The sequence below is a fragment of the Pseudomonas sp. KH_040 genome, assembly GCF_057839305.1.
In genome coordinates this window covers 6229078-6284664 of sequence record NZ_CM174487.1, presented here as the reverse complement: position 1 = coordinate 6284664, position 55587 = coordinate 6229078, and the positions used below count along the sequence as shown (strand labels likewise).

57 protein-coding genes (1 of these 57 only partly in view) are annotated in these 55587 nt (G+C 60.7%); 30 read left to right on the top strand and 27 right to left on the bottom strand.

The genetic code is table 11. The features are described from left to right. The 3 genes from AC3IUF_RS28090 to AC3IUF_RS28080 all read right to left on the bottom strand — a co-directional run. Window positions 1–774 carry the 5' portion of a M16 family metallopeptidase gene (locus AC3IUF_RS28090; RefSeq protein WP_489279850.1) on the bottom strand. 714 nt of this gene lie to the left of the window's left edge, so only the first 774 of its 1488 coding nucleotides appear in the window; the start codon lies at window positions 772–774; the stop codon falls past the left edge of the window. Next, complete coding sequence (locus AC3IUF_RS28085; protein WP_489279849.1) at window positions 767–2122, bottom strand: M16 family metallopeptidase; 1356 nt, start codon at window positions 2120–2122, stop codon at window positions 767–769. The genes AC3IUF_RS28090 and AC3IUF_RS28085 overlap by 8 nt, the downstream gene beginning before the upstream one ends. A 152-nt stretch (window positions 2123–2274) precedes the next feature. Beyond that, window positions 2275–2469: a hypothetical protein gene (locus AC3IUF_RS28080; RefSeq protein ID WP_025112092.1), complete on the bottom strand. Its 195-nt coding sequence runs from the start codon at window positions 2467–2469 to the stop codon at window positions 2275–2277. Between AC3IUF_RS28080 and ftsY the strand changes: the two genes are divergently transcribed. The 4 genes from ftsY to rpoH all read left to right on the top strand — a co-directional run bounded on the left by ftsY (window position 2468) and on the right by rpoH (window position 6693). Beyond that, window positions 2468–4033, top strand: a complete 1566-nt coding sequence (gene ftsY / locus AC3IUF_RS28075) for a signal recognition particle-docking protein FtsY (protein ID WP_489279847.1) — start codon at window positions 2468–2470, stop codon at window positions 4031–4033. The genes AC3IUF_RS28080 and ftsY overlap by 2 nt on opposite strands. Continuing rightward, window positions 4030–4701: a cell division ATP-binding protein FtsE gene (gene ftsE, locus AC3IUF_RS28070; protein WP_003229148.1), complete on the top strand. Its 672-nt coding sequence runs from the start codon at window positions 4030–4032 to the stop codon at window positions 4699–4701. Before ftsY ends, ftsE begins: the two co-directional genes overlap by 4 nt. Next, entirely contained in the window at window positions 4698–5723 is a 1026-nt protein-coding gene (gene ftsX / locus AC3IUF_RS28065) for a permease-like cell division protein FtsX (protein ID WP_077574909.1), read from the top strand. Before ftsE ends, ftsX begins: the two co-directional genes overlap by 4 nt. Window positions 5724–5838: 115 nt before the next feature. Continuing rightward, window positions 5839–6693 carry an RNA polymerase sigma factor RpoH gene (gene rpoH / locus AC3IUF_RS28060; RefSeq protein WP_007913617.1) on the top strand — a complete coding sequence of 285 codons (855 nt, stop codon included), beginning with the start codon at window positions 5839–5841 and terminating at the stop codon, window positions 6691–6693. A gap of 207 nt (window positions 6694–6900) precedes the next feature. Here the strand turns inward: rpoH and mtgA are convergent, their stop codons facing one another. Next, complete coding sequence (gene mtgA, locus AC3IUF_RS28055; RefSeq protein WP_007913618.1) at window positions 6901–7623, bottom strand: monofunctional biosynthetic peptidoglycan transglycosylase; 723 nt, start codon at window positions 7621–7623, stop codon at window positions 6901–6903. 74 nt (window positions 7624–7697) lie between these two features. On the opposite strand from mtgA, the gene AC3IUF_RS28050 reads away from it, so the two are divergent. From AC3IUF_RS28050 to trmB, 4 genes are all read left to right on the top strand, one after another. Next, window positions 7698–8078 (top strand): DUF423 domain-containing protein, encoded by a 381-nt coding sequence (locus AC3IUF_RS28050; protein WP_007950170.1) that lies wholly within the window; start codon window positions 7698–7700, stop codon window positions 8076–8078. A gap of 71 nt (window positions 8079–8149) precedes the next feature. Next, a complete protein-coding gene (gene thiS, locus AC3IUF_RS28045; RefSeq protein ID WP_123454333.1) occupies window positions 8150–8350 on the top strand; it encodes a sulfur carrier protein ThiS in 201 nt (66 codons plus the stop codon). Window positions 8351–8410: 60 nt separating this feature from the next. Further along, window positions 8411–9205, top strand: coding sequence for a thiazole synthase (locus AC3IUF_RS28040; protein ID WP_007913621.1), 795 nt, complete (start codon window positions 8411–8413; stop codon window positions 9203–9205). Window positions 9206–9214: 9 nt separating this feature from the next. Beyond that, complete coding sequence (gene trmB, locus AC3IUF_RS28035) at window positions 9215–9940, top strand: tRNA (guanosine(46)-N7)-methyltransferase TrmB (protein WP_007913622.1); 726 nt, start codon at window positions 9215–9217, stop codon at window positions 9938–9940. 134 nt (window positions 9941–10074) lie between these two features. Here trmB and AC3IUF_RS28030 read toward each other — a convergent pair whose 3' ends face one another. From AC3IUF_RS28030 to AC3IUF_RS27985, 10 genes are all read right to left on the bottom strand, one after another. Continuing rightward, window positions 10075–10398: a DUF3392 domain-containing protein gene (locus AC3IUF_RS28030; protein WP_007913629.1), complete on the bottom strand. Its 324-nt coding sequence runs from the start codon at window positions 10396–10398 to the stop codon at window positions 10075–10077. A gap of 35 nt (window positions 10399–10433) precedes the next feature. After that, complete coding sequence (gene hemW, locus AC3IUF_RS28025) at window positions 10434–11639, bottom strand: radical SAM family heme chaperone HemW (protein WP_489279845.1); 1206 nt, start codon at window positions 11637–11639, stop codon at window positions 10434–10436. After that, window positions 11636–12232 carry an RdgB/HAM1 family non-canonical purine NTP pyrophosphatase gene (gene rdgB / locus AC3IUF_RS28020; protein ID WP_034153664.1) on the bottom strand — a complete coding sequence of 199 codons (597 nt, stop codon included), beginning with the start codon at window positions 12230–12232 and terminating at the stop codon, window positions 11636–11638. The genes hemW and rdgB overlap by 4 nt, the downstream gene beginning before the upstream one ends. Continuing rightward, entirely contained in the window at window positions 12229–12663 is a 435-nt protein-coding gene (locus AC3IUF_RS28015; protein WP_414916462.1) for a DUF4426 domain-containing protein, read from the bottom strand. The genes rdgB and AC3IUF_RS28015 overlap by 4 nt, the downstream gene beginning before the upstream one ends. 26 nt (window positions 12664–12689) lie before the next feature. Further along, on the bottom strand, window positions 12690–13310 hold the full coding sequence (gene metW, locus AC3IUF_RS28010; protein ID WP_007913638.1) for a methionine biosynthesis protein MetW: 621 nt from the start codon (window positions 13308–13310) through the stop codon (window positions 12690–12692). Between the two features lie 7 nt (window positions 13311–13317). After that, entirely contained in the window at window positions 13318–14457 is a 1140-nt protein-coding gene (gene metX, locus AC3IUF_RS28005) for a homoserine O-succinyltransferase MetX (RefSeq protein WP_093429832.1), read from the bottom strand. A 228-nt stretch (window positions 14458–14685) separates the two neighbouring features. Then, complete coding sequence (locus AC3IUF_RS28000) at window positions 14686–14982, bottom strand: DUF167 domain-containing protein (protein WP_007913642.1); 297 nt, start codon at window positions 14980–14982, stop codon at window positions 14686–14688. After that, window positions 14979–15569 (bottom strand): YggT family protein, encoded by a 591-nt coding sequence (locus AC3IUF_RS27995; protein WP_007913643.1) that lies wholly within the window; start codon window positions 15567–15569, stop codon window positions 14979–14981. The genes AC3IUF_RS28000 and AC3IUF_RS27995 overlap by 4 nt, the downstream gene beginning before the upstream one ends. Before the next feature lie 10 nt (window positions 15570–15579). Beyond that, window positions 15580–16398, bottom strand: a complete 819-nt coding sequence (gene proC / locus AC3IUF_RS27990; RefSeq protein ID WP_007913644.1) for a pyrroline-5-carboxylate reductase — start codon at window positions 16396–16398, stop codon at window positions 15580–15582. A 23-nt stretch (window positions 16399–16421) separates the two neighbouring features. Next, a complete protein-coding gene (locus AC3IUF_RS27985; protein ID WP_489279842.1) occupies window positions 16422–17108 on the bottom strand; it encodes a YggS family pyridoxal phosphate-dependent enzyme in 687 nt (228 codons plus the stop codon). Between the two features lie 56 nt (window positions 17109–17164). On the opposite strand from AC3IUF_RS27985, the gene AC3IUF_RS27980 reads away from it, so the two are divergent. After that, window positions 17165–18199 (top strand): type IV pilus twitching motility protein PilT, encoded by a 1035-nt coding sequence (locus tag AC3IUF_RS27980; protein WP_007953348.1) that lies wholly within the window; start codon window positions 17165–17167, stop codon window positions 18197–18199. A 105-nt stretch (window positions 18200–18304) separates the two neighbouring features. Here the strand turns inward: AC3IUF_RS27980 and AC3IUF_RS27975 are convergent, their stop codons facing one another. Continuing rightward, window positions 18305–18922, bottom strand: a complete 618-nt coding sequence (locus tag AC3IUF_RS27975; RefSeq protein WP_007913648.1) for a C40 family peptidase — start codon at window positions 18920–18922, stop codon at window positions 18305–18307. Between the two features lie 248 nt (window positions 18923–19170). Here AC3IUF_RS27975 and AC3IUF_RS27970 point away from each other — a divergent pair, with 248 nt between their 5' ends. Continuing rightward, window positions 19171–19602: an NINE protein gene (locus AC3IUF_RS27970; RefSeq protein ID WP_007913651.1), complete on the top strand. Its 432-nt coding sequence runs from the start codon at window positions 19171–19173 to the stop codon at window positions 19600–19602. A gap of 102 nt (window positions 19603–19704) precedes the next feature. Here the strand turns inward: AC3IUF_RS27970 and AC3IUF_RS27965 are convergent, their stop codons facing one another. The 7 genes from AC3IUF_RS27965 to gshB all read right to left on the bottom strand — a co-directional run bounded on the left by AC3IUF_RS27965 (window position 19705) and on the right by gshB (window position 25714). Further along, the gene (locus AC3IUF_RS27965) at window positions 19705–20976 is read right to left on the bottom strand and encodes a dihydroorotase (protein WP_489279840.1); all 1272 of its coding nucleotides are present in this window, start codon (window positions 20974–20976) and stop codon (window positions 19705–19707) included. Next, complete coding sequence (locus tag AC3IUF_RS27960; RefSeq protein ID WP_007913665.1) at window positions 20973–21977, bottom strand: aspartate carbamoyltransferase catalytic subunit; 1005 nt, start codon at window positions 21975–21977, stop codon at window positions 20973–20975. The genes AC3IUF_RS27965 and AC3IUF_RS27960 overlap by 4 nt, the downstream gene beginning before the upstream one ends. 27 nt (window positions 21978–22004) lie before the next feature. Beyond that, window positions 22005–22511 (bottom strand): bifunctional pyr operon transcriptional regulator/uracil phosphoribosyltransferase PyrR, encoded by a 507-nt coding sequence (pyrR, locus tag AC3IUF_RS27955; RefSeq protein ID WP_034153653.1) that lies wholly within the window; start codon window positions 22509–22511, stop codon window positions 22005–22007. 80 nt (window positions 22512–22591) lie between these two features. After that, complete coding sequence (gene ruvX / locus AC3IUF_RS27950) at window positions 22592–23029, bottom strand: Holliday junction resolvase RuvX (protein ID WP_007913667.1); 438 nt, start codon at window positions 23027–23029, stop codon at window positions 22592–22594. Beyond that, entirely contained in the window at window positions 23029–23601 is a 573-nt protein-coding gene (locus AC3IUF_RS27945; RefSeq protein ID WP_007913668.1) for a YqgE/AlgH family protein, read from the bottom strand. Before AC3IUF_RS27945 ends, ruvX begins: the two co-directional genes overlap by 1 nt. Window positions 23602–23735: 134 nt before the next feature. Further along, window positions 23736–24635 carry an energy transducer TonB gene (locus tag AC3IUF_RS27940; protein ID WP_007913669.1) on the bottom strand — a complete coding sequence of 300 codons (900 nt, stop codon included), beginning with the start codon at window positions 24633–24635 and terminating at the stop codon, window positions 23736–23738. 107 nt (window positions 24636–24742) lie between these two features. Further along, window positions 24743–25714: a glutathione synthase gene (gshB, locus tag AC3IUF_RS27935; protein WP_007913671.1), complete on the bottom strand. Its 972-nt coding sequence runs from the start codon at window positions 25712–25714 to the stop codon at window positions 24743–24745. Window positions 25715–25939: 225 nt separating this feature from the next. On the opposite strand from gshB, the gene pilG reads away from it, so the two are divergent. The 16 genes from pilG (at window position 25940) to madM (ending at window position 44337) form a co-directional block, all read left to right on the top strand. Continuing rightward, window positions 25940–26344, top strand: a complete 405-nt coding sequence (gene pilG, locus AC3IUF_RS27930; RefSeq protein WP_007913673.1) for a twitching motility response regulator PilG — start codon at window positions 25940–25942, stop codon at window positions 26342–26344. A 60-nt stretch (window positions 26345–26404) separates the two neighbouring features. Further along, window positions 26405–26770, top strand: coding sequence for a twitching motility response regulator PilH (gene pilH / locus AC3IUF_RS27925; RefSeq protein WP_007913674.1), 366 nt, complete (start codon window positions 26405–26407; stop codon window positions 26768–26770). Window positions 26771–26780: 10 nt separating this feature from the next. Further along, window positions 26781–27320 carry a chemotaxis protein CheW gene (locus AC3IUF_RS27920; RefSeq protein ID WP_007913675.1) on the top strand — a complete coding sequence of 180 codons (540 nt, stop codon included), beginning with the start codon at window positions 26781–26783 and terminating at the stop codon, window positions 27318–27320. A gap of 144 nt (window positions 27321–27464) precedes the next feature. Then, window positions 27465–29510 carry a methyl-accepting chemotaxis protein gene (locus AC3IUF_RS27915; RefSeq protein ID WP_489279837.1) on the top strand — a complete coding sequence of 682 codons (2046 nt, stop codon included), beginning with the start codon at window positions 27465–27467 and terminating at the stop codon, window positions 29508–29510. A gap of 11 nt (window positions 29511–29521) precedes the next feature. Further along, entirely contained in the window at window positions 29522–35419 is a 5898-nt protein-coding gene (locus AC3IUF_RS27910) for a hybrid sensor histidine kinase/response regulator (protein ID WP_489279835.1), read from the top strand. Further along, window positions 35412–35882, top strand: coding sequence for a chemotaxis protein CheW (locus tag AC3IUF_RS27905; protein ID WP_007913679.1), 471 nt, complete (start codon window positions 35412–35414; stop codon window positions 35880–35882). The genes AC3IUF_RS27910 and AC3IUF_RS27905 overlap by 8 nt, the downstream gene beginning before the upstream one ends. A gap of 530 nt (window positions 35883–36412) precedes the next feature. Further along, window positions 36413–36778, top strand: a complete 366-nt coding sequence (locus tag AC3IUF_RS27900; protein ID WP_489279834.1) for a DUF6124 family protein — start codon at window positions 36413–36415, stop codon at window positions 36776–36778. 312 nt (window positions 36779–37090) lie between these two features. After that, window positions 37091–38761, top strand: coding sequence for a malonate decarboxylase subunit alpha (gene mdcA / locus AC3IUF_RS27895; RefSeq protein WP_093429846.1), 1671 nt, complete (start codon window positions 37091–37093; stop codon window positions 38759–38761). Continuing rightward, window positions 38761–39633, top strand: coding sequence for a triphosphoribosyl-dephospho-CoA synthase (locus AC3IUF_RS27890; protein WP_489279832.1), 873 nt, complete (start codon window positions 38761–38763; stop codon window positions 39631–39633). The genes mdcA and AC3IUF_RS27890 overlap by 1 nt, the downstream gene beginning before the upstream one ends. Then, window positions 39633–39932: a malonate decarboxylase subunit delta gene (locus AC3IUF_RS27885; protein ID WP_007913697.1), complete on the top strand. Its 300-nt coding sequence runs from the start codon at window positions 39633–39635 to the stop codon at window positions 39930–39932. The genes AC3IUF_RS27890 and AC3IUF_RS27885 overlap by 1 nt, the downstream gene beginning before the upstream one ends. Continuing rightward, the gene (locus AC3IUF_RS27880; RefSeq protein WP_489279830.1) at window positions 39925–40776 is read left to right on the top strand and encodes a biotin-independent malonate decarboxylase subunit beta; all 852 of its coding nucleotides are present in this window, start codon (window positions 39925–39927) and stop codon (window positions 40774–40776) included. The genes AC3IUF_RS27885 and AC3IUF_RS27880 overlap by 8 nt, the downstream gene beginning before the upstream one ends. Continuing rightward, a complete protein-coding gene (gene mdcE / locus AC3IUF_RS27875) occupies window positions 40773–41558 on the top strand; it encodes a biotin-independent malonate decarboxylase subunit gamma (protein WP_447787384.1) in 786 nt (261 codons plus the stop codon). The genes AC3IUF_RS27880 and mdcE overlap by 4 nt, the downstream gene beginning before the upstream one ends. Then, complete coding sequence (locus AC3IUF_RS27870; RefSeq protein WP_489279829.1) at window positions 41552–42172, top strand: malonate decarboxylase holo-ACP synthase; 621 nt, start codon at window positions 41552–41554, stop codon at window positions 42170–42172. Before mdcE ends, AC3IUF_RS27870 begins: the two co-directional genes overlap by 7 nt. Beyond that, window positions 42169–43089: a malonate decarboxylase subunit epsilon gene (gene mdcH / locus AC3IUF_RS27865; RefSeq protein ID WP_007913701.1), complete on the top strand. Its 921-nt coding sequence runs from the start codon at window positions 42169–42171 to the stop codon at window positions 43087–43089. Before AC3IUF_RS27870 ends, mdcH begins: the two co-directional genes overlap by 4 nt. 65 nt (window positions 43090–43154) lie before the next feature. Beyond that, entirely contained in the window at window positions 43155–43571 is a 417-nt protein-coding gene (madL, locus tag AC3IUF_RS27860; protein WP_038358777.1) for a malonate transporter subunit MadL, read from the top strand. A 1-nt stretch (window position 43572) separates the two neighbouring features. After that, a complete protein-coding gene (madM, locus tag AC3IUF_RS27855; RefSeq protein ID WP_007913704.1) occupies window positions 43573–44337 on the top strand; it encodes a malonate transporter subunit MadM in 765 nt (254 codons plus the stop codon). Between the two features lie 310 nt (window positions 44338–44647). Here madM and AC3IUF_RS27850 read toward each other — a convergent pair whose 3' ends face one another. Next, window positions 44648–45568, bottom strand: coding sequence for a LysR family transcriptional regulator (locus AC3IUF_RS27850; protein WP_489279826.1), 921 nt, complete (start codon window positions 45566–45568; stop codon window positions 44648–44650). Between the two features lie 187 nt (window positions 45569–45755). Between AC3IUF_RS27850 and trhA the strand changes: the two genes are divergently transcribed. Continuing rightward, window positions 45756–46373: a PAQR family membrane homeostasis protein TrhA gene (gene trhA / locus AC3IUF_RS27845; protein WP_489279825.1), complete on the top strand. Its 618-nt coding sequence runs from the start codon at window positions 45756–45758 to the stop codon at window positions 46371–46373. A 111-nt stretch (window positions 46374–46484) separates the two neighbouring features. Here the strand turns inward: trhA and AC3IUF_RS27840 are convergent, their stop codons facing one another. Beyond that, a complete protein-coding gene (locus AC3IUF_RS27840) occupies window positions 46485–47204 on the bottom strand; it encodes a 16S rRNA (uracil(1498)-N(3))-methyltransferase (RefSeq protein WP_007913710.1) in 720 nt (239 codons plus the stop codon). A 136-nt stretch (window positions 47205–47340) separates the two neighbouring features. Next, entirely contained in the window at window positions 47341–48747 is a 1407-nt protein-coding gene (locus AC3IUF_RS27835) for an adenosylmethionine--8-amino-7-oxononanoate transaminase (protein ID WP_095112782.1), read from the bottom strand. A gap of 223 nt (window positions 48748–48970) precedes the next feature. On the opposite strand from AC3IUF_RS27835, the gene AC3IUF_RS27830 reads away from it, so the two are divergent. The 3 genes from AC3IUF_RS27830 to AC3IUF_RS27820 all read left to right on the top strand — a co-directional run bounded on the left by AC3IUF_RS27830 (window position 48971) and on the right by AC3IUF_RS27820 (window position 52246). Then, the gene (locus tag AC3IUF_RS27830; RefSeq protein WP_007913712.1) at window positions 48971–50740 is read left to right on the top strand and encodes a flavin monoamine oxidase family protein; all 1770 of its coding nucleotides are present in this window, start codon (window positions 48971–48973) and stop codon (window positions 50738–50740) included. Window positions 50741–51087: 347 nt separating this feature from the next. After that, window positions 51088–51639 (top strand): cytochrome b, encoded by a 552-nt coding sequence (locus tag AC3IUF_RS27825; protein ID WP_007913713.1) that lies wholly within the window; start codon window positions 51088–51090, stop codon window positions 51637–51639. A gap of 31 nt (window positions 51640–51670) precedes the next feature. Continuing rightward, window positions 51671–52246 carry a YceI family protein gene (locus AC3IUF_RS27820; protein WP_007913714.1) on the top strand — a complete coding sequence of 192 codons (576 nt, stop codon included), beginning with the start codon at window positions 51671–51673 and terminating at the stop codon, window positions 52244–52246. Window positions 52247–52493: 247 nt separating this feature from the next. Here the strand turns inward: AC3IUF_RS27820 and rhlE2 are convergent, their stop codons facing one another. Together rhlE2 and AC3IUF_RS27810 are read right to left on the bottom strand one after the other, a co-directional pair. Further along, window positions 52494–54377, bottom strand: a complete 1884-nt coding sequence (gene rhlE2, locus AC3IUF_RS27815; protein WP_007913716.1) for an RNA helicase RhlE2 — start codon at window positions 54375–54377, stop codon at window positions 52494–52496. Between the two features lie 222 nt (window positions 54378–54599). Then, window positions 54600–55412, bottom strand: a complete 813-nt coding sequence (locus AC3IUF_RS27810) for a substrate-binding periplasmic protein (protein ID WP_007913718.1) — start codon at window positions 55410–55412, stop codon at window positions 54600–54602. Window positions 55413–55587: the final 175 nt, after the last annotated feature.

Here is a 55587-nt window from a genome sequence, read left to right as displayed (position 1 = left end):
GCGCGACAGATCACCGACCAGCGCGATGACCACGTTGCCAGCGGCGTAGGCCTTGGCGTGGAACTCACGCAACTGCGCAAGGGTAATCTTCGGCACGCTCTGTGGGTTACCGTCGCTCGAATGCGCGTACGGGTGGTCGCCATAAAGACGCTTCATCAGCTCAAGGCTGGCGAGTTTGCCGGGGTTCTGTTTCTGGTATTCGAAACCGGCGAGCATCTGGTTCTTGATACGCGCGAAGGAGTCGGCCGGGAAGGTCGGTTTACCGACCACTTCCGAGAACAGCTTCAAGGCCGGTTCGCGTTTGTCGGCAGCACTCAGGCTGCGCAGCGAGGCCAACGCCATGTCCTTGAACGCACCGTTGCCGAAATCCGCCCCCAGACCTTCAAAGCCCTGAGCGATGGCGCCGACGTCTTTACCGGCAACACCTTCGTTGAGCATCGCGTTGGTCAGTACCGCCAGACCCGATGCGCTGCCGTCCTGGCTGCTGCCGGCGGCGAAGATCAGGCGCATGTCGAACATCGGCAGCTCATGGGCTTCGACGAACAGCACTTTGGCGCCTGCGGCGGTGTTCCAGGTTTGCACGTCGAGTTTGCGGCTGGCCGGGGCCTTGCCGTCGAGTTCGGCCAGCGATTGCAGCTTCTGGCTGGACTTGGCGTTGTCGAGGGCTTCGCTGGCATTGCTGTCAGCGCCCGGCGACAGGTAGAACGCGGCAGAGCCAATCACCGCCACGGCGATCAGGCCGAGCAGCAGGCGTGGGGATTTGCGCTTACTCATGAATCGTCTCCAGTGGCAGGACGTGGGCGACGCTGAGACGTTCGCGGGTGAAATACAGCTTGGCGGCGTTCTGGATGTCTTGCGGGGTCACGCTTTCCAGATCGGCGAGTTCGGTGTCCATCAGTTTCCACGACAGACCGACGGTTTCCAGTTGGCCGATGGCGGTGGCCTGGCTGGTGATCGAATCACGTTCGAACACCAGACCGGCGATCACTTGCGCACGTACGCGCTCGAGTTCTTCGGCGGACGGCGCGGTGGTTTTCAGCTGCTCCAGCAACTTCCACAGACCGGCCTCGGCTTGCGCCATGGTCTTTTTCTTCTGCGTGTTCGGCGTTGCCGAGAGGGTGAACAGGCTGTCGCCACGGGTGTAGGCGTCGTAGCTCGACGAACCGCCGGAGACCAGTTCTTCGCCGCGCTCCAGTTGCGTCGGGATGCGCCCGCTGTAACCGCCGTCGAGCAGGGCCGAGATCAGGCGCAAGGCGTTGACCGAGCGTTTGTCTTCAGCCGTCGCAATGCTTGGCACGTTGAAACCGAGCATCAAGCTAGGCAACTGAGTCTGCACGTGCAGGGTGATCTGGCGTTCGCCGGGCTCGGCCAGCTCCAGCGGTTTTTTCGCCGGTGGCACGTCGCGCTTGGCGATCGGGCCGAAATAGCGCTGGGCGAGGGTTTTCACTTCGTCCGGGGTCACGTCGCCGACCACCACCAGTGTGGCGTTGTTCGGCACGTACCAGGATTGGTACCAGTGGCGCAGCTCTTCGACCTTCATGCGGTCGAGGTCGGCCATCCAGCCAATGGTCGGCGTGTGGTAGCCGCTGGCCGGGTAGGCCATGGCCTTGTAGCGCTCGTAGGCTTTGGACATCGGCTTGTCATCGGTGCGCAAGCGGCGCTCTTCCTTGATGACTTCGATTTCCTTGGCGAACTCGTCGGCCGGCAGGCGCAGATTGGCCATGCGGTCCGCTTCCAGTTCGAAGGCTACGCCCAGACGGTCGCGCGCCAACACTTGGTAATAAGCGGTGAAGTCGTCGCTGGTGAAAGCGTTCTCTTCGGCGCCCAAGTCGCGCAGGATCAAAGAGGCTTCGCCGGGACCGACTTTCTCGCTGCCCTTGAACATCATGTGTTCAAGCGCGTGGGACAAACCGGTCTGGCCCGGGGTTTCGTAGCTGGAGCCGACCTTGTACCAGACCTGCGAGACCACCACGGGCGCGCGATGGTCTTCGCGCACGACGACCTTGAGGCCGTTGTCGAGGGTGAATTCGTGGGTCGGTTGCGGGTCGGCCGCCAGGGCCGAAAGGGGCAGGCAGACTGTGCTGAGCAGCAGGCCTGCAGCGCGGCGGGCTAGAGCATTCATTCGTTTTTTAACCTGTTGGGCTGCCCGCTTGGTCTTAGCCTAGGCGGGCGAGGAGGTGCTAGGATACTGATCCGTTTTACTGGCGGCCACGCCTATCAAGCCACTGATCGGTCGATAGGTTGTATGGGTTCCCGGAAGAAGCTTTGAGTTTGTCAGCTAAACTCTGCGTTTTCGCCGACGATGCCGTTCCAGTCCTTCGTATTAATCGACCTTTGAGGTGCCTGTGGCGCCTCGACAAAATGTTGCGCGTGAACAAGCTGGATGAAACACAGTCTGTTCTGCATCGAATATTTATTTGCCGGGGCGCCCTTATGGCGCGTCGCTACCGTGAGATAGCCGTCCTCCATGTTTGGTTCCAACGACGACAAGAAGACCCCAGCTGCGGCTGGCGAGAAGAAAAGCCTGTTCGGATGGCTGCGTAAGAAACCGCAGGAACCCGTCGTCGAACAGCCGCCCGCGATTCCTGAGCCTGCACCGGAACCTGCTCCGGTTATAGAAGAAGAGCCGGCACCGATCGTTCTGCCGATTGCCGAGCCGGTGCTGCAACCGGTCGAGCCAGAACCCGAGCCTGAAGCGCCTGTAGCGGCGGAATTGCCGCTGACCCCGGCGGCTGAGCCATGGCTGACTTTGCCAGTGGCGGAAGAGCCAGTGGCATTGGTTGAAGAGGCAGCGCCGCACATCACCCCAGACATTCCTGCGCCTGCTGCATTCGTTGCAGAGGTTGCTCCGGCGCCGGTGGTTGAGCCGGTAGTTGAGCCTGCGCCGGTTGTTGTCGAGCCTGTTGCGCCCGTGTTTGTTGCGCCAGTTGTCCAAGAGCCCGAGCCTGCACCTGCACCTGCACCTGCACCTGCACCTGCACCTGCACCTGCACCTGCACCTGCACCTGCACCTGCACCTGCACCGGTTGTCGCTGCTCCTGTTACTCCAGTCGAAGTGGTTGCCGAGGCCCCGGTCGAAGCCCCGCGCACCGAAGAAACCAAAGCCGGTTTCTTCGCCCGCCTCAAGCAAGGTTTGTCGAAAACCAGCGCCAGCATCGGCGAGGGCATGGCCAGCCTGTTCCTCGGCCGCAAAACCATCGATGACGATCTGCTCGATGACCTCGAAACCCGTCTGCTCACCGCCGACGTGGGTGTCGAAGCCACCACGCAGATTATCCAGCGCCTGACACAGAAGGTCGCGCGCAAAGAGCTGGCCGACGCCGACGCGCTGTACAAATCCCTGCAGGCCGAACTGGCCGCGATGCTCAAACCGGTCGAACAACCGCTGAAAATCGCCTCGCAGAACAAGCCTTTCGTGATTCTGGTAGTCGGCGTCAACGGCGCCGGCAAAACCACCACCATCGGCAAACTGGCGAAGAAGCTGCAACTGGAAGGCAAGAAAGTCATGCTCGCCGCCGGTGACACCTTCCGTGCCGCCGCTGTAGAACAATTGCAGGTCTGGGGCGAGCGCAACAAGATTCCGGTGATCGCCCAGCACACCGGCGCCGACTCGGCTTCGGTGATCTTCGACGCCGTGCAGGCTGCCAAGGCCCGCGGCATCGACGTTTTGATCGCTGACACCGCCGGTCGTCTGCACACCAAAGACAACCTGATGGAAGAGCTGAAGAAGGTTCGCCGTGTGATTGGCAAGCTCGACGCTGACGCGCCGCACGAAGTGCTGCTGGTGCTCGACGCCGGTACTGGCCAGAACGCCATCAATCAGGCCAAGCAATTCAACCAGACCGTCGAACTGACCGGCCTGGCGCTGACCAAGCTCGACGGTACCGCCAAGGGCGGGGTGATCTTCGCCCTGGCCAAGCAGTTTGGCCTGCCGATCCGCTACATCGGCGTCGGTGAAGGCATCGACGATTTGCGTACCTTTGAAGCCGAACCCTTTGTCCAGGCACTGTTTGCCGAGCGGGAGCGTTCATGATTCGTTTCGAACAGGTCGGTAAACGCTACCCGAACGGTCACGTCGGCTTGCATGAGCTGAGCTTTCGAGTCCGTCGTGGCGAGTTCTTGTTTGTCACCGGCCACTCCGGTGCCGGTAAATCCACGTTGTTGCGCCTGTTGCTGGCGATGGAACGTCCGACCAGTGGCAAACTGCTGCTGGCCGGGCAAGACCTGAGCACCATCAGCAACGCGCAGATTCCGTTCCTGCGCCGGCAGATCGGTGTGGTATTCCAGAATCACCAGTTGCTGTTCGATCGCACGGTGTTCAACAACGTCGCCTTGCCGCTGCAGATTCTTGGCTTGTCCAAGGCCGAAATCGCCAAGCGTGTCGATTCGGCGCTGGAACGCGTGGCGCTGTCGGATAAAACCGATCTGTACCCGGGCGACCTGTCCACCGGTCAGCAACAGCGCGTCGGCATTGCCCGCGCCATCGTGCACCGCCCGGCCTTGCTGCTGGCGGACGAACCGACCGGTAACCTCGACCCGCGTCTGGCGGCGGAAATCATGGGCGTGTTCGAAGACATCAACCGTCTGGGCACCAGCGTGCTGATCGCCAGTCACGACCTGGCGCTGATCGCGCGCATGCGTCACCGCATGTTGACCCTGCAACGTGGCCGATTGATCGGCGACGGGGAGGCCGGGGTATGAGTGCAACACGCAGTCCGAAGGTTTCCGAGCGCGTGGCCCCGAAAGCCGCCGATCCGCAGCCGCCGAAAAAGAAAAAGCACGACGAAGACGACGGTCCGGACTTCGCCACGTTGTTCCGTGCGTGGGTCGAAAGCCATCGTGCCAGCCTGCTCGACAGCCTGCGTCGCCTCGGCAAGCAGCCGATTGGCAGTTTCTTCACCTGCATGGTGATGGCCGTGGCGCTGAGCCTGCCGATGGGGCTTTCGCTGTTGCTCAACAACGTCGAACGTCTTGGTGGTTCGTGGCAGCGGGCGGCGCAGATCTCGCTGTATCTGCAACTCGACGCCAGCCCGGAACAGGGCGAGTCGTTGCGCGAACAGATCAAAGGCATGCCCGGCGTAGCTGATGCTGAATATGTCGGCCGTGATCAGGCGCTGGAAGAGTTCCAGCAACAGTCCGGACTGGGTGAAGCCCTGCGCGAGCTGCCGGAGAACCCGTTGCCGGGCGTGGTACTGGTCACTCCGAATGAAGTCGACAAGCCAACGCTGGAAGCATTAAGACAAAAACTTTCCGAACTGCCCAAGGTACAACAGGCGCAACTTGATCTAGTCTGGGTCGAGCGTCTGGCCGCCATCCTCAAGCTTGGCGATCGTTTTGTCTTCGGTCTGACAGTGCTGCTGGTTTCTGCATTACTTTTGGTGATAGGCAATACCATTCGTCTTCATATTGAAAACCGCCGCACCGAGATAGAAGTGATTAAACTCGTCGGCGGCACTGACAGTTATGTGCGTCGCCCTTTCCTTTATATGGGCGCGTTGTATGGCTTCGGTGCGGGGCTACTGTCCTGGGGCGTATTGGCGTTTGGCCTGAACTGGCTGAACGATGCGGTGGTTGGGTTGGCCGGCTTGTACGGCAGTGATTTCGCGCTGGCCGGAGTGCCAGTTGCCGACGGTCTGTCGCTCTTGCTTGGCGCGGTGCTGTTGGGTTATATCGGTGCATGGATTGCAGTCGCACGTCATCTCAGGGAGTTGGCGCCGAAGTAGAATCTTTTTTGCGCGTGATTGGCCTCGCGGTTTTTTTGGGAACTTGTACTTGAATTCCCGGTCAATTTTTCGCAGTGCCGAGAGGCACGAGTATGTAAGTGGGAGGTTTTTTCGTATGACCAATTCTTTGCAACCTGCGTATGCGTTGGTTCCGGGTGCGAACCTGGAAGCTTACGTGCACACCGTCAACAGCATTCCATTGCTGACGCCGGAGCAGGAGCGTGAACTGGCCGAGAGTCTCTACTATGAGCAGGATTTGGGGGCGGCTCGGCAGATGGTGCTCGCCCACCTGCGTTTTGTCGTACATATCGCCCGTAGCTATTCCGGCTACGGTCTGGCTCAGGCTGACCTGATCCAGGAAGGTAACGTCGGCCTGATGAAGGCCGTGAAGCGCTTCAACCCGGAAATGGGTGTGCGTCTGGTGTCGTTCGCCGTGCACTGGATCAAGGCGGAAATTCACGAGTTCATCCTGCGCAACTGGCGCATTGTGAAAGTCGCGACCACCAAGGCCCAGCGCAAGCTGTTCTTCAACCTGCGCAGCCAGAAGAAACGTCTGGCGTGGCTGAACAACGAGGAAGTCCACCGTGTGGCGGAAAGCCTCGGCGTCGAGCCGCGGGAAGTGCGCGAGATGGAAAGTCGCCTGACCGGCCATGACATGGCCTTCGACCCGGCCGCGGAAGCGGACGACGACAGTGCTTTCCAGTCGCCGGCCAACTATCTGGAAGACCACCGGTACGACCCGGCGCGTCAACTGGAAGATGCCGACTGGAGCGACAACTCCAACAGCAACCTGCACGAAGCGCTGGAAGTGCTGGACGAACGCAGCCGTGACATCCTCTACCAGCGCTGGCTGGCAGAAGAGAAAGCCACGCTGCACGACCTGGCGCAGAAGTACAACGTGTCGGCCGAGCGGATCCGTCAGCTCGAGAAGAGCGCGATGAACAAGCTCAAGTTATCGATCGCCGCATAACCGGCGAGCAGGCAATAAAAAACGCCCCGATCAGCGATGATCGGGGCGTTTTTTTATGCGCATATGTCAGGGCAGCATCAATCCCTGTGGGAGCTGGCTTGCCAGCGATGGCGTCGGGTCAGTCATGTAGATGGTGGCTGAACTACCGCTATCGCGGGCAAGCCCGCTCCCACAGGGATCTTTAGGGTTTGGAAGAATCTTGACTGGCTATCGAGACCACGGTGCGCGGCGCGAATCGTTGAGCCCCAACAGATAACTATCCCCACCCAACTGACTCATCTGCTGCCGAATCCACCCGGCCCGGCGCGACACATAAGCGGTTGGATGACTCGCACTCCAGACACGCGGATTGGGTAGAACGGCCGCCAGATAACTCGCCTGCTGCCGCGACAACGACTTCGCGCTCACGCCAAAGTGATGGCGGGCCGCAGCTTCGGCGCCAAACACCCCGTCATCCCACTCGACGCTGTTCAGGTACACCTCAAGAATCCGCTGCTTGGGCCAGAACACCTCGATCAGCGCGGTAAACCAGGCCTCCAGGCCTTTACGCAGATAGCTGCGGCCGGCCCACAGAAACAGGTTCTTCGACACTTGCTGGCTCAAGGTGCTGGCGCCGCGAATCGAGCCGCCGAGTTCGTTGTGCGCCAGTGCGGCCTGGATCGCACTGAAGTCAAAACCCCAATGCTCGGGAAACTTCTGATCCTCACCGGCCATGACCGCCACTTTGAGATCGTCGGAGATCTCGTCCCACGGCTTCCATGTGCGCTGCAGGTCAATCGGCTCACCATCGACCCAGGATTCGACCTTGCGCTCGACCATCAACGCCGTGCCCGGCGGCGGTACGAAGCGAAACACCAGCACCAGCAAGACACTGCCGCCGGCGAACCAGAGCAGGGCCTTCGTGAGACGACGGAAAATAGTACGCAGCATAGAGATGGCTTGGCCGAACCGGTGGAGCGGGCCATTATACAGACCCTGCCGATCGCGTCTGACTGGAGTTCCCAATGCTGCGTGGCTTTTTGATGCTGGCCGCTTTTTTCGGTTTCACCGGTGTTGCGTTGGGCGCATTCGCCGCCCATGGCCTGAAAAGCCGACTGACGCCTGAATATCTGTCTATTTTCCACACCGGCGTCACTTATCAACTGGTGCACACCCTGGCACTGTTCGGAGTGGCGCTGTTGGCCACGCAGATTCAGGGGCGGCTGGTCGCTTGGGCCGGCGTGTCGTTCACCGTGGGCATTCTGCTGTTCTCCGGTAGCCTGTACGTGCTGACCATCACCGGTATCAGCAAACTCGGCATCATCACTCCGTTCGGCGGTCTGGCATTTCTGGCCGGTTGGGTTTGCCTGGGCCTCGCCGCCTGGCGCCTGCAACCAACCGCTTGACGCTTGGTGCTGACCTTTAGGTCATGATCGGGCTAGAATGCCAGCCCCTAAAAATGATGGCGGCGTTGCGCATGCGCATTCAGTTGAACGGTGAATCCCTTGAACTGCCCGACGGCGAGACTGTTGCGGCCCTGATCACCCGTCTGGAACTGACCGGACGCCGGGTGGCAGTCGAACTCAATCTGGATATCGTCCCGCGCAGCCAGCATGCCAGCACCACGCTCAATGACGGTGACAACGTCGAAGTGGTGCACGCCATCGGCGGCGGCTGATCGCCCGGCCCGCAAGGGTACAGAATTCTGCAAGACCCTCACTCCTAAAGAGGATTCCCCATGAGCATCGTTCGTAGCGACAAGCCTTTTGTGCTGGCCGGTCGTACTTACCAGTCGCGTTTGCTGGTCGGTACCGGCAAGTACCGTGACATGGAAGAAACCCGTCAGGCCATCGAAGCCTCGGGTGCCGAGATCGTCACCTTCGCCGTGCGCCGCACCAACCTGGGCCAGATCGAAGGCGAGCCGAACCTGCTCGATGTGCTGTCGCCGGAGCGCTACACCTTCCTGCCAAACACCGCCGGTTGCTACGACGCCATCGAAGCCGTGCGCACCTGTCGTCTGGCCCGTGAGCTGCTCGATGGTCACAACCTGGTGAAGCTGGAAGTACTGGCTGACCAGAAAACCCTGTTTCCTAACGTGATCGAAACCCTCAAGGCCGCGGAAACGCTGGTCAAGGAAGGTTTCGACGTGATGGTGTACACCAGCGATGACCCGATCATCGCCCGTCAACTGGCAGAAATCGGCTGCATCGCGGTCATGCCGCTGGCCGGTCTGATCGGTTCCGGTCTGGGGATCTGCAACCCGTACAACCTGCAGATCATCCTCGAAGAAGCCAAGATTCCTGTGTTGGTCGATGCCGGTGTCGGCACTGCGTCCGACGCGACCATCGCCATGGAACTGGGTTGCGATGCGGTGCTGATGAACTCGGCGATCGCCCACGCCCAGCAGCCGGTGATGATGGCTGAAGCCATGAAACACGCCATCGTTGCAGGCCGCCTGGCCTACCTTGCTGGCCGTATGCCGAAAAAACTCTATGCCAGCGCCTCTTCGCCGCTGGATGGTCTGATCAAGTAAGAGCCATTGATGACTGAATCGAACGACACGCCTATCCAGACGGAAGAGGGCGACGAGCGCCAACACCGCCGCATCAAGAGTTTCGTGATGCGCGCCGGGCGCATGACCGAAGGCCAGCAACGCGGTCTGGATCAGGGCGCGCCGCTGTACGTGCTGCCGCTGGCTGACGCGCCGGTGGATTACGATCAAGTGTTCGGCCGTTCGGCACCGCGCTCGCTGGAGATCGGTTTCGGCATGGGCCACTCGCTGCTGGAAATGGCCGCGGCGGCGCCGGAGCAGGATTTCATCGGTGTTGAGGTTCACCGTCCGGGTGTTGGCGCGCTGCTCAATGGCGTGCTGACCCAGGGTCTGACCAACCTGCGCGTCTACGATTGCGACGCGATCGAGGTGCTCAACCGCTGCATCGCCGACAATAGCCTCGACCGCCTGATGCTGTTCTTCCCGGATCCGTGGCACAAGAGCCGTCACCACAAACGTCGTATCGTTCAGGCGTCGTTCGCTGAACTGGTGCGCAGCAAGTTGAAGGTTGGCGGCATTCTGCACATGGCTACCGACTGGGAACCGTACGCCGAATACATGCTGGAAGTGATGAACGTCGCCCCGGGCTACCGCAATCTCGCCGAAGACGGCAAGTGCGTGCCACGCCCGGCCGAACGCCCGATCACCAAGTTCGAACGCCGCGGCGAACGTCTTGGCCATGGCGTCTGGGACCTGAAGTTCGAAAAACTCGCCTAAGCATCACGCAATGATCGTTCCCACGCTCTGCGTGGGAATGCTGCCCGGGACGCTCTGCGTCCCACAGCGGACGCAGAGCGTCCATTGAGGCATTCCCACGCGGAGCATGGGAACGATCAAAAGCGGCCGAAAGATCAGCGGCGGTCGGCGACCACGCCGATGAGGACGAGGACTACCAGCAGCACTGGCGCCAGGCTGTAGTTGTTGAACTGGCTCAAGCCTTTGATTACCCACGGCGTGGCGTAAATCAGCGCTGCGCCGCTGCCGATCACGCACAGCAGCGCCATCAGCGGTACGCGCAAGGCGCCGGCGATGCTGCCCAGGCGCTGCTCGACCCAGCCTTTGAAGTCGGCGCCGAACAGCACCAACAGACAGCCCACCAGCGCCAAGGCGATTTCCGAGAGGTTGCTGCGGCTCCAGCGGGAGACGGTGGCGAGCAGGTCGAGTATCAAATCCATGCGTTTTCCCTTAGGACAGAAGTTGAGGGCTGGGCTCAGTTCAGAAATTGTTGCAGCAAGTCGTTGAGAAACAGTTGTCCGCGCTCGGTGGCCGCCAGACGTGACGGTTCGACCTGCAACAGACCGCTTTGTTCTGCCGCGGCCCGGCCTTCGGAGAGGCTTTCCAGCGACAGCCCGGTGCGCTCCGGATACAGGCGCGATTCGACGCCAGCGGTCAGGCGCAAAGCGTTCATCAGAAACTCGAACGGCATCTCGTCATTGGTCAGGGCTTTTTCGCCAGCCTGGAAGCTTTTTGCCGGGTTGAGATAGTCCTTCGGCAGACGGGTCTTCCAGGTACGCACGATGCGTCCGTCGGGATGACTCAACTTGCCGTGCGCACCCGCGCCGATGCCGATGAAGTCGCCGAAGCTCCAGTAATTGAGGTTATGCCGCGCTGGCCGACCGGCCTGGGCATAAGCCGAGACTTCGTACTGCGCGTAACCGTGCTCGGCCAAAAGCGCCTGCCCGGCTTCCTGAATGTCCCACAGCGTGTCGTCCTCCGGCAGCACCGGCGGCTGGTTCCAGAACACGGTGTTCGGTTCCAATGTCAGTTGATACCAGGAGATGTGCGTCGGATTCAGTTCGATAGCCTGGCGCAAATCGCTCAAGGCATCGTCTAGCGACTGATCCGGCAAGCCGTGCATCAAGTCGAGGTTGAAGTTATCGAACCCGGCCTGACGCGCCATGCCGGCAGCACGCACCGCTTCGTCACCGTTGTGAATCCGGCCCAGCGCCTTGAGCTTTTCCTGCTGGAAACTCTGGATGCCAATCGACAGGCGATTGATCCCCAGCTTGCGGTACGCGACGAACTTCTCTTGCTCGAAGGTGCCGGGATTGGCTTCCAGAGTGATTTCGATGTCATGAGCAAATGGAATGCGCTGCTCGACGCCTTCCAGCAGTCGCCCGAGGGCTTCGGCGCTGAACAGGCTCGGCGTGCCGCCACCGAAAAAGATCGAACTGATTTCACGCCCGTACACGGCGTGCAGATCCTGATCGAGATCGGCCAGCAAGGCGTCGACGTACTCCTGCTCCGGCAACACCGGGCTGGCGGTGTGCGAGTTGAAGTCGCAATACGGGCATTTGCGCACACACCACGGGATGTGGATGTACAGCGCCAGGGGCGGCAGCGTCGGCAGCGGCGCCCGAGGCGAAGAGGCGGCGCCGCCGACAATCAGCGACGACGCGGAAGAATCACCGGTCATTTCAAGCCCAGACGCTGGCGCAGCAGATCCATTGCACGGGCGCGGTGGCTGATCTGGTTCTTGTCGGCCGGGCTCAATTCGGCGCTGGAGACGTCACGCTCCGGCACCCAGAACAGCGGGTCATAACCGAAACCGTGTTCGCCGCTGGCAGCGGTGAGGATGCGCCCGTGCCACAAGCCTTCGCAGAGGATCGGCAACGGATCATCGGCGTGACGTACCAGCGCCAGTACGCAAACGAACTGCGCGCCGCGCTCGGCTTGCGGCACATCCTTCAGCGCATCGAGCAGTTTGGCGTTGTTCGCCGCATCGCCCTTGCCATCGGCATAGCGCGCCGAATAGATGCCCGGTGCACCGCCAAGGAAATCCACCGCCAGCCCTGAGTCGTCGGCCAGCGCCGGCAGCCCGGAAATACGTGCGGCGTTGCGTGCCTTGAGGATCGCGTTCTCGACGAACGACAGACCGGTTTCTTCCGGCTCGACCTTGCTCCACTCGCCAATCGAGCGCAGTTGCACCGAGTCGCCGAGCATGGCCTGGAGTTCTTTGAGTTTGCCGGCGTTATGGCTGGCCAGTACGAGCTGCTTGATGTTCATCATTCGCCGGGAAAGAGTTCTTGGTTGAAATTGATGGTGTTGATCTTGTCGCCGTTCTGCACCTTGATCTCAAAGGTGCGGGTTTCCTGCTGCTCAACCGGATACTGGGCGATGTAGTAGATCGCGCCCTGTTCGGTGATCTGGCGGAAATTCAGCGGCACGCTCTGGCTGGTCAGGTCTTTGACCGTGCCGGTGACGTTGGCGACCAGCGGTTTGCCGTCCTTGATCACCGAGACATTGATCACGCCCTGATTCTTGCTGCGCACCAGTTCCGCAGCCTTGGCGATGTCCGGCGTCAGAAACGTCGAGTTGAAAGTGTTGTAGTGCACCGTGACGTCGCCGAAGGTTTCCTTGCGTTCGCCCTTGATGACGTCGGCCGCCAGGGCGCTGGCGCTCAGGCAGGCAGTCAATAACAACAACGCTAAACGACCCATGATCGTGCTCCTCGAAATGACGGGATTCAGACCGCGACTTTGTGGTCTGCAAGCTGCGGGCTGCTGACGCGGTAGATACCGATCTCACCTAACAGATTAGGCCATAGCTTACTGGCCCACCCGTGACGGTGCTGTTGATCCACGGCAAGCCGATCAATGACCTTCGCATCACGTTCGCGGCAAAGTTCTTCAAAGTCTTCGAAGGTGCAGAAGTGAATGTTCGGTGTGTTGTACCAGGTGTACGGCAAAAACTCGGAGACCGGCATGCGCCCCTTGCTCGCCAGGTACCAGCGGCAGCGCCAGTGACCAAAATTCGGGAAGGTGATGATGCATTGGCGACCGACCCGGAGCATTTCGTCGAGGATCTTGTCCGGGTAGTGCACGGCTTGCAGGGCCTGGGTCATGACGACGATGTCGAAACTGTTGCTGGCAAAGTTGCCCAGCCCCTTGTCCAGATCCTGCTCGATAACGTTGACGCCTTTGGCCACGCACTGGGCAATGTTGTCAGCGTCGTTTTCCAGGCCATAACCGGTGACGTTCTTGTTGTCGCGCAGCCAGGTCAGCAGCTCGCCGTCACCGCAACCGAGGTCGAGGACGCGGCTGCCGGCGGGGATCCATTCCTGGATGATTTCCAGATCAGCTCTCATGGCTTTCTCACAACGTGATGCGGTTCATGTAATTGCCGAACGCCTGCAAGTAGCGCGGGATCGGAATCAGGAAGGCGTCGTGGCCCTGCGGTGCGTCGATTTCCAGGTAGCTGACGTCTTTGCGTGCCGCCATCAGCGCGTCCACCAGTTCCCGCGAACGGGCCGGGGAGAAACGCCAGTCGGTGGTGAACGACATCACGCAGAACTTGGCCGTGGCGTTCTCGAAGGTTTTCGCCAGGTTATCGTCGAAGTTCGCCGCCGGATCGAAGTAATCCAGTGCCTTGGTCATCAACAGATAGGTGTTGGCGTCGAAGCGTCCGGAGAACTCTTCGCCCTGATAACGCAGGTAGCTTTCGACCTGAAACTCGACGCTGTGGAAGTCGTAGTTGAGCTTCTCGCTCTTGAGGCCACGGCCGAATTTCTCGCCCATCGAATCGTCGGACAGGTAGGTGATGTGCCCGACCATCCGCGCCAGCATCAGCCCGCGCTTGGGGATCACGCCCGCTTCCTGGAACGAACCACCGTGGAATTCCGGGTCCGTGAGGATCGCCTGACGCGCCACTTCGTTGAAGGCGATGTTCTGCGCCGACAGCTTCGGTGCCGAGGCGATGGCCAGGCAATGACGCACGCGATCCGGGTAAGTGATGGTCCATTGCAGCGCCTGCATGCCGCCGAGGCTGCCGCCGATCACGGCTGCCCACTGGCCGATGCCGAGCAGATCAGCGAGACGCGCCTGGCTGTGCACCCAGTCTTCCACGGTGAGTACCGGGAAGTCGGCACCGAACGGTTTTCCGGTCTCCGGGTTGATGCTGCTCGGGCCGGTGGAGCCGTTGCAGCCGCCGAGGTTGTTCAGGCTGACCACGAAGAACTTGTTGGTGTCGATCGGTTTGCCGGGGCCGATGCAGCTGTCCCACCAACCGGGTTTGCGGTCGTCGACGCTGTGGTAGCCGGCGGCGTGATGATGGCCGGACAAGGCGTGGCAAATCAGCACGGCGTTGCTCGCTTGCGCGTTCAGCGTGCCGTAGGTTTCGTAGATCAGGTCATAGGCGGCCAGCGAGCGGCCACAGGCCAGCGCCAGCGGATCGCTGAAGTGCGCGGTTTGCGGCGTCACCAGACCAACAGAATCGGGGGGAAAGGCAGTTGGCATCGACCCTGCTCTCGTTGAAATGAGGCGTAAGTCTAAAGACCGGGGGGGTTAGCGGCAAGCGGCCCTCACCCTAGCCCTCTCCCAGAGGTAGAGGGGACCGACCGAGGTGTTCTTTTGAGCTACGCCGACCTGATCTATCCGGGCTGAACTCAGGTTCCGAAAACACCCTGGATCGGCTCCCTCTCCAGGGGGAGAGGGCTGGGGTGAGGGGCGCAGGCGCTGCAAAACTCAAGACAAGCGCCCAACCAACCCAGGCAAATCCGGCAACTTCTTCGGCGAGCAGATCTTCACCCGCTTTTGCCGGTTCAACTCACCACTGAGCAAACTGACCTGGCTCTTCGAAACGCCAAACGCCTTGGCCAGAAAACCCATCAGATAAGCATTGGCCTTGCCCTCGACCGGCGGCGCAGTCAGGCGAATCTTCAAGCGATCCCCATGCAGCCCGGCGAAGTCATCGCTACGGGCTGCCGGTTGCAGGTGACACTCGAGGATCAAGTCGTCACCGTCCCAACGGAACCAGCTCACATCAGCAAGCGCAGGATTTCCGGCATCATCGTCATCGCCGCCAGATTGTTGATCACCAGCATGTCGATCAGCTTCAACGCGAGGAAGGCGAAGATTGGCGACAGGTCCAGACCGCCAAGATTCGGCAGGAAGCGGCGGAACGGCGCCAGCGCCGGCTCGCAGATCTGGTTGACCAGTTCAGCACCCGGATTGTGGCTGCCCGGCGCGACCCACGAGAGGATCACGCTGATGATCAGGGCGAAGAAGAAGATCTTCAGGAACAGCGCGGTCACGCCGATCAGCGACCAGATAAACAGTTGCAGCGGGTTGCCGGTGGTGCCGTAAGTCAGCAGCAGGGTCAGCGCCATCAGCGCCAGTTGCACCAGAATCGCCAGCACCAGCGACGACATGTCCAGACCGAACAGGCTCGGAATGATCCGGCGCAGTGGCTTGAGCAGTGGCTGGGTCGCTTTGACGATGAACTGGCACAGCGGGTTGTAGAAGTTCGCCCGTACCAGTTGCAGTACGAAGCGCAGCAGCACGATCAGCAGGTACAGACTGCCGAGGGTTTGCAGCACGTAAACCGCTGCGGTGTTCAATCCAATCATGTAAGGCTCCTTATTTGCCCAGTTGTTCGGCCATTTCGGCCGAGCGGTGCGCGGCGGCGCCGAGTGCGGTTTCGACCAGGGCTTCAAAGCCATTGGCCTGGAATGATTTGATTGCAGCTTCCGTGGTGCCGTTTGGCGAGGTCACGCGACGGCGCAGTTCGGCGGCGTCGACATCGCTGGAAACCGCCATGTGCGCTGCGCCCAGCGCCGTTTGCAGGGTCAGTTGTTCTGCGACGTCTTTCGGCAGGCCGAGTTTGACGCCGGCGGCAGTCATGGCTTCGATCAGCAGGAAGAAGTAGGCAGGGCCGGAACCGGACACGGCGGTGACGGCGTCCAGTTGCTGTTCTTCATTCAGCCACAGGGCGATGCCGACGGCGGACAGCAGCTCTTCGGCTTGCTGACGCTGCTCGGCAGTCACTTCGCTGGTCGCGTACAAGCCGCTGACGCCCTGGCGCAGCAGCGCCGGGGTATTGGGCATGCAGCGCACGATCGGCTGCTCGCCGAGCCACGCGGTCATGCTGGCACAGGTGATACCGGCAGCAATCGACACCACCAATTGATTGGGTTTCAGGCTTGGGCGAATGGCTTCGCACACGGCTTTCATAGCCTGCGGCTTGACCGCCAGCACGATCACATCGACGCCGTCGATGGCCTGAGCATTGTCGGCGAAAGTTTCGATGCCGTGTTCGGCACTGACCTTGGCGCGGGTTTCTTCACCCGGGTCGCTGGCGCGGATCTGTCCGGCTTCCAGACCCTTGGCGCGCAGGCCGCCAATCAGACTGGCCGCCATGTTGCCCGCACCGATAAACGCAATACGTGTGTTGCTCATGTGTGGTCCTTATCTGGAATGGTTCAAGACTGGGAATAATCACGGGCGCCAAACAGGGCGGTACCGATACGCACCCAAGTGGCGCCTTGGGCAATGGCCGACTCGAGGTCGTGGCTCATGCCCATGGACAGTGTGTCGAGCGGCAGATCGAGGCTGGCCTGCAATTTCTGTATAGCGGCGAAGGCCGCGTCTTGCTCGGCGCGATCTTCGGTCGGCTCGGGAATCGCCATCAGGCCACGCAATTTCAGGCGCGGTAATGCGTTGATGGCCTCGGCCAATGCCGGCAGATCAGCCGGGGTGCAGCCGGATTTACTGGCTTCACCGCTGACGTTGACCTGAATGCAGATGTTCAGCGGCGGCAGCTCGGCCGGGCGCTGTTCGGACAGACGTTGAGCGATTTTCAGGCGATCCACGGAATGCACCCAATCGAAATGCTCGGCAATCGCCCGAGTCTTGTTCGATTGAATGGGGCCGATGAAGTGCCAGATCAAGGGCAAGTCGGCCAGTTCGAGCTGTTTGCCCAGGGCTTCCTGCAGGTAGTTCTCGCCAAAGTCGCGCAGGCCGGCGGCATACGCCTCGCGCAGCGCTTCGGCGGGTTTGGTTTTGCTCACGGCGAGCAACTGGACGCTGTTTTCAGGACGGTGTGCGGCTTGGGTCGCGGTCTGGATGCGCGAACCAACGTGGAAAATGTTGTCTGCTATCGTGGACATCAAGAGGCGCCGGCGGTCTGAAGGTTCGCGGCATTCTACTGGAATTGAGGAGCGCTATGGATATCACTGAATTGCTGGCCTTCAGCGCCAAACAGGGCGCTTCCGACCTGCATCTGTCGGCCGGTCTGCCGCCGATGATCCGTGTCGATGGCGATGTGCGGCGGATCAATCTGCCGGCGCTGGATCACAAGCAAGTGCACGAACTGATATACGACATCATGAACGACACCCAGCGCGTCGACTTCGAGAAACATCTGGAAACCGACTTTTCCTTCGAAGTGCCGGGTGTCGCGCGTTTCCGGGTTAACGCCTTCAACCAGAACCGTGGCGCCGGAGCGGTATTTCGTACCATTCCGTCGAAAGTGCTGAGCATGGAAGATCTGGCCATGGGCGATGTCTTTCGCAAGATCACCGATGCGCCGCGTGGGCTGGTGCTGGTCACCGGGCCGACCGGTTCAGGCAAATCAACCACGTTGGCGGCGATGATCGATTACCTCAACACCCACCGTCATCACCATATTCTGACCATTGAAGACCCGATCGAATTCGTTCACGAATCGCGCAAATGCCTGATCAATCAGCGTGAAGTTCACCGTGATACCCGCAGTTTCGCCACCGCTTTGCGCTCGGCGCTACGTGAAGACCCGGATGTGATCCTGGTCGGCGAGATGCGTGACCTGGAAACCATTCGCCTGGCACTGACCGCTGCGGAAACCGGGCATCTGGTGTTCGGCACCCTGCACACCACATCCGCAGCGAAAACCATCGACCGTGTCGTGGATGTTTTCCCGGGTGACGAGAAGTCGATGGTGCGTTCGATGTTGTCGGAGTCGTTACTGGCGGTGGTCTCGCAGACGTTGATCAAGAAGATCGGCGGCGGACGGGTGGCGGCGCACGAGATCATGCTGGGCACGTCGGCGATCCGTAACCTGATTCGTGAGGACAAGGTCGCGCAGATGTATTCGGCGATTCAGACCGGTGGGTCGTTGGGGATGCAGACACTGGACATGTGCCTGAAGGATCTGGTGACCAAGGGCTTGATCAGTCGCGAGCATGCGCGGGAGAAGGCGCGCACGCCGGATAATTTCTGAGACCAGAAGCTAAAGATCGCAGCCTTCGGCAGCTCCTACAGGGAAACGCTGATCCCGATGTAGGAGCTGCCGAAGGCTGCGATCTTTTGATCTTGCTTCGAAGACTTAGCGCTGAACCACGCGCATCTGCTGCTGTTCTTTCGGCAACACACGCTTGGCCACTACGTAATGCTGCTGCCAGTACGGCTTGTTCAGCGTATCGATGCTCACCGCTTTGCCACGACGCGGTGCGTGGATGAAGCGGTCGTTGCCCAGGTAGATGGCAACATGGTTGACCCGGCGGCTCTTGATGTTGAAGAAAATCAGGTCGCCCGGCTTCAGATCCTTGCGCTCGACTTTCTCGCCGTGGCCGCTGGCCATGGCATTCGAGGTGCGAGGCAGGTCGAAGGTGGCGTCGTTGAACGCGTATTTCACCAGGCCGCTGCAATCGAAGCCTTTACTTGGGCTGCTGCCGCCCCAACGATAGGGTGTACCGAGGACGTTCACCGCACGGCTCAGCACATTGCTGCTTTCCTTGCTCGCCATCGGTGGCACCAGCTTGCTGTGGCTCTTGCTGCTCAGCGTGGTGGTTTTGCTTTTGCTGCTTTTGCTCGAAGGAGCCGAAGCATGGGATTTAGGGGTGAAGCCGTTAACGTTAGGAAGACGTTGCTCACGATTGGTGGCGTGGGCGGCCAGTGGCATTAATAGGCAGATGGTTAGCCATGTCTTGAAAAATGGTCGCATTAGGCGTGGCTCTTCAGTGATAGCGCGCAACTTTATAACAGAGTTTTTTTTCATTCCGAGTCCGTTGGTCGATTCAGTTGGTGGCCAACGGAACCAAATAAGCGGCAAATGGACGCAATTGTCGGACAGAAGTCAGGTGCTATAAGGCTTTGACGGTAGCAACGGTAACATTTGCCGTACGTCGGCTACCTGTAAAAAAGTCACAAAGAATTCAAGAATATTTATCTATCGTGTGAATCGAGGTCTTCATGAACCCCTATCAACAATTTGTTCAGCAGCAAGATACGCACAGCAAAATCATCGGGTATCTGCTGTGGATTTTCGGTTTTACCGGTGCTCACCGCTTCTATTACGGCAAGCCGGTGACCGGGACGATCTGGTTCTTCACCTTCGGTTTGCTGGGCATTGGCTGGCTGATCGACCTGTTCTTGATCCCGGCGATGGATCGCGAGGCGGATCTGCGTTTTACCGCCGGGCCGATCGAGTACAACGTAGCGTGGATTCTGCTGACGTTCCTCGGAGCATTGGGTGTGCACCGGATGTATCAGGGCAAATGGATCAGTGGGCTGATCTATCTGCTGACGGGCGGGTTGTTCTTTCTGGGGGTGCTGTATGACTTCTGGACGCTGAATGATCAGGTGTCCGTACGCAACGCCGAAGGCAGAGGCGCCTTCCAGTAAGCCATCGCTGGCAAGCCAGCTCCCACAGGTTTTTGCGCTAACCCAGAGATAGCGCAAGACCTTGTGGGAGCTGGCTTGCCAGCGATTGGGGGCAACCCGGTATCAAGCCTGGTGACTGATCCGCCCATCCACCAAGGTGTAGCGAACCACACCCGGCAAAGTGTGCCCAATGAACGGGCAGTTCTCACCCTTCGACAACCAGCCTTCACCGGCCACCGTCGAAGCCTGCGGATCGAACAGCACGATATCCGCCGCACCACCCACTGCCAGTTTGCCTGCCGGCAGACGCAGCGCTTCAGCCGGGCCAGCGCTCAAACGCGCCAGCAAGGTAGGCAGATCCAGCAACCCATCCTCAACCAGCGTCATCGCCAGCGGCAGCAGCAACTCAACACTGCTGATGCCCGGCTCGGTCGCGCCGAATGGCGCCAGTTTGGCGTCGCGTTCGTGCGGCTGGTGATGGCTGGAAATCGCCGAGACCACGCCGGATTTCACTGCCTCACGCAGACCATCGCGATCCGCACGAGTGCGCAGCGGCGGTTGCACGTGGTACAGGCTGCTGAAGTCGATCAATGCTTCGTCGGTCAGAATCAACTGATACAGCGCGACATCCGCCGTCACCTTCAGGCCGCGGGCCTGAGCCTGCGCGATCAGAGCCACGCCGCGAGCGCTGGTCAACTGGCTGAAGTGCGCACGCACGCCAGTCTGCTCGACCAGTAGCAGGTCGCGAGCCAAAGCCACAGTTTCAGCAGTTTCCGGAATCCCCGGCAGACCGAGGAAGCTGGCCACCGCGCCTTCGTGGGCGAGACCGCCCTCGGCCAGGTCATGATCCTGCGAGTTGAAAATCACCGTCAGATCAAACGTCGCCGCATATTCCAGCGCCCGGCACAGCGTGCGGGTATTGCGGAAACTCTCCAGACCATTGCCGAACGCCACGCAACCAGCGTCGCTCAACGCAACCAGCTCAGCCAGTTGCTCGCCGTCCAGACCTTTGCTCAGCGCGCCGATCGGGAACACCTTGGTGTTGCCGGCTTCGCGTGCGCGGTCGAGGATCAGTTCGGCCACGGCGGAAGTGTCGAGCACCGGTTTGGTTTTCGGCGGACAGCACAGGCTGGTCACACCGCCGGCCGCTGCCGCGCGGGTTTCGCTGATGATCGAGCCTTTGCGGCTGTAACCCGGCTCGCGCAGGGCTACGTTCAGATCAACGAGGCCCGGAGCGGCAACAAGGCCTTGGGCGTCAATGGTTTCCACTGCCGTGAAACCCGCCGGGGCCGCGCCGAGGGCGACGATCTTGCAGGCTTCAACGTGAATGTCGGTGACTTGATCCAGGCCGCTGCTTGGATCGATGACGCGTGCGCCGAGAATGCTGAGCTTCACTGGGCGTTCTCCTGCTCGAATTGACGCTGCGCGGTTTGTCCGCTCATGGCCATGGACAGCACAGCCATACGAATCGCGATGCCGTAGGTGACCTGATTGAGGATCACCGAGTGCGGGCCGTCGGCCACTGCTGACTCGATTTCCACGCCACGGTTGATCGGCCCCGGGTGCATGACGATGCAATCGGGTTTGGCCCCGGCCAGACGCGCGGTGGTCAGGCCGAACAGGCGGTAGAACTCGCCTTCGCTCGGCAACAGGCCGCCGGTCATGCGTTCACGCTGCAGGCGCAGCATGATCACCACGTCGACATCCTTCAGGCCTTCGGTCATGTCGGTGTAAACCTTCACGCCGTATTGCTCGATGCCGATTGGCAGCAGGGTTTTCGGCGCGATCACGCGGATGTCCGGGCAACCGAGGGTTTTCAGCGCGAGCATGTTCGAGCGCGCGACCCGCGAGTGCAGGATGTCGCCAACGATGGCCACCGAGAGGTTTTCGAAACCGCCCTTGTGCCGACGGATGGTGAGCATGTCGAGCATGCCCTGCGTCGGGTGGGCGTGACGGCCGTCGCCGCCGTTGATGATCGCCACTTGCGGGCAAACATGTTCGGCGATGAAGTGCGCGGCGCCGGAATCACCGTGGCGTACGACGAACATGTCGGCGGCCATGGCTTCAAGGTTGCGCAGGGTGTCGAGCAGGGTTTCACCCTTGCTTGCCGACGAGGTCGACACGTTCAGGGTGATCACGTCCGCCGACAGTCGCTGGGCCGCCAGTTCGAAGGTGGTGCGGGTGCGCGTGGAGTTTTCGAAGAACACGTTGCACACGGTCTTGCCGCGCAGCAACGGGACTTTCTTCACCGCCCGGGCACCGACTTCGAGGAACGAGTCGGCAGTGTCGAGGATTTCCGTCAGCAACTCGCGGCGCAGGCCATCGAGCGAGAGGAAGTGGCGCAGCTGGCCCTGATCATTGAGCTGCAGCGGGCGCTTGGTATCTAGAGGCGTCATCGCGAAGGGGACTCTCAATAGGGCGGATTAAAGGTTGAAGTCTTGCAGTTCGAGCGTCAGCGGTTCGGGGCCGGACAGCTTCACCCGTTCGTGAGCGGCCAGCGACAGCGTCGCGCCCACGACATTCGGGCGGATCGGCAGCTCACCGGCGTCGAGGTCCAGCAGGCAGACCAGGGTCACGCTGGCCGGGCGGCCGTAGTCGAACAATTCGTTCATGGCGGCGCGGATGGTGCGGCCGCTCATCAATACATCGTCGATCAGCACCAGATGCTGGCCTTCGATCTCGAAGGGCAGGGCGGACGGGCGCACTTGCGGGTGCAGGCCGTTCTGGCTGAAGTCGTCACGGTAGAAGGACACGTCCAGCGTGCCCAGTGGCGCGTCGCTGCCCAATTCCTTGAGCAAGGCCTGCGCGACCCAGATGCCGCCGGTGCGGATGCCGATGTAACGCGGTTCGGTGATTTCACGCTGGGCAAGGTGCGCCTTGAGGCGGGTCGCCATCTGGCTGATCAGATCGGCGGGATTTGGCAGGCTCATGGTTGCTCCTTGTTGGGGGCGAATCGGGTCCTTGGACACGACTCGGTTTTTCACTCAAAAGAAAAGCGCCGAAGCGCTTGTCAGGATTCAAACAATGCAGTGTTTTCATCGAGCCAGCCCTGCAACAGCAGAGCGGCGGCGATGGCGTCCACCGGGTTGTCGCGGTAACTGCCCTTTTGGCCGCCTCGCACCAGTCGCTCGCCTTTGGCCTCGAAGGTGGTCAGACGTTCGTCGTGGGTATAGAAGGGCACATTGAAGCGGCCGTTGAGGCGGCGGGCGAATTTCTCCGCGCGCAGGCACATTTCACTCGGCGTGCCATCCATGTTCAGCGGCAGACCGACGACCACGGCGTCGGGTTTCCATTCCTTGAACAGCGCTTCCACCTGATTCCAGTCGGGAATGCCGTTTTGCGCTTTCAGGGTGCACAGCTCACGGGCCTGGCCGGTAATCACCTGGCCGACCGCGACGCCGATCTGTTTGGTGCCGTAGTCGAAGCCGAGAATCAGGCGCAGGGCCATCAGGCGTGACCTGCCTGGCTGGTCAGCAGGCTGAGGTTGATCCCCAGGTGCTTGGCCGCCGCTTCGAGGCGCAGTTCGCTGCTGGTGTTGAAGAGGATGTCGGCGTCGTACGGGCAGGTCAGCCAGGCGTTGTCGGCCAGTTCGGCTTCCAGTTGCCCGGCTTCCCAACCGGCGTAACCGAGGGCAATCAGGCTTTTCGCCGGGCCGACGCCGTCCGCGATGGCGAACAGCACATCCTGCGAGGTCGACAGGGCCAGATCACCGTCCAGTTGTGCGGTGGCCTGGAAGGTCTTGCCCGCCGGATGCAGAACAAAACCGCGATCGGTCTGTACCGGGCCGCCGATGAAAATCGGTACGTGCTGGCACAGTGCTGGCGGGTCGATGTCCGGGCGCAGTTGCTCAAGAATGTCGGCCAGATTCAGCTCTTGCGGCCGGTTGACCACAATCCCCATAGCGCCATTGGCCGTGTGCTCGACGATGTAGGTCAAGGTGTGGGCAAAGTTCGGGTCGGCCATGTGTGGCATGGCGATCAGGAAGTGATGCTTGAGGTAGCTGGGGCTGACGTTTTTCATGTGCGCTAGTGTGGCGTTCGGGGGGCCAACTGACAAGCTGAAGCCGCCAAAAGATCGCAGCCTTCGGCAGCTCCTAAATGTGAATGCAGGCCAATGTAGTAGCTGCCGAAGGCTGCGATCTTTTGATCTTGCCCTTAATTGCTCGAGAGCTTGTCGCCGCGGGCGAATTTCCAGGTGCGAATGATTTCCAGACGATCGATATCCGACAAGTCCCCGGTAAACGGCGCAAACGGTGCCGCCAGTCGAACAATGCGCTGCGCCGCCTGATCCAGCAGCGGCTGGCCGGACGATTCCAGCACCAGCACTTCATACAGCGAGCCGTCGCGATTGATCGAAACCATCAGGCGCAAATTGCCGTAGATCTGCTTGCGCCGTGCTTCTTCGGGGTAATTGAGGTTGCCGATGCGCTCGACCTTCTTGCGCCAGTCGTCTTTGTACCAGGCGCCCTTGTCGCGCATGGTCGACGCCGCGCTCAAGCGGTGAATGCGCGGGCGCTTGGCGTACAGCTGTTGTTCTTTGGCCAGTTCGGCTTCGAGGCTGGCGATGTCGCTGGACAGCTGCGAGCTGTCGAACTCTGGCGCGTCGACTGTCGGTTTGACTTCGGTTTTGCTTTCTTCCTTCTTGGTCGGTGCTTTTTTCGGCTTCGGCGCAACCGTAGTCACCGCTGCCTTGGGCGCGGCTTCCTGCACTTGCGGCTTGGCGGCCGGTGGCGGGGTGACTTTCTTGACCTGATTGTCCTGGAATGGCGCCACTTCAGTGGTCTTGGGGATCGCCTTCTTGTCCAGCGTGCCGCTGCCTTCCTGATTTTCCTGCGCGAGAAAGTCAGCCTTCTCCGGTTTCTTTTCGCTTTTGAAGGTGGCGAGGGTGATTTCCAGGGTTTTGCTGATTTGTTTGGGCTCGACCATCGTGAAGCCGACGCCGAGCAGCAGCGCCAAATGAATCAGCGCCGCGAGAAACAGGGTAAATCCGAGGCGATCGGCCGGGCGCACGCCACGGTGGGCGAGTTCTGCGGGCAGATCGGACGGGAGGGTCATGACAAGAAAACCAACATCGCGTTTTTCAGAGGCTGCGCATGATAACGCAATGTTGGTTTCACGCCTTGGGCTTCACGCTTCAAGCGACAGACTGCATGTGACGTGCATCAAGCTTGTGGCTTTTTGCCGGCGGCTTGCAGCTTCTTGGCGATCGCGTCCATCAGCATGCCGCCGATGTCAGTGCCAAAGGCATTGTCGATTTCACGGATGCAGGTCGGGCTGGTGACGTTGATTTCGGTGAGGCTTTCACCGATCACATCGAGACCGACAAACAGCAGGCCTTTCTCACGCAGGGTCGGGCCGACCTGAGCAGCGATCCAGCGATCCTTGTCCGTCAGCGGACGCGCTTCACCCCGGCCACCGGCAGCGAGGTTGCCACGGGTTTCGCCCTGCGCCGGAATCCGCGCCAGGCAGTAATCCACCGGCTCGCCGTCGATCATCAGGATGCGTTTGTCGCCGTCCTTGATTGCTGGCAGGTAAGCCTGGCCCATGATCTGCTGGCCACCGAGGGCGGTCAGGGTTTCCAGGATCACCGACAGGTTCGGATCGCCCGCGCGGTGACGGAAAATCGAGGTACCGCCCATGCCGTCCAGCGGCTTGAGGATCACGTCGCCGTGCTTGGCGGCGAATTCACGCAGCACGTCGGCGCGGCGGCTGACGATGGTCGGCGGCGTGCACTGCGGGAACAGCGTGGCAAACAGTTTTTCATTGCAGTCGCGCAGGCTCTGCGGCTTGTTCACCACCAGCACGCCAGCGGTTTCGGCCTGTTCGAGCAGGTAGGTGGAGTAGACGAACTCCATGTCGAACGGCGGATCCTTGCGCATCAGGATCACGTCCAGATCACTCAGCAGGTTGTCCTGCTCGGCGTCCAGTTCGAACCATTTTTCCGGGTTGGCGAAGACTTTCAGCGGCTTCATCCGCGCCCGGGCCTGACCTTCACCCTGATACAGGTCGCGTTGTTCCATATAGAACAGTTCCCAGCCACGCTTCTGCGCGGCCAGCAGCATGGCCAGCGAGCTATCCTTTTTATAGGAGATGCTGGCGATAGGGTCCATGACAATCCCGACGCGAACGCTCATTGGGTTTTCCTCGAAAATTGGCTACCGGATCGGTATTGAAAAAGTGCCGCCAGAGTGGCGCCGGGCGGGTTTTCGGTCAAGGAAAAACCCGTCGATAGATTGCATCTGGAGACTGTGCTAAAAAGGCTGGCGTAGCGTGCTGGCCCTTGAACATCAAGGGTTTCGAGCCATTGATAACCGCAAAACGGACAAATTGATTCGCAAAGGCGACGGTAGAGCCCTCTTATGGAACAGCAGTCCAGCGCCTTGAAGGTCATGGTCATCGACGACTCGAAAACGATTCGTCGCACCGCCGAAACCTTGTTGAAGAATGTCGGCTGCGAAGTGATCACGGCGATCGACGGTTTCGACGCTTTGGCGAAGATCGCCGACAACCATCCCGGGATCATTTTTGTCGACATCATGATGCCGCGTCTGGATGGTTATCAGACCTGCGCTTTAATCAAGAACAACAGTGCGTTCAAGGCCACGCCGGTGATCATGCTGTCATCGCGTGACGGGCTGTTCGACAAGGCCAAGGGGCGGATTGTCGGTTCTGATCAATTTTTGACCAAGCCTTTCAGCAAGGAAGAACTGCTCAACGCGATCCAGGCCCATGTTCCGGGCTTCGCCGCCGTTTTGCCGCAGTAAGACACGTACAGTGACGCTCGGCCAGCGGGCCGGGCGTCGACAAGAAAAATGGGGAAAACCATGGCACGTATCCTGATCGTCGATGATTCGCCGACTGAAATGTACAAACTGACCGGCATGCTCGAAAAGCACGGCCATGAAGTGCTGAAGGCCGAAAACGGTGCCGACGGCGTGGCCCTGGCCCGTCAGGAAAAACCCGACGCGGTGCTGATGGATATTGTCATGCCCGGTCTCAACGGTTTTCAGGCCACCCGCCAGTTGACCAAGGACGCCGACACCAGCCATATCCCGGTGATCATCATCACCACCAAGGATCAGGAAACCGACAAGGTCTGGGGCACCCGCCAAGGCGCCAAGGACTACCTGACCAAACCGGTCGACGAAGACACCCTGATCAAGACCCTGAACAACGTGCTCAAAGGCTGATCGCGCAACCATGAGCGAATCGCTGACCGCGTTCGAACTGCTCTGGCAAATCGACCAGCGCTGCCGCTTGCTGGCGGCGGACCTGCCGTCGCAACCGGCGCGTCAGGATCGCTGGAGCGGCATCGGCTTTCGCCTCGGCGAGCATTGGTATGTGGCGCCGATGGGTGAAGTCAGCGAAGTGCTGCACGAACCGCGCTTCACTCAATTGCCCGGGGTCAAACCGTGGGTCAAAGGTGTGGCTAACCTGCGCGGGCGGCTGCTGCCGATCATGGATTTGTGCGGATTTTTCGGCCACGAACTGTCGCCGTTGCGTAAACAGCGGCGGGTCTTGGTGGTCGAGCATGGGGACGTGTTTGCCGGGTTGATGGTCGATGAGGTGATTGGTCTGCAGCATTTCGAGCAGGACAGCTTCGAACCGATCTCGATCAGCAAGCGCCAGGGATCCAAAGCCGAATTCGTCAAAGGCTATTTCCGCCGCGAGCAGAACTGGCGGGTGTTCAGTTTGTTTGCATTGGCGAAATCCCCGGTGTTCATGAGCGTCGCGATATAGCTGTTACAACAAAGATCCCTTGTAGGAGTGAGCCTGCTCGCGATTCAGGCACCGCGGTGTATCAAGTACACCGCGTTATCGTTCAATCGCGAGCAGGCTCACTCCTACAGGTTCTACCGGTGAGCTTCAAACAGGCGAGGACCGATGACAAAAGCAAAAACAGGCAAGCCGGCGGAAGGCTCGCGCAGTCGCTCGCAGATCATCGTGCTGTTCATCGCACTGATCGTGTTCATCATGCTGCTGTTCGCCAACTTCGCGTACCTCAACACCCAGGCGAACTACGACAAACAGTACATCGGCCACGCCGGTGAGCTGCGCGTGCTCTCGCAACGCATCGCCAAGAACGCCACCGAAGCCGCCGCCGGCAAGGCGGCTGCGTTCAAGTTGCTCAGCGATGCGCGCAACGATTTCGCCCAGCGCTGGGGTTATCTGAAAAAGGGCGACCCGGCCACCGGCCTGCCGCCGGCACCCGCCACCGTGCGCCCGGAAATGCGCGCTGTGCAGTTGGATTGGGAGCGCCTGCTGAAAAACACCGACGCGATTCTTTCCAGCGAGCAGACCGTGCTGTCGCTGCATCAGGTCGCCGCGACCCTGGCCGAAACCGTGCCGCAGTTGCAGATCGAATACGAAAAAGTCGTCGAAATCCTCCTCCAGCGCGGCGCCCCGGCGGCGCAGGTGGCGATGGCTCAGCGTCAGTCGCTGCTGGCCGAACGTATTCTTGGCGCGGTCAACACCGTGCTCGCCGGCGACGAAAACTCCCAGCAAGCCGCCGATGCCTTCGGCCGCGACGCCACGCGTTTCGGCCAAGTGCTCAACGGCATGCTGCAAGGTAATCCGGCGCTGAAAATCAGCCAGGTCGAAGACCGTGATGCCCGCACGCGTCTGAGTGAGATTTCCGAACTGTTCCAGTTTGTCTCCGGTTCGGTGGATGAAATCCTCGAAACCTCGCCCGAGCTGTTCAAGGTTCGTGAATCGGCGAGCAACATTTTCAGCCTGTCGCAGACCCTGCTCGACGAAGCCTCGCACCTGGCCACTCGTTTCGAGAACCTTGCCGGCGGGCGCAACACCGACACCATCGGTGGCTACGTCCTCGGTTTGCTGGCGCTGGCCTCAATCATCCTTATCGGTCTGGTGATGGTCCGGGAAACCAATCGCCAGTTGCGCGAAACCGCCGAGAAGAACGAGCGCAACCAGAACGCGATCATGCGCCTGCTCGATGAAATCGAAGACCTCGCCGACGGCGACCTCACCGTGACCGCCTCGGTGACCGAAGACTTCACCGGCACCATCGCCGACTCGATCAACTATTCCGTCGACCAATTGCGCGATCTCGTCGCGACGATCAACCTCACCGCCGGCCAGGTCGCCGCCGCCGTGCAGGAAACCCAGGCCACCGCGATGCACCTGGCACAGGCCTCGGAACATCAGGCGCAGCAGATTTCCGAAGCTTCGACGGCGATCAGCGACATGGCCGAGTCCATCGATCAGGTCTCGGCCAACGCCGCCGAGTCTTCGGCAGTCGCCGAGCGCTCCGTGGAAATCGCCAACAAGGGCAACGAGGTGGTGCACAACACCATCCACGGCATGGACAACATTCGCGAACAGATTCAGGACACCGCCAAACGCATCAAGCGTCTGGGCGAGTCGTCGCAGGAAATCGGCGACATCGTCAGCCTGATCGACGACATTGCTGACCAGACCAACATACTCGCCCTCAACGCGGCGATTCAGGCGTCGATGGCCGGTGATGCCGGACGCGGTTTTGCCGTGGTCGCCGACGAAGTGCAGCGCTTGGCCGAACGCTCATCCGCCGCCACCCGGCAGATCGAAACCCTGGTGCGGGCGATTCAGACCGACACCAACGAAGCCGTGATTTCCATGGAGCAAACCACCACCGAAGTGGTGCGCGGCGCGCGACTGGCGCAGGATGCCGGTGTGGCCCTGGAAGAAATCGAAGGCGTATCGAAGACCCTCGCGGCGCTGATTCAAAGCATTTCCAACGCAGCGCAGCAGCAGACGACTTCCGCCGGGCAGATCTCGCTGACGATGAACGTGATCCAGCAGATCACCTCGCAGACTTCGTCCGGCTCCACGGCCACCGCCGAGAGCATCGGCAACCTGACGAAAATGGCCAGTCAGCTACGGCGTTCGGTGTCCGGCTTCACCTTGCCGGCGGCGGAAAAAGTGTGATCGGAGCGGTTATGGGTGACCGGCATGACTACGTGGCCCTCGAATGGGTGAAAGGCGAAATTGCCGAAACGCTGAGACAGGCGCATCAGGCGATTGAAGCCGTGCTCGACGATCCGCAGGCCTTCCCGGGGCTGGACGAGTGCCTGGCATACATCCATCAGGTCCACGGCACCCTGCAGATGGTCGAGTTCTACGGCGCAGCGTTGCTCGCCGAAGAAATGGAACATCTGGTCGAAGCCTTGCAGCACGAGCGCGTCAGCCATCGCGACGAAGCGCTGCACCTGTTACTGCAAGCCCTTGGGCAATTGCCGATCTACCTCGACCGCGTGCAGAGCGCCCGGCGTGATTTGCCATTGGTGGTGCTGCCGCTGATCAACGATTTGCGCAGCGCTCGGGGCGAAAGCCTGCTCTCGGAAACCAGTTTGTTCAGCCCGCAACTGCCTGAGTTACCGCCCTTGAGCGCCGAAGCACTGGCGCTGCTTGAGCCGGCAGAGTTGCCGAACGTGCTGCGCAAATTGCGCCAGATGCTGCAAATGGCTTTGGTCGGTTTGTTGCGCGAGCAGAATGACCAAACGCATCTCGACTATCTGGCGAAAGTCTTCACCCGCCTCGAAGCGCTGAGCGGTGATGCGCCCCTGAGCCCGCTGTGGCAAGTCGCCTCGGCGCTGGTCGAAGGCATGCGCGAGGGCGTGATCGCCAACAGCCCGGCGCTGCGCAGCCTGTTCAAGGACGCCGACAAAGAGCTCAAACGCCTGCTCGAACAAGGCATGATCGGGCTCAACCAAGTGCCCCCGGCAGAGTTGCTGAAAAGCCTGTTGTTCTATATTGCCAAAGCCGAACATCCCACCGGGCAGATGCTGACCATGAAAGATCGCTACTCCCTGGACGACGCGTTGCCCGACAGCGCGATGGTCGACGAAGAACGTGCGCGCCTGGCCGGCCCCGACCGCGATGCGATGCGCTCGGTGCTGGCAGCGCTGTGTGAGGAACTGGTGCGGGTCAAGGAACGCCTCGACCTGTTCGTGCGCAGCGACCGCCAGCACACTTCCGATCTGGAAAGCCTGCTGGCACCGCTGCGGCAGATCGCCGACACGCTCGCCGTGCTCGGTTTTGGCCAACCGCGCAAAGTGATCATCGATCAACTGGCGGTGGTGCTCAGCCTCGCCCAAGGCCAGCGCGAACCGAATGACGCGATCCTGATGGACGTTGCCGGTGCGCTGCTCTACGTCGAAGCGACGTTGGCCGGAATGGTCGGCACCGTCGAGCCGGAAAACCCGGAAGATTCGCGCCTGCCGACCACCGACCTGACGCAGATTCACCAGATCGTCATCAAGGAAGCACGCATTTGCCTGCAACAGGCCAAAGACATGATCGTCGACTACATCGACGCCGACTGGGATCGCCAGCAACTGCAACCGTTGCCGGCGTTGCTGACGCAGGTGCGCGGTGCGCTGGCGATGATTCCACTCAGCCGCGCGGCGAGTCTGGTCGAAGCCTGCAACGGTTTTATCCGCGAACATCTGCTGCTTGATCCGCACGAGCCGGGTTGGGAACAACTCGATCATCTGGCCGATGTCATCAGCAGCCTCGAGTATTACCTCGAACGCTTGAGTGACGACCCGCAGGCACCGGGCGAGCAATTGCTCGATGTCGCGCAGAAGTCCCTCGCCAGCCTCGGGTTCTTTCCAAATGAACCGCATGTGCCCGTGCTCGACGACGTGCTCAGCCCCAGCGAAGCGCTGGTGATGCAGGACATGCAGGCGCTCGACGATCCGGAAACCGTACAGTCGCTGGCCGACGTTCTGGCCAGCCCGGTTTCTGCGCTCAACCCGCCGGCGCTGATCACTCCCGGCAGCCTGATGCCGCCACCGGCCGATGAAGAGCCGGTCGACGATGAACTGCGCGAAGTTTTCCTTGAAGAGACCGATGAGGTCCTCGAAGTTCTCCACGAATACCTGCCGCGCTGGTCGGCCAATCCGCAGGATCGCGACGCGCTGACTGAGCTGCGCCGCGCTTTCCACACCTTGAAGGGCAGCGGGCGCATGGTCCGCGCGCTGATCCTCGGTGAACTGGCCTGGGCGGTGGAAAACCTGCTCAACCGCGTGCTCGAACAGAGCGTCGAGCCCGGTTCGGTGGTGCAGCAACTGCTCACCGACACGGTGTTGTTGCTGCCCGAGTTGATCAACGAATTCGCCACCAACAGTCAGCGTCAGCGCAGCGATGTCGATCAACTCGCCGCACGCGCACATGCCTTGGCCAAGGGTGACGAACCACTGGCGGCCGAAGACGTCGACGATGTGGCGGCACTCGATCCGTTGTTGCTGGAGATCTTCCGCAACGAAGCCGAAACCCACCTCGCCAGCCTCAATCGTTTTCTCGATCAGGCCGCCGAGCATGTGCCGTTGCAGGCCAGTGACGAGTTGCAGCGCGCCTTGCACACGCTCAAGGGCAGCGCCTCGATGGCCGGCGTATTGCCGATTGCCGAACTCGCTGCACCGCTCGATCAACTGGCCCGCGAGTTCAAGGCGCACCAGTTGCCGCTGGACCTCGACGAAGTGGAATTGCTGCTTGAAGCCGAGGGCCTGTTCCGCGTCGGTCTGCGTCAGCTCAAGCATGATCCGCTGGCGCCGATTGTCGGTGCGCAGTCGCTGATCAAACGCTCGGAAACCCTGCTTGCCGAGCGTCTGGCGTCGATCCTCGATGCGCCCAATACCGGCCTGCGGGTCAAGCGCGATCCGCAACTGATCAATAACTTCCTCGCTCAAGGCATGGACATCCTGCTGGATGCTGAGAGCCTGCTACAGCGCTGGCAGCAACACCCCGGCGAGCGTCAGGAACTCAGCGCCTTGCTGGATGAACTGACCACCCTTGGCGAAGGCGCGCATTTGGCGGATTTGCTGCCGGTGGATGTGTTGTGCGAAGCCTTGCTCGATCTCTACGGCGCCGTTGAAGAAAGCAGCCTGGCGGTCAGCGAGCAGTTTTTCCAGGAAGCGCAGAACGCCCATGAAGCGCTGATCAACATGCTCGATGAACTGGCTGCCGGTCAGGAAGTCACGGCGCAGCCAGAGCGGATTCGGGCGTTGCATGATCTGCTCGATCAGAGCCTCGATCCTTCTTCCATGGGCCTGATTCGCAGCGATGGCAGCCGCACCCTGAGCATCCGTGAACTGGGCAGCGCCACCGCTGAGTTGCAGCAAAAGGCAACGGCGCTTGAGCCCGATGACGAGATTGTCGAGATCTTCCTCGAAGAGGCGGTGGACATTCTCGACAGCTCAGGCCAGGCCTTGCAGCGCTGGTTGAGCGATCCGGACAATGCCGCGCCGCTGTCCTCGTTGCAGCGCGATTTGCATACGCTCAAGGGCGGCGCGCGGATGGCCGAAGTCGAGGCCATTGGCGATCTGGCCCAAGAGCTGGAAAGCCTTTACGAAGGTCTGGTCGATCGTCGCTTCAACTACAGCGAAACCTTGAGGCGTCTGCTGCTCAAGAGTCATGAGCGTTTGGCGCTGCTGCTTGAACAACTGCAACAACATCAGCCACTGACCCCGGCGCAGGATTTGATCGAAACCCTGCGTCAGGTGCGTCAAGGCCAGACTATCAGCGAAACGCCCCAGCCAGCGGCCGATCACGACAGTGCCGGTCACGACCCGGAGTTGCTGGAAATCTTCCTCGAAGAAGGTTTCGACATCATCGAAAACTCCGGCGCCGCACTGCTGCGCTGGCAGGCCGAGCCGGGCAATCGCCAGGAAGTGGAAACCCTGCTGCGCGATCTGCACACCCTCAAGGGCGGCGCGCGGATGGTCGAGATCGGCCCGATCGGCGACCTCGCCCATGAGCTGGAATACCTTTACGAAAGTCTTTCCAGCGGCGCGTTGCAGCCGTCTGCAGAGCTGTTTGCACTGGTGCAGCGCGGTCATGATCGCTTGGCACAAATGCTCGATGGCGTGCGCGCCGGGCAACCGTGTCCGCCGGCGGATCGGTTGATCAATGCGATCCAGAATTTCAGTCACCCGGTTGCAGTAGAAACACCGCCAGTGCTGTCTGTTCCGGTTAAGACTGACGCGGCGCCGCCGGCTGCCGAGGCTGGCGCGGACATGGTCAAGGTCTCCGCCGAACTGCTTGATGAACTGGTCAATCTGGCCGGCGAAACCTCGATCTTCCGTGGTCGTATCGAACAGCAAGTCAACGACGCGCAGATCGCCCTGAACGAGATGGAAACCACCATCGAACGGATGCGTGATCAGTTGCGCCGCCTCGACACTGAAACTCAGGGGCGGATTCTCAGCCGCCAGCAAGTCGATGCCGAACGCCTTGGCTACGAAGAATTCGACCCGCTGGAAATGGACCGCCATTCGCAGTTGCAGCAATTGTCGCGGGCGCTGTTCGAATCCGCCTCTGACTTGCTCGACCTCAAGGAAACCCTCGACCGCCGTAATCACGACGCCGAGAACCTGTTGCAGCAACAGGGCCGCATCAACACCGAATTGCAGGAAGGCCTGATGCGCACGCGCATGGTGCCGTTCGAGCGCATGTTGCCGCGCCTCAAACGCATCGTTCGTCAGGTCGCTGAAGAGCTGAACAAAGACGTCGCCTTCGTCGTCGGCAACGCTGAAGGCGAGATGGATCGCAACGTCCTCGAACGCATGGCCGCGCCGCTGGAACACATGCTGCGCAACGCCGTCGACCACGGTCTGGAGTCCGCCGAGGTGCGGCTGGCGGCGGGTAAACCGGCGCAAGGGCAGATCAGCCTCGACCTGTCCCGCGAGGGTGGCGACATCGTTTTCGACATTCGCGACGACGGCGCCGGGGTGCCGCTGGAGGCGGTGCGGCGCAAGGCGATCAAACGCGGCATGCTCGCGCCGGAAGCCGAGATCAGCGACCGCGACGTGTTGCAGTTCATCCTCCAGCCGGGATTCTCGACCGCCGAAAAAATCACGCAGATTTCCGGGCGTGGCGTCGGCATGGACGTAGTGCACGAAGAGGTGCGGCAACTCGGCGGCAGCATGAGCATCGATTCCGTGCCGGGGCAGGGCGTGCATTTCCGTATTCGCTTGCCTTTCACCGTGTCGGTCAACCGCGCGTTGATGGTGCAGTGCGGTGAGGATCAATACGCGATTCCGCTGAACACCATCGAAGGCATTGTTCGCGTGTTACCGAATGACCTGGAAGCTCACTTTCGTGCTGATCCGCCGCGCTATCAGTACGGCGGCCAGACCTATGAGCTGTGCTACCTCGGCGAGCTGCTGAAAACTGCGCCACGACCGAAACTGCTGGGGCAGAACCTGCCGTTGCCGGTGCTGCTGGTGCACTACAACGACCGGCGTATCGCCGTGCTAGTAGATACCATGGCAGGCACGCGCGAGATCGTGGTCAAAAGCCTTGGCGCGCAATTCGCGGCGGTGCAGGGCGTGTCCGGCGCGACGATTCTCGGCGATGGCCGGGTGGTGCTGATTCTCGATTTGCTCGCACCAATCCGCGCCATGCAGGCACGCATTGCGCCGACATCAACGCTGCCGGAGATCGACAACGAACCGCACAAACCACTGCTGGTGATGGTGGTCGACGACTCGGTCACTGTGCGCAAGGTCACCAGCCGTTTGCTCGAACGTCACGGCATGAACGTGCTGACCGCCAAGGACGGTGTCGACGCCATGTTGTTGCTCGAAGAACACATGCCCGACCTGATGCTGCTCGACATCGAAATGCCGCGCATGGACGGCTTCGAAGTCGCCACTCAGGTGCGCAACGACGAACGCCTGCAACACCTGCCGATCATCATGATCACCTCACGCACCGGGCAGAAACACCGCGACCGCGCCATGGCCATCGGCGTCAACGACTACCTCGGCAAGCCGTATCAAGAGTCGGTGCTGCTTGAAAGCATTGCCCAGTGGAGCAAGAAACATGCATGAGCGCCGGCATAATCAGCGCAGCAGCCAACTGACCGGGTTGCTGCTGCCGCTGGCGGATCGCAATCTGATCCTGCCTAACGTCGCTGTCGCTGAGTTGATCGATTACCAGGCCAGCGCCTTCGATCTGGACACGCCGCCGTGGTATCTGGGCAAGGTTACGTGGCGTGAGCGGCAGATTCCGTTGCTGAGTTTTGAATCGGCGTGCGGGCAGAAAATCGTCATTGGCGAGCGCGCGCGGATCGTGATTTTGAATGCGCTGGGCGGGTTGCCGGAGTTGAAGTTCATTGCACTGCTGGTGCAGGGGATTCCACGGTCGTACAAGCTTGATAGTCAGTTGAGTTATGTCGACGTGCCGTTGTGTGCGCTGGAGCAGGCGGCGGTGCAGGTCGGGGAACAGGTGGCTAAGGTGCCGGATTTGTTGGGGCTGGAGAAGTTGTTGGTGGAGGCGGGGCTGGTCCATTGATCCAGAATTTGTGTTGCTCTGACTGGCCTCATCGCTGGCAAGCCAGCTCCCACAGGGTTTTGTGTGGTTCACAGAATTCGAATACAACTCGGATACTGTGGGAGCTGGCTTGCCAGCGATGGGGCCAGTAGCACCAGCAAATTCTTACAGGCAAATCCTCAATTTCTGCAGTGCAATAAACACCCTTTAACCCCGTTGTTTAAAGACACTCTGTGTTACGGCTCCCTGGCCTACAAATCCTTGCGCCGCTGCCTACGCATGCACCAGAATCCGCCGGCTTGTGCGCCTTGGGCATGCTGCGTAACTTGATTCCGTCACTGATTTCCAGTGATCGGGTTTAGTAGCCCGTCATATTTGGGGCGTATAGCTCATCAGACAGTCAGGTACTTCATACCTGCACTTTATGGTGGTTGTGCGCAGGGCGCTTCGGCGCGCCGGTTTCCCAGATCCCCGGTCTACTAACCTGCGCACAGCTGCCTCCACTTCTTTTAGTAGGGAAGCGGTGGCTAGCCCGAATGAGGATCTGGTAAATGTTCAAAGTAACGCCAAACCCGCCGGTCACCGACCCGGCATCCCCCTACGAATCACCCGACTCGAAGAAATTCCACGAAGCCGCCGAACGCGCCCTCGACCATTACCTCAGCCCGACCAACGCCGACCTCATGGCCACGCCCTACACACCGAACACGCTGTACATGGCCAACCCCAACGCCGACACCGAATCCCTGCTGGCCGACGCCAGTGAAACCCTCGGTTCGGCCACGGTCATGCTCAACAACCATGCGGCAACGGTGGAAGGCACGCATCGCAAGACTGTGCAAGGTATTGCGCAGGTAGTGATGGTGGCGGAGATGGCCGTCAACCGTTTGTTGGATAGGTTGGTGCCGATGGAGTGACTTAAAAGCTGACCCTCACCCCAGCCCTCTCCCGGAGGGAGAGGGGGCCGACCGTGGGATGCTCACAAGTTACGCCGACCTGAAAATACTGCTGTGAATCCATAATCGACTCGGTGGGGCCGGTCGATGTATGGCGCCAGACACCTCGGTCAGTCCCCTCTCCCTACGGGCGGTCCGACGTTTCGGGAGGGCTAGGGTGAGGGCGGCTCTTGATCATTACCCTGAGCGTAACGATTCACCACCGCGCTTGATTGATGCCCCCACCCCACACGCCTACCTTAGCTCCACGACAGCGAACCCCGTGGAGTGAGCATGACAACAACAATTTCCCCCGACTCGCGCTGGACGCGGCGGCGCGATGAGAAGCAGCGCCGCCTCGACAAGGTGCGCGGGCTGGCCGACGGTGTGGTGTTGCCCACCGACAAGATCGTCGCCGCGCTCGAAGCGCTGATTCATCCCGGTGACCGTGTGGTGCTGGAGGGCAACAACCAGAAGCAGGCGGATTTCCTCTCGCGCTCGCTGGCCAAAGCCGACCCGGAAAAGCTCCACGACCTGCACATGATCATGCCCAGCGTCGGTCGCTCCGAGCACCTCGACCTGTTCGAACGCGGCATCGCCCGCAAGCTGGATTTCTCCTTCGCCGGCACGCAAAGCCTGCGCATCAGCCAGTTGCTCGAAGACGGCTTGCTGGAAATCGGCGCGATTCATACCTACATCGAACTCTACGCGCGGCTGGTGGTGGACCTGATCCCTAACGTCGTGCTCTCGGCCGGGTTCATGGCTGACCGCGCCGGCAACATCTACACCGGCCCTAGCACCGAAGACACCCCGGCACTGATCGAACCGGCCGCGTTCAGCGATGGCATCGTCATCGTCCAGGTCAACCAGTTGGTCGACGACGTCAGCGAACTGCCGCGCGTCGACATCCCGGCTTCATGGGTCGATTTCGTCGTGGTCGCCGACAAGCCGTTCTACATCGAACCGCTGTTCACCCGTGACCCGCGCCACATCAAGCCTGTGCACGTGCTGATGGCGATGATGGCGATCCGTGGCATCTACGAAAAACACAACGTGCAGTCGCTCAACCACGGCATCGGTTTCAACACCGCCGCCATCGAATTGATCCTGCCGACTTACGGCGAATCCCTCGGCCTCAAGGGCAAGATCTGCCGGAACTGGACGCTGAATCCGCATCCGACGCTGATCCCGGCGATCGAAAGCGGCTGGGTCGAAAGCGTGCATTGCTTCGGCACCGAACTGGGCATGGAAAACTACATCGCCGCGCGGCCCGACGTGTTCTTCACCGGTCGCGACGGCTCGCTGCGTTCCAACCGAATGTTCTGCCAACTCGCCGGGCAATACGCGGTGGATCTGTTTATCGGCGCGACGTTGCAGGTCGATGGCGATGGCCATTCCTCAACCGTCACCCGTGGCCGCCTCGCCGGTTTCGGTGGCGCGCCGAACATGGGCCACGACCCGCGCGGTCGCCGTCACGGCACCCCTGCATGGCTGGACATGCGCCACGACGACTCGCAGCAGCCGATGCTCGAACGCGGCAAAAAACTCGTGGTGCAAATGGTCGAGACGTTCCAGGAGGGCGGCAAACCGACCTTCGTTGAAACCCTCGACGCGGTAGAAGTGGCGAAGAAAAGCGGCATGCCGCTGGCGCCGATCATGATTTACGGCGACGACGTCACTCACCTGCTCACCGAAGAAGGCATCGCCTACCTGTACAAGGCGCGCTCGCTGGAAGAACGCCAGGCAATGATCGCCGCCGTTGCGGGCGTCACCGCCATCGGCCTGCGCCACAACCCTAAAGACACCGAACGTATGCGCCGCGAAGGCCTGATCGCCTTGCCCGAAGACCTCGGTATCCGCCGCACCGACGCCACTCGCGAATTGCTCGCGGCGAAGAGCGTGGCCGATCTGGTCGAGTGGTCCGGCGGTTTGTATAACCCGCCCGCCAAATTCAGGAGCTGGTAATGCACGCATTTAACCTGCAAGCGAAACCGCTTTCTCTGGCGGACCGATTGGCCGATCTGGCGGTGGACGCGCTGATCGACGAAGCCGATCTGTCGCCGAAACCGGCGCTGGTCGACCGTCGCGGCAATGGCGCGCACATCGATTTGCACCTGGGCCTGATGCACGCTTCGGCGCTGTCGTTGTGGCCGGCGTTCAAAGAGATGGCCGAAGCGGCGGTTGCAATCGGCGAAGTCGATTCAACGTTACGCGAAGCGATTGGCCGGATTGGTCGTGAAGGTGAGCAATCGATGCTCGCGACCACCAACGGTGTGAACACCCATCGCGGGGCGATCTGGGCCTTGGGTCTGTTGGTGACGGCCGCTGCACTGGAACCGCAATCTTCCAGCGCCAACGCGGTATCTCTGCGCGCCGCGGCCCTAGCCTTACTAGATGACCGCTACGCACCAAAACCACTGAGCCACGGCGCCCAAGTCGCCCTGCGTTACGGCGCACGCGGTGCTCGTGAGGAAGCGCAACTCGGCTTCCCTTCGGTGCTGCAACGCGGCCTGCCACAACTCAAGCGCAGCCGCGCCAACGGCCACGGCGAACAGAACGCCCGGCTCGACGCCTTGCTCGCGATCATGACGAATCTGGCCGACACCTGCGTGCTCTACCGCGCCGGTGAAGAGGGCCTGCACGCCATGCAGTCCGGCGCGCAAGCGGTGCTCGACGCCGGTGGCAGCGGCAGCCTCAGCGGTCGTCGTCGCCTGCACGAACTTGATCAACAACTCATCGCATTGAATGCCTCGCCCGGTGGCGCCGCCGACTTGCTCGCCGCCACGCTGCTGCTCGACCGCATTGAGCGCGACGGCATTTCTCAGGGAGCGTTTTGATGGAAACCCTATCGTTTGAATTCCCCGCCGGGCAGCCGCCACGCGGTCGCGCGCTGGTCGGTTGTGTCGGCTCGGGTGATCTGGAAGTGCTGATCGAGCCGGGTCTGGCCGGCAAGCTGACGATCAATGTGCAGACCTCGGTCAACGGCGCGCAACTGCGTTGGCAGCACCTGTTTGCGCGGATGTTCGACGGCACCACGCCGCCGGCGATGGCCATCGATATCCACGATTTCGGCGCGACGCCGGGGGTGGTGCGCTTGCGCCTGGAACAAGGTTTCGAGGAGATCGGCCATGACTGACAGCGCAGCGCTTCTCCATAAACACAGCTTCGTCGAACTCGGCGCGCGGCAACGGGCGAAAGCCTTGCTCGATGCCGGCAGTTTTCGCGAACTGCTCGACCCGTTTCAACGCGTCATGTCGCCGTGGCTCGAACGTCAGGGCGTGGTGCCGCAGGCCGATGACGGTGTGGTGATTGCCAAGGGCAGCCTCGACGGTTTGCCGGTGGTGATCGCCGCGATTGAAGGCGCGTTTCAGGGCGGCAGCCTCGGCGAAGTCGGCGGGGCGAAGATTGCCGGCGCGCTGGAACTGGCGGCGGAAGACAACCGCAAAGGCATTCCGACGCGCGCGGTGTTGCTGCTGGAAACCGGTGGCGTGCGCTTGCAGGAAGCCAATCTCGGGCTGGCGGCCATTGCCGATATTCATGCGGCGATTGTCGATTTGCAGCAGTACCAACCGGTGGTCGGTGTGGTTGCGGGCAGCGTCGGTTGCTTCGGTGGTATGTCGATTGCGGCGGCGTTGTGCAGTTATTTGCTGGTGACTCAGGAAGCACGCCTCGGCTTGAATGGCCCGCAGGTGATCGAGCAGGAAGCCGGGATCGAGGAATACGACTCCCGCGACCGGCCTTTCATTTGGAGCCTGACCGGCGGCGAGCAGCGGTTCGCCAGTGGTCTGGTCGATCGGTATGTCGCCGATGACGTGGCGAAGATTCGTCAGCAGGTCGGTGAATTACTGCAGCAGGGTTTGCCAGCGAAACCACGCAGCCAGCGCGCCGAATGGTTCCTGCAACGCCTCAGCAGTCTGAACACTGGCCCGCAAATCGAACCGTCGGTGGTTCGCGTTCTGTATCAAGGAGAGCGCTCATGAGCAGTTATTCGTTGCGCGGCTTGAACTGGTTCAACGCCTTGAGCGCCGGGGCGAAAGCGGTAGAGGGTTTGCCGCCATCGTTGAAGGTTGCCGATGGTGAGCTAGGGCGTTTTATCGCTGTGGTGGCTGATCCGGACAATCGTTTTCCGCGTGCTCGCAATGGCGAAGTTGGCTTGCTTGAAGGCTGGGGTCTGGCCAAGGCTGTGGATGATGCGATCACTGCTGATCGTGATAAATCCCAGAAGCGCCCGATCATCGCCATCGTCGATGTGCCGAGCCAGGCTTATGGTCGGCGCGAAGAAGCACTTGGTATTCATCAGGCGCTGGCCGGTGCAGCGGACAGTTATGCCCGTGCGCGTTTGGCTGGGCATCCGGTGATTGCGTTGTTGGTCGGTAAAGCGATGTCCGGGGCGTTTCTCGCGCATGGTTATCAGGCCAATCGTTTGATCGCGCTGCGTGATCCGGGCGTGATGGTGCATGCGATGGGCAAGGCGTCGGCGGCGCGGGTGACCTTGCGCAGTGTTGAAGAACTGGAAGCGTTGGCCGCCAGTGTGCCGCCGATGGCTTATGACATCGACAGTTATGCGAGCCTCGGATTGCTCTGGGAAACCCTGTCGGTGCAGCAGATTGAGCAGCCAACCGCAGAGGATCTGGCGCGGGTGAACGAGTGCCTGAAGCAAGCCATCAGCGATATCTCCAGCGCTGATCTGAGCAATCGTCTCGGCGCGAAAAATCGTGCTGCTTCCAGCCGTGTTCGCGAACTGTTGAGGGCGCAGTGGTGAGCACGCCTCTGGCCCACGATCTGCTCTGGGGCATGACCCCGGCGCAGTTGCCGGCGGATGCGCCGTTGTGGGCAGTCGAGTCGCTGGCTGCCGGGCAACCGGTGGTGGTACGCCGCGCGTTGAGCGAAGAAGGTTTTATCGCGGTCGGCGTGCGCGGTGTATTGCGCGAGCAGCGGTTGGCGGCGTTTATGGCGGTCGATTCGATTGCCTGTCGGGTCAGTCCCGAAGCGCTTTGTCATGTTGAGTGCGAGCGCGATCTGCCGGTCATACACGCGCTCAAACAACTGCGGCCGATGCTCGATGACTGCGGTTGGGTCTGGGGTGTCAGCGGCAGTGTCGGGTTTGAATTGGCCAGTGGTTTTACCGCGATGCACGCGGCCAGCGATCTCGATCTGATTCTGCGTACACCACAACTGATCACCCGCAATCAGGCACGCAAACTGGTCGAGCTTTTTGATCAAGCCGTGTGCCGGATCGACATGCAACTGCAGACGCCGTTCGGTGCTGTGGCGTTGCGTGAATGGGCCAGCGGTTCGGCACGCGTGCTGCTGAAAAGTGCTCATCTGGCTTGCCTGGTGAACGATCCATGGAACCCGCAGGAGCAGGCAGCGTGAGCAGTCTGCTGGTGTTCCCCGGCCAGGGCGCGCAGCAAGCGGGCATGCTGCAGCGTTTGCCTCGGGAATCGTTGGTCGAGGCCAGTGATGTGCTTGGTGAAGATGTTTTGTTGCTGGATTCCAGCGATGCGTTGCGCACGACAAGGGCGGTTCAGCTATGCCTGCTGATCGCCGGAGTCGCTGCTTCGCGGCAGTTGTTGCAGGACGGACTGACGGCGGACTACGTCGCCGGCCTGTCCATCGGCGCTTACCCGGCAGCAGTGGTTGCGGGGGCGTTGAGCTTCAGCGATGCGTTGCATCTGGTCAGCCTGCGCGGCGAACTGATGCAACAGGCTTATCCACAGGGCTACGGCATGACCGCGATCATCGGCCTGCAATTATCCACAGTCGAAACGCTGCTGGCGCAGGTGCACAGCGAGGATGCGCCGGTGTATCTGGCCAACATCAACGCCGACAATCAGGTGGTGATTGCCGGCAGTGACAAGGCCATGCAAGCGGTGGCCGAACTGGCGCGCAGTCGTGGCGCGGGTCTGGCGAAACGTCTGGCGGTAAGCGTGCCGTCGCACTGCCCACTGCTCGGCGAACCGGCGCAAACCCTCGCCGAAGCCTTCGCCAAGGTCGAACTGAAAACCCCGAAAGTCACTTACTTGAGTGGCAGTCGCGCGCGTCCGGTGATCAAACCTGAAGCCCTGCGCGACGACCTCGCCTTCAACATGTGTCGCGTGGTGGACTGGCGCGGCACCGTGCAAAGCGCCTACGAGCGCGGCGTACGTTTACAGATCGAACTGCCGCCCGGTGCGGTGCTGACCGGGCTGGCGCGCCGGGTGTTCGAACAAGGCACGGTCACTGCCTTCGACAGTGCGCGTCTCGACACCTTGCAGGCGCTGTTGCGAGAGGAGGGTGGCCGCCAACTCTAAAACCGCCGACTCAAGCTTCGAACAACAAAAACAACATTCGACGATGCACTTTGAGGACTACAACAATGATTATTTACGGTGTGGCGCTGCTCGCGATCTGTACGCTGGCAGGGGTGATCATGGGTGACATGCTCGGCGTGTTGTTGGGCGTCAAATCCAATGTCGGCGGGGTCGGCATCGCCATGATCCTGCTGATCTGCGCGCGGTTGTGGATGCAGAAGCGCGGCGGCATGACCAAGGAATGCGAGATGGGCGTCGGCTTCTGGGGTGCGATGTACATTCCGGTGGTGGTCGCGATGGCGGCGCAACAGAACGTCGTCACCGCGCTGCACGGTGGCCCGGTGGCGGTGCTGGCGGCGATCGGCTCGGTGGTGGTCTGTGGTTGCACGATTGCCTTGATCAGCCGCACCCATAAGGGCGAACCATTGCCTGACGAACCGGCGGAAATCTCCCCGGTCGGCACCCCGGTAGGAGGTCGCTGATATGTGGGATCTCATCGAGAAAGGTCTGGAACATAACGGGCTGGTCACTGCATTCGCTTTTGTCGGCGTGATCATGTGGGTGTCGGTGGTTCTGTCCAAACGCCTGACGTTCGGCCGCATTCACGGTTCGGCGATTGCCATTGTTATTGGTCTGGTACTGGCCTGGGTCGGCGGCACCATGACCGGCGGGCAGAAGGGCCTGGCGGATCTGACGTTGTTCTCCGGCATCGGCCTGATGGGCGGGGCGATGCTGCGTGACTTTGCGATTGTGGCCACGGCGTTTGAAGTGCAGGCGACTGAGGCGAAAAAAGCTGGGTTGATTGGTGTGATTGCGCTGCTGCTGGGCACGATTTTGCCGTTCATTGTCGGCGCGTGCATGGCCTGGGCGTTCGGTTATCGCGATGCGGTGAGCATGACCACCATCGGCGCCGGGGCGGTGACTTACATCGTCGGGCCGGTGACTGGCGCGGCGATTGGCGCGACCTCGGATGTGATGGCGCTGTCGATTGCCACCGGGTTGATCAAGGCGATTCTGGTGATGGTCGGCACGCCGGTCGCGGCGCGCTGGATGGGCCTGGATAACCCGCGTTCGGCGATGGTGTTTGGCGGGTTGGCCGGGACTGTCAGCGGCGTTACAGCTGGGTTGGCGGCGACGGATCGGCGGTTGGTGCCTTATGGGGCGTTGACGGCGACGTTCCACACCGGGCTGGGGTGCTTGCTGGGGCCATCGCTGTTGTTCTTCATTGTTCGCGGGATTGTGGGCTGAAGATCAAAAGCCCCTCACCCTAGCCCTCTCCCGGAGGGAGAGGGGACTGACCGCGTTGTTTTGGCGTTATACATCGACCTGAAATTTCTGAGTCGAACTCAGGCCTTGAAACCCTGGATATCTGCTCCCTTTCCCCCTCTACCCTTTGGCGGAGAGGGGACTGACCGCGGTGGATGTTGGAGGTACGCCGACCTGAAAGTCCTGAGTCGAACTCAGGTCTTGAAACCCATGGAGATCTGCTCCCTTTCCCCCTCTACCCCTTGGGGGAGAGGGCTGGGGTGAGGGGGTAGCTCTTGATCTTGATCTTGATCTAAACCCCAGCCTGGCGATTGGCATACATCCGACACTCCGCCAACAACGCCAGCAAATTCGGATCCCTCTCCTTGGCCTTCAAAAACACCACACCAATGTGCTGCTGCAACCGGTACTTCTCCTGCAACGGAATCAGCTTCACCCGGTTTTCATACACCGCCGCAATCCGCCCCGGCAGCAACGCATAACCCACCCCCGAGCTGACCATGCTCAACAGCGTGAAAATGTCATTCACCTGCATCGCCACCTTCGGCTCGAACCCCGCCTGCTTGAACACCCGCACACCATCCTGATGGGTCGCAAAACCCTGAGTCAGGGTGATGAAGGTTTCATCGCGCACTTCAGCCAGATCCACTTCACTGCGCTGGGCGAACTTTGAATCTGCCGGCGTGGCGAGGAAAATGTCATCGGAAAACAGGGGGATCTGCTCACAGTCCGGGTCGTTGATGCTGTCGTCCAGCGACACCAGAATCGCGTCAACTTCCATGTTTTTCAGCTTGTAGAGCAGGTCGATGTTCGAACCGAGGATCAGGTCGATGTTGAGCTCGCTGCGACGGATCTTCAGGCCCATGATCAATTGCGGTACGGTTTTCACTGTCAGTGAATACAGCGAACCGAGTTTGAAGCGTTCGGCGGAGAACCCGGCAGCTTCGCGGGTCAGGCGCACGCTTTGGACGACGTCGTTGATCAGCTTCTGTGCGCGTTCTTCGAGGACGTAAGCACTTTCCAGCGGTGTCAGGTTGCGGCCTTCGTGTTTGAACAGTGGACAGCGCAGGGCGCTTTCCAGCGAATGAATAGCGCGGTGCACGCTGACGTTGCTGGTCTGCAACTCGGCGGCAGCGCGGGCGAGGTTGCCGGTGCGCATGAAGGCGAGGAACACCTCGAGTTTTTTCAGGGTCAATTCTTCGTCGATCAGCATGGCGCGGACTCTTTTTGGAATGCGTCGATTGTGCCTTGAAGATCAAAAGATCGCAGCCTTCGGCAGCTCCTGCATTGGAATGCGTTCGAAGGTAGGAGCTGCCGAAGGCTGCGATCTTTTGATTGCGCTTTTACGCTCAAGGCCCGAGCCTTGCGCGCTGCGGTAACGAATGTGAGGTGAGCAATACATGTATCACGGAGAACGATTGAACGCCTGGACCCATCTGGTCGGGGCGGTGGCGGCTTTTGTCGGCGGCGTGTGGATGTTGGTGATCGCCTGCCTGGATGGCAGCCCGTGGAAGATTGTCAGTGTGGCGATTTACGCGTTTACCTTGCTGGTGCTTTACAGCGCCTCGACCGTGTACCACAGCGTGCGCGGGCGCAAGAAAGCGATCATGAAGAAGGTCGATCACTTTTCGATCTATCTGTTGATTGCCGGTAGCTACACGCCTTTCTGCCTGGTGACCCTGCGCGGGCCGTGGGGCTGGACGCTGTTCGGGATTGTCTGGGGGCTGGCGCTGATCGGCATTCTGCAAGAGATCAAACCGCGTTCGGAGGCGCGGATTCTATCGATCGTGATTTACGCGGTGATGGGCTGGATTGTGTTGGTGGCGGTCAAGCAGCTGATTGCGGCGCTGGGTACGACAGGTTTTGCCTGGCTGGCGTCCGGCGGGGTTTTGTACACGGTGGGAATTATCTTTTTTGCCCTGGATCACCGGCTGCGGCATGCGCATGGGATCTGGCATTTGTTTGTGATCGCGGGGAGCTTGCTGCACTTTGTGGCGATCTTGTTTTACGTCCTATAGACCGAGGCGCGGCTAATCGCTGGCAAGCCAGCTCCCACAGGGTTTAGCGTTGTTCACGGATGTTGTGGCCAACAAAGATCCTGTGGGAGCTGGCTTGCCAGCGATGGGGCCTTAGAAATCACCCCAAAGCTGTTGGGCCACCGCCAGCGCAACCACTGGCGCCGTCTCTGTGCGCAACACCCGTGGGCCGAGGCGGGCGGCGTGGAAGCCGTTGCCTTTGGCTTGCTCGACTTCGGCGTCAGTCAGCCCACCTTCAGGCCCGATCAAGAACGCCAGCGTCGCCGGTTTGGCATGACTCACCAACGGCTCCGCCACCGGATGCAACACCAGTTTCAACTCGGCTTCGGTCTGCTTGATCCAGTCTGCCAACAACACCGGCGGATGAATCACCGGCACCCGCGAGCGCCCGCATTGTTCACAGGCGCTGATCGCCACCTGACGCCAGTGCAGCAGGCGTTTGTCGGCGCGTTCGTCCTTGAGGCGGACTTCACAGCGATCACTGAAGATCGGCGTAATTTCATTCACGCCCAGTTCGGTGGCTTTCTGAATTGCCCAATCCATGCGCTCGCCACGGGACAGTCCCTGGCCGAGGTGGATGTGCAGCGGCGATTCGACCTGGCCGGCGAATTGTTCGTCGATCTGCACGGTTACACGTTTCTTGCCGACTTCCAGCAGGGCGCCGCGAAATTCATGGCCGGAACCGTCGAACAGCTGCACCGCATCGCCCTCGGCCATGCGCAGCACGCGGCTGATGTAGTGCGCCTGGGCCTCCGGCAATTCGTGTTCGCCGGTGCTCAGGGGGGCGTCGATAAAGAAGCGGGACAGTCTCATTTCGGGTCTCTCAGATTAGATCGTTCCCACGCTCTGCGTGGGAATGCCTCAATGGACGCTCTGCGTCCGCTTTGGGACGCGGAGCGTCCCGGGCTGCATTCCCACGCGGAGCGTGGGAACGAGCGAGTAAACCGGATCAACCCGGATCGCGGAAGCCGGGGTGGAAGTCTTTCGGCACGGCCACGCTGACGCTGTCACGCGTGGCAATGTCGATGCCTTCGCTAGCCACTTCTGCGAGGAAGTCGATCTGCTCCGGGGTGATCACGTACGGCGGCAGGAAATACACCACGCTACCCAGCGGACGCAGCAACGCGCCACGCTCCAGCGCATGCTGGAACACTTTCAGACCGCGACGTTCCTGCCAAGGGTAGGCCTCTTTGGTGGCTTTATCCTTGACCATCTCGATGGCCAGGACCATACCGGTCTGGCGCACTTCCGACACATTCGGATGATCGACCAGATGCGCCGTCGCCGAGGCCATGCGCTGGGCCAGCGCCTTGTTGTTCTCGATGACGTTGTCCTGCTCGAAGATATCCAGCGTTGCCAGTGCCGCCGCGCATGCCAGCGGGTTGCCGGTGTAGCTGTGCGAATGGAGGAAGGCGCGCAGGGTTGGATAGTCGTCGTAGAACGCGCTGTAGACCTCATCAGTGGTCAGGCACGCCGCCAGTGGCAAATAGCCGCCGGTCAGCGCTTTCGACAGGCAGAGGAAGTCCGGGCGGATGCCGGCCTGTTCACAGGCAAACATGGTTCCGGTGCGACCGAAACCAACGGCGATTTCGTCGAGGATCAAATGCACGCCGTAGCGATCGCAGGATTCGCGCAGCAGCTTGAGGTACACCGGGTGATACATGCGCATGCCGCCAGCGCCCTGAATCAGCGGCTCGACGATCACTGCCGCGACGCTGTCATGGTTCTCGGCCAAGGTCTGTTCCATGGCCGCGAACATGTTGCGCGAATGTTCTTCCCAACTCATCCCCTCGGGGCGCCCGTAGCAATCCGGGCTCGGCACCTTGATGGTGTCCATCAGCAGCGCTTTGTAGGTCTCGGTGAACAGCGGCACGTCACCGACCGCCATCGCCGCCATGGTTTCGCCGTGGTAGCTGTTGGTCAGGGTGACGAAGCGCTTCTTGTTCGGTTGACCGCGATTGAGCCAGTAGTGAAAGCTCATTTTCAGCGCGACTTCGATGCAGGACGAACCGTTATCGGCGTAGAACACCCGGTTCAGCCCTTCCGGCGTCATCTTCACCAGACGTTCGGACAGCTCGATCACCGGTTGATGGCTGAAGCCAGCCAGAATCACGTGCTCCAGTTGATCGACCTGATCCTTGATGCGCTGGTTGATGCGCGGGTTGGCGTGGCCGAACACGTTGACCCACCACGAGCTGACGGCGTCGAGGTAGCGCTTGCCTTCGAAGTCTTCGAGCCAGACGCCTTCGCCGCGCTTGATCGGGATCAGCGGCAGCTGTTCGTGGTCTTTCATCTGGGTGCAGGGATGCCACAACACCGCGAGGTCGCGTTGCATCCACTGGTTATTCAGGCCCATTTACAGTCTCCTCGAGGCGGCTCGCGTCAGGCGCGGGCAAACAATCGCGCAAGCCTATGCAATGCATCGCGCGGGGACAACCCATTGTGTCGATTGAGCTACTTTGTATGAGCCGATAGACGTCGCTGGCGGCGTTTTGATGGCTAACGTATTCTTCGCGGTTCTTTGGGTCGTCTGACCCGCAAAACTGCTTTTTCCTACGTGTATTTCCGGAGTTCGCTGAATGTCTGTCGGTTGGCTGCGCGCCTGTGCGCTGGTGATGTTGGGGCTGTTCAGCGTTACAGCGCTGGCCAAGGATAAAACTGCAATCGTGATCGGCGGCGGCCTCTCGGGTCTGACTGCCGCTTACGAACTGCAAAACAAAGGCTGGCAGGTCACCCTGCTGGAAGCCAAGCCGAGCCTGGGCGGACGCTCGGGCATGGCCACCAGCGAGTGGATCGGCAACGACAAGACCCAGCCGGTGCTGAACAAGTACGTGTCGACGTTCAAGCTCGGCACCACGCCGGCACCTGAGTTCGTGCGGACCCCGGGCTACCTGATCGACGGCGAGTATTTCTCTGCCGCCGATCTGGCGACCAAGCAACCGGCTACTGCCGATGCCCTGAAGCGCTATCAGAAAACCCTCGACGATCTGGCGCGCTCGATCGACGACCCGCAGAACCCGGCGGCGACCAGTACGTTGCACGCACTGGACCAGATCACCGTATCGAGCTGGCTCGACAAGCAGAACCTGCCGGCCACTGCGCGTCAGCTGATCAACCAGGACATCCGCACCCACTACGACGAACCTTCGCGTCTGTCGCTGCTGTACTTCGCGCAGCAGAACCGCGTGTATCGCGGCATCTCCGACCGTGACCTGCGCGCTTCGCGTCTGGTCGGCGGCAGCCAGGTGCTGGCGCAGGCGTTCGTCAAACAGATCAAAACCATCAAGACCAACTCGCCGGTGTCGGCGATCAATCAGGACAAGGATGGCGTGACCGTCAAGGTCGGCAGTGTTGGTTATCAGGCTGATTACGTTGTACTGGCCGTGCCATTGCGTGCGCTGAACAAGATTGCTTTGACGCCGGCGCTGGATGCCCAGCACATGGCCGCGATCAAGGGCACCAACTACGGCTGGCGCGACCAGATCATGCTGAAGTTCAAGACGCCAGTTTGGGAAAGCAAGGCGCGCATGTCCGGCGAGATCTACAGTAACACCGGTCTCGGCATGCTCTGGATCGAACCTGCCCTGAAGGGCGGCGCCAACGTGGTGATCAACCTGTCCGGCGACAATGCCCGCGTGATGCAGGCGTTCGGCGACAAGCAGATGGTCGATCAGGTGCTGATCCGTCTGCACGCGTTTTATCCACAGGCCCGTGGCTCGTTCACCGGTTATGAAATCCGTCGCTACAGCACCGACCCGTCGATGGGCGGTGCGTACCTGGCTTACGGCCCGGGGCAGATCAGCAAGTTCTGGCGCCTGTGGGAACGTCCGCTGCAACGCGTGACCTTCGCCGGCGAACACACCGACACCTTGTACCCGGGAACTCTGGAAGGCGCACTGCGCACTGGCCAGCGAGCGGCCAGTCAGGTTGAAGATCTGGCGGCGGGCAAATCGTTCGAGCCAGCCAAAGTGCTGCCGGCTGCAGCAGCGGCAGGCGCGGCGGGTGCCGTGGCGGCGAAGAAGGGCAACTTCTTCAGCAACCTGTTCGGCGGTTCGGATGACGAGAAGAAGCCAGAGCCTGTGAAAGCGCCAGAGCCGGCTCCAACTCCGGTAGCACCTGCGCCTGCGCCGACCCCGGCCCCTGCGCCAGCTCCGGTGGAAGCACCGAAGCCTGCAGCTCCGGTAAAGGCTGAGCCTGCGAAGAAAGCGGCAGCCAAGCCAGCGGCGAAGAAGCCGGCTGCGAAAACCGAGGCGAAAAAGCCTGCGGCCAAACCAGCGGCGAAAAAGGCTGAACCGGCGAAGAAGCCAGCAGCCAAGCCTGCGGCAACGACCGAGACCAAGGCGCAGTAAGCCTTGCGGTGAATGAAAAGCGCGGCGTTTATGCCGCGCTTTTTTTTTGCCTGTGAGGGCCCCATCGCTGGCAAGCCAGCTCCCACAGGTTTCTGAGGTGAACGCAGAATTTGTGAACGCCACCGACCACTGTGGGAGCGGGCTTGCCCGCGATGAAGCCTGTCCAGACAGCGCATCATCAGGATCTGCCACCTAACATCCCGCCACACTTTCCCCGTTAATCTTTCCTTAACAAGCCACTTCCAGACTCTTGATCGTATTTCTCGATATTTCAAAGCAAAATTTTCCGCTTTAATTCGATAGATAACTCGCTAGTCTTGGTTCGCAGTTCTCACAGGATTTGGGCAATGCAGCTACGTAACTCTTCTTCGCGCTATGGTTGGGTCAGCATCTTCATGCACTGGGGCGTGGCGCTGGTGGTCTTCGGGCTGTTTGCGCTGGGCCTGTGGATGGTCGGGCTGGATTACTACAGCAGCTGGCGCAAAGAGGCGCCGGATCTGCACAAGAGTATCGGCCTGGTGTTGCTGGCCGTGATGGTGTTGCGGGTGCTGTGGCGTTTTATCAGCCCACCGCCGCCGACGCTGCAGAGCTACAGCCGCATGACCCGGATCGGCGCCAAGTTCGGCCACGGGTTTCTGTATCTGGCGCTGTTCGCTGTGATGCTTGCCGGTTACCTGATTTCCACCGCAGACGGTGTCGGGATCCCGGTGTTTGGCCTGTTTGAAGTTCCTGCACTGGTTTCCGGGCTACCGGATCAGGCAGATACCGCTGGGGTGATTCATCTCTGGCTGGCGTGGGCACTGGTAATTTTTTCCGGTCTCCATGCGTTGGCAGCATTGAAGCACCACTTTATCGATCGTGATGCGACCCTGACGCGAATGCTCGGTCGCAAAGCCTGAAATTCAACCTCGACTCAAAGGAAAAGAAAGCATGTTGAAAAAGACTCTGGCCGCTCTGGCAATCGGTTCTGCACTGCTCTCGGCCCAGGCCATGGCAGCGGACTACAAAATCGACAAGGAAGGTCAGCACGCCTTCGTTGACTGGAAAATCAGCCACCTGGGTTACAGCTTCATCCACGGTACTTTCAAAGATTTCGACGGTACGTTCTCGTGGGATTCGGCCAAGCCTGAAGCCAGCAAAATCTCCGTCGATGTGAAAACCGCCAGCCTGTGGTCGAACCACGCTGAACGTGACAAGCACATCGCCAGCAAAGACTTCCTCGACGTGGGCAAGTTTGCTGACGCCAAGTTCGTCTCCACCGCTGTTAAGTCGACCGGTGAAAAGACTGCTGACGTGACTGGCGACCTGACCCTGCACGGCGTGACCAAGCCTGTGACCTTCAAGGCCACGTTCAACGGCGAAGGCAAGGATCCATGGGGCGGCGAGCGTGCTGGCTTCAATGCCAAGACCACCCTCAACCTGAACGATTTCGGGATCAAGGGCCCAGGTCCTACCTCGCAAACTGCAGATCTGGACATCTCGCTGGAAGGCGTGAAAGTTAAATAACTTTCGTCCGCCACACAAAAACGCCCCCGGTTGAAAGGCCGGGGGCGTTTTTTATTGCCTGCCAAAACCCTGATCCCCTGTAGGAGCTGCCGAAGGCTCGGGCCGCGATCGGACGATCTTTTGATGTTGGCTTTTCTAAGATCAAAAGATCGCAGCCTCGGCAGCTCCTACAGAAAGCGGGTTTGGGTCGTCCATAAAAAATGCCCCGGCTCTTTCGAGGCGGGGCATTTTTCATTGCAGCGTCAAATCAGCGATTGCGGGTCAGCAAGGCTGGTTTTTCGCCACGCGGGCGGCTTGGCAGTTGATCAAGCTGCTCAGGCGTCGGGAAGCGATCGGCTTTCGATTCCTTGTGCATGATCTTCGGGCCGGTGCTGCGCGGGTTCTGCACGGCTGGCTCGCTGCGCGGCTGATCGTCACGGGCTGGACGGCGGTTGCGCGAGGACGAAGCGGAATCGTCGCGACGACCCGACTGACCGTCACGCGGTGCACCGTTGCGCGGGCCGCTGCGTTTGGCCGGTGGGGTGCCGGTGCTCGAACCGTTGCTGTTGCGCGGGCCGTTCTGGCGACCCTGCGACTGACCGCCGCGAGGTGCGCCCGAACCTGCGCCAGCACCTTGAGCCGGTGCGCCTGGACGACGACCACGGCCGCCAGCAGGAGCCGGTTTCGGCACGTAGTCAACGCGGTTACCGAAGTTATCGATATCGTCGTCGAGGAATTCGTCCGGTGCGCGATCAGCTGCCGCACGTGGCGGTTGGCTCGGACGCTGTTCGCGGCTCGGAGTACCTTCGCGCGGTTTCTGCTGACGGGCAGGGCGCTCGCCACGTTCACCGGCCGGTTTTTCCTTGCCCTTGTCTTTGCCTTTGTCCTTACGACCGCCACCACCGCCGCCGCCATTCGGCCCGTCGCCGCGTGGGCCACGTGGATTGCGCGGGTTACGCACGTCCGGACGTTCACGCACTTCCGGCTTCTCGGCTTCAATGGTGCTCGAATCGAAGCCCATCAAGTCGCCGTCGGCGATTTTCTGTTTGGTCATGCGTTCGATGCTTTTCAGCAGTTTTTCTTCGTCCGGCGCGACCAGCGAAATCGCCTCGCCCGAACGACCGGCACGGCCCGTACGGCCGATACGGTGAACGTAATCTTCATCGACGTTCGGCAGTTCGAAGTTGACCACGTGTGGCAACTGATCGATGTCCAGACCGCGCGCGGCGATGTCGGTAGCCACCAGGATACGCACCTGGTTGGCCTTGAAGTCGGCCAGCGCTTTGGTCCGTGCGTTCTGGCTCTTGTTACCGTGGATCGCCACAGCCGGCAGGCCGTGCTTGTCCAGGTACTCGGCCAGACGGTTGGCGCCGTGCTTGGTACGGGTGAACACCAATACCTGTTCCCATGCGCCGGCGGTGATCAGGTGCGCCAGCAGCGCACGCTTGTGGCTGGCCGGCAGACGGAACACGCGTTGTTCGATGCGCTCGACCGTGGTGTTCGGCGGCGTCACTTCGATGCGTTCCGGGTTGTGCAGCAGCTTGCCGGCGAGGTCGGTGATGTCTTTGGAGAAGGTTGCCGAGAACAGCAGGTTCTGACGCTTGGACGGCAGACGCGCGAGAACTTTTTTCACGTCGTGCACGAAACCCATGTCGAGCATGCGGTCGGCTTCGTCGAGGACGAGGATTTCCACGTGGGACAGGTCAACGCTGCCCTGGCCGCAGAGATCGAGCAAACGACCCGGGCACGCAACGAGCACGTCAACACCACGGGACATGGCCTGAACCTGTGGGTTCATGCCAACGCCGCCGAAGATGCAGGCGCTGACGAATTTCAGGTCACGGGCGTAGATCTTGAAGCTCTCGTGAACCTGGGCCGCGAGTTCGCGGGTCGGGGTCAGGACCAGTACGCGCGGTTGGCGCGGGCCATGACGCTGGGATTTGTCCGGGTGACCATTGGGGAACAACCGCTCCAGGATCGGAAGGGCGAAACCGCCGGTTTTACCGGTACCTGTCTGTGCCGCAACCATCAGGTCGCGACCTTGCAACACGGCGGGAATGGCCCGCTGTTGCACCGGAGTAGGCTCGGTATAGCCCGCATCTTCGATGGCGCGGACTAAAGCCTCGGAGAGACCGAGGGAAGCAAAGGACATGAGTAATCCTGTTTTAGTTAGGGCTTGGCCCAATGGGAGTCTTGCCTGGCGCGAATCACGTTTAAGAGGACGCAATCCCGTCCGGTCCTGCTGCGGTTCCGAAGGCACGTCTGGAGCGCTCGCGCGGGCTGCAAAGCTGCGCTGTAGCGGGTCGAGAGGCCTGTTACGGTTCCGGGCGTCCGGGCGTGAGCCTGGCGGGAACGCCGGAGTATAACAGAGCAATCACTGCGCGCTGCTTTCCTGCTGCTCAACGGTTTTGCCGCTGGCCGTGGCTGAATTCATTGATGGGCTGCTGGCGGGGGCGGCGCCGTAGCGTGCGCTCAGCTCGGCGTAGGCCGGTTCGCGCTTGAATCGCTTGAGCTCGGCGCCAAACCGCTGCACCAGCAAATCCATGCCGGCATTGCGTCGAACCGCGAGAAACTGGCTCTGACGGCTAATAACCGTCGGGTTTTCGGTGATTTGATCGCGAATATTCAGCTCATCGAGCAAATGCTGACCGACGCGACGGTCAGTGATCAGCAAGTCAATGCGACCGCGCACCAGTTTGCCGAAGTTGGCTTCGTGGGTCGGGGCCGGTTCACGGGTAAACAATGTTGATTCGCTGAAGTCTGGGCTATAGAGATAACCCGGCGAGGTGCCGATGGTCAGGCCTTTGAGTTCTTCGAGTTTGCTGAACGGGTGCGGCCGGTCGTTGGCGTAAAACATCACGAATTCGACGTCCGACAGTGGCTCGCTCGGGTAGAGCAGGGTGGCGTCGCGCTCATCGCTATGGAAGATATCCAGCGCGCCATCGGCAAGGCCGGTTTCAAGCATCGACAGGCAACGCTTCCACGGCAGGAATTGCCATTCGACTTCTATGCCCAGCCGTTTGAAGACGATGGCCGTGGTTTCGTAATCCAGTCCGAGGTTCTTACCGTTCTCTTCATAGACGTAAGGCGCCCACGGCTCGGTGACAATACGCAACTTCTCGCCTCGAGCGGCGAAGCTCAGGCAAGCAAAAACCAGCACGGCGAATAACTGCGTGATCAAAGGCATGGCTTGAGATTACGACGAGAAACGCGAAAGAGCCAGAAAGTGCCTGCACAAGCTCTAATTCGGGGATTTAAAAGCAAAAGATCGCAGCCTTCGGCAGCTCCTACAGGTGTAATTAAATCCTGTGTAGGAGCTGCCGAAGGCTGCGATCTTTTGATCTTGCTTGTTGCTTTCAGCT

Bases quoted from the DNA above. Each gene is read 5' to 3' on its own strand.
- ftsY (WP_489279847.1), top strand. From the start codon at position 2,468: ATGTTTGGTTCCAACGACGACAAGAAGACCCCAGCTGCGGCTGGCGAG.
- pilG (WP_007913673.1), top strand. From the start codon at position 25,940: ATGGAACAGCAGTCCAGCGCCTTGAAGGTCATGGTCATCGACGACTCG.
- AC3IUF_RS28080 (WP_025112092.1), bottom strand. From the start codon at position 2,469: ATGGAGGACGGCTATCTCACGGTAGCGACGCGCCATAAGGGCGCCCCG.
- trhA (WP_489279825.1), top strand. From the start codon at position 45,756: ATGTATCACGGAGAACGATTGAACGCCTGGACCCATCTGGTCGGGGCG.
- AC3IUF_RS27985 (WP_489279842.1), bottom strand. From the start codon at position 17,108: ATGTCCACGATAGCAGACAACATTTTCCACGTTGGTTCGCGCATCCAG.
- mtgA (WP_007913618.1), bottom strand. From the start codon at position 7,623: ATGCTGCGTACTATTTTCCGTCGTCTCACGAAGGCCCTGCTCTGGTTC.
- AC3IUF_RS28050 (WP_007950170.1), top strand. From the start codon at position 7,698: ATGCTGCGTGGCTTTTTGATGCTGGCCGCTTTTTTCGGTTTCACCGGT.
- hemW (WP_489279845.1), bottom strand. From the start codon at position 11,639: ATGACCGGTGATTCTTCCGCGTCGTCGCTGATTGTCGGCGGCGCCGCC.
- metX (WP_093429832.1), bottom strand. From the start codon at position 14,457: ATGCCAACTGCCTTTCCCCCCGATTCTGTTGGTCTGGTGACGCCGCAA.
- AC3IUF_RS27820 (WP_007913714.1), top strand. From the start codon at position 51,671: ATGTTGAAAAAGACTCTGGCCGCTCTGGCAATCGGTTCTGCACTGCTC.
- AC3IUF_RS27890 (WP_489279832.1), top strand. From the start codon at position 38,761: ATGCACGCATTTAACCTGCAAGCGAAACCGCTTTCTCTGGCGGACCGA.
- AC3IUF_RS28015 (WP_414916462.1), bottom strand. From the start codon at position 12,663: ATGGGTCGTTTAGCGTTGTTGTTATTGACTGCCTGCCTGAGCGCCAGC.
- gshB (WP_007913671.1), bottom strand. From the start codon at position 25,714: ATGAGCGTTCGCGTCGGGATTGTCATGGACCCTATCGCCAGCATCTCC.
- AC3IUF_RS27980 (WP_007953348.1), top strand. From the start codon at position 17,165: ATGGATATCACTGAATTGCTGGCCTTCAGCGCCAAACAGGGCGCTTCC.
- AC3IUF_RS27970 (WP_007913651.1), top strand. From the start codon at position 19,171: ATGAACCCCTATCAACAATTTGTTCAGCAGCAAGATACGCACAGCAAA.
- ruvX (WP_007913667.1), bottom strand. From the start codon at position 23,029: ATGGCCCTGCGCCTGATTCTCGGCTTCGACTACGGCACCAAACAGATC.
- AC3IUF_RS27840 (WP_007913710.1), bottom strand. From the start codon at position 47,204: ATGAGACTGTCCCGCTTCTTTATCGACGCCCCCCTGAGCACCGGCGAA.
- AC3IUF_RS27940 (WP_007913669.1), bottom strand. From the start codon at position 24,635: ATGACCCTCCCGTCCGATCTGCCCGCAGAACTCGCCCACCGTGGCGTG.
- madL (WP_038358777.1), top strand. From the start codon at position 43,155: ATGATTATTTACGGTGTGGCGCTGCTCGCGATCTGTACGCTGGCAGGG.
- metW (WP_007913638.1), bottom strand. From the start codon at position 13,310: ATGAGAGCTGATCTGGAAATCATCCAGGAATGGATCCCCGCCGGCAGC.
- ftsX (WP_077574909.1), top strand. From the start codon at position 4,698: ATGAGTGCAACACGCAGTCCGAAGGTTTCCGAGCGCGTGGCCCCGAAA.
- AC3IUF_RS27920 (WP_007913675.1), top strand. From the start codon at position 26,781: ATGAGCGAATCGCTGACCGCGTTCGAACTGCTCTGGCAAATCGACCAG.
- AC3IUF_RS28085 (WP_489279849.1), bottom strand. From the start codon at position 2,122: ATGAATGCTCTAGCCCGCCGCGCTGCAGGCCTGCTGCTCAGCACAGTC.
- AC3IUF_RS27900 (WP_489279834.1), top strand. From the start codon at position 36,413: ATGTTCAAAGTAACGCCAAACCCGCCGGTCACCGACCCGGCATCCCCC.
- AC3IUF_RS27810 (WP_007913718.1), bottom strand. From the start codon at position 55,412: ATGCCTTTGATCACGCAGTTATTCGCCGTGCTGGTTTTTGCTTGCCTG.
- pilH (WP_007913674.1), top strand. From the start codon at position 26,405: ATGGCACGTATCCTGATCGTCGATGATTCGCCGACTGAAATGTACAAA.
- mdcA (WP_093429846.1), top strand. From the start codon at position 37,091: ATGACAACAACAATTTCCCCCGACTCGCGCTGGACGCGGCGGCGCGAT.
- madM (WP_007913704.1), top strand. From the start codon at position 43,573: ATGTGGGATCTCATCGAGAAAGGTCTGGAACATAACGGGCTGGTCACT.
- mdcE (WP_447787384.1), top strand. From the start codon at position 40,773: ATGAGCAGTTATTCGTTGCGCGGCTTGAACTGGTTCAACGCCTTGAGC.
- pyrR (WP_034153653.1), bottom strand. From the start codon at position 22,511: ATGAGCCTGCCAAATCCCGCCGATCTGATCAGCCAGATGGCGACCCGC.
- AC3IUF_RS27960 (WP_007913665.1), bottom strand. From the start codon at position 21,977: ATGACGCCTCTAGATACCAAGCGCCCGCTGCAGCTCAATGATCAGGGC.
- AC3IUF_RS27945 (WP_007913668.1), bottom strand. From the start codon at position 23,601: ATGAAAAACGTCAGCCCCAGCTACCTCAAGCATCACTTCCTGATCGCC.
- AC3IUF_RS27905 (WP_007913679.1), top strand. From the start codon at position 35,412: ATGCATGAGCGCCGGCATAATCAGCGCAGCAGCCAACTGACCGGGTTG.
- AC3IUF_RS27880 (WP_489279830.1), top strand. From the start codon at position 39,925: ATGACTGACAGCGCAGCGCTTCTCCATAAACACAGCTTCGTCGAACTC.
- AC3IUF_RS27830 (WP_007913712.1), top strand. From the start codon at position 48,971: ATGTCTGTCGGTTGGCTGCGCGCCTGTGCGCTGGTGATGTTGGGGCTG.
- AC3IUF_RS27850 (WP_489279826.1), bottom strand. From the start codon at position 45,568: ATGCTGATCGACGAAGAATTGACCCTGAAAAAACTCGAGGTGTTCCTC.
- thiS (WP_123454333.1), top strand. From the start codon at position 8,150: ATGCGCATTCAGTTGAACGGTGAATCCCTTGAACTGCCCGACGGCGAG.
- AC3IUF_RS28040 (WP_007913621.1), top strand. From the start codon at position 8,411: ATGAGCATCGTTCGTAGCGACAAGCCTTTTGTGCTGGCCGGTCGTACT.
- trmB (WP_007913622.1), top strand. From the start codon at position 9,215: ATGACTGAATCGAACGACACGCCTATCCAGACGGAAGAGGGCGACGAG.
- AC3IUF_RS27915 (WP_489279837.1), top strand. From the start codon at position 27,465: ATGACAAAAGCAAAAACAGGCAAGCCGGCGGAAGGCTCGCGCAGTCGC.
- AC3IUF_RS28030 (WP_007913629.1), bottom strand. From the start codon at position 10,398: ATGGATTTGATACTCGACCTGCTCGCCACCGTCTCCCGCTGGAGCCGC.
- AC3IUF_RS27995 (WP_007913643.1), bottom strand. From the start codon at position 15,569: ATGATTGGATTGAACACCGCAGCGGTTTACGTGCTGCAAACCCTCGGC.
- proC (WP_007913644.1), bottom strand. From the start codon at position 16,398: ATGAGCAACACACGTATTGCGTTTATCGGTGCGGGCAACATGGCGGCC.
- AC3IUF_RS27835 (WP_095112782.1), bottom strand. From the start codon at position 48,747: ATGGGCCTGAATAACCAGTGGATGCAACGCGACCTCGCGGTGTTGTGG.
- AC3IUF_RS27825 (WP_007913713.1), top strand. From the start codon at position 51,088: ATGCAGCTACGTAACTCTTCTTCGCGCTATGGTTGGGTCAGCATCTTC.
- AC3IUF_RS27910 (WP_489279835.1), top strand. From the start codon at position 29,522: ATGGGTGACCGGCATGACTACGTGGCCCTCGAATGGGTGAAAGGCGAA.
- rdgB (WP_034153664.1), bottom strand. From the start codon at position 12,232: ATGATGAACATCAAGCAGCTCGTACTGGCCAGCCATAACGCCGGCAAA.
- AC3IUF_RS27975 (WP_007913648.1), bottom strand. From the start codon at position 18,922: ATGCGACCATTTTTCAAGACATGGCTAACCATCTGCCTATTAATGCCA.
- rpoH (WP_007913617.1), top strand. From the start codon at position 5,839: ATGACCAATTCTTTGCAACCTGCGTATGCGTTGGTTCCGGGTGCGAAC.
- AC3IUF_RS27885 (WP_007913697.1), top strand. From the start codon at position 39,633: ATGGAAACCCTATCGTTTGAATTCCCCGCCGGGCAGCCGCCACGCGGT.
- ftsE (WP_003229148.1), top strand. From the start codon at position 4,030: ATGATTCGTTTCGAACAGGTCGGTAAACGCTACCCGAACGGTCACGTC.
- rhlE2 (WP_007913716.1), bottom strand. From the start codon at position 54,377: ATGTCCTTTGCTTCCCTCGGTCTCTCCGAGGCTTTAGTCCGCGCCATC.